The following is a 51,190-nucleotide window of genomic DNA, read 5'->3' as shown; positions in this document are numbered from 1 at the left end:
CCCAGGGCCCGTGGACATCAGTAGGAGAAGTCGAGCTAGCCACCCTGCGGTGGGTGCACTGGTGGAACACCAAACGTCTTCACGAGGCGTTGGACTACGCCACCCCACAAGAAGTAGAAACCGAGTATTATCTCACCGAGCCCATCAACACAGGGCCGTAAAAGAAGCGGAACCAAACCCAGGACGCTTCAAACCAGCTCCAAGAAAGGCCTACGCATGTTCCCTTCGCTCCGCCGTCCCCGCTCCCGCGCTTTGCTCGCGCTGCCCGCTACTGCCGCGCTCTCCGCATCGCTGATTGCTGTTGCCCCGGCGGGCGCGGTGGTCGTCGATAAGCCTGTGTACGACCAGGCCAAGGATGCTTCCGCCAAGATCGCTCCGATCGGCTCGTACGACGCTGGCGTCTTCGACGAGTCCGGCGCGGAGATCGTGGCCTACCACAAGGCCTCGAAGCGCGTGCTCACCGTGAATGCGAACTCGGGCAAGATCGACGTACTCGACATCGCCGACCCGACGGCACCGACCAAGGTGGGCGAAGTTCACGGCGGCGACGACACCACGATCAACTCCGTCGCCGTGCGCGAGGACGGCCTGGCGGTCGCGACCGTGGAGCCGGACGAGGACAAGACGAAGCCCGGCGAAGTCATCTTCTTCGACGCCGGCGCGGACACGCCGGGCGAAGTGCTCGGCCGAGTGGGCGTGGGCTCCCTGCCGGACATGGTGACCCTGACCCCCAACGGCCGCTACGCCCTGGTGGCAAACGAAGGCGAGCCGGCCGAGGACTACTCGGTTGACCCGGAGGGTTCCATCTCCCTCATCCGCCTCGAGCACGACGTTGCCGCACCAACGCAGGACAAGGTCCGTACCGCCGACTTTTCGGCGTTCGAGGGCACGTTGGCGGACAAGGGCGTGCGCATCTTTGGCCAGGTCGGCGCCTCGAAGACTGAGGCGCAGAACCTGGAGCCAGAGTACATCGCCGTCGACGACAACAAGGCGTATGTGACCCTGCAGGAGAACAACGCGATCGCTGTCGTGGACATCACCTCCGGCAAGGTCGAGGACATCTGGCCGCTCGGTGTCACCGACCGCCGCGAGGTGCCTTTCGACGCCTCCGACAAGGACGACACGACCAACATCTCCAAGTGGCCGGTGAAGTCCCTCCTGCAGCCGGACTCCATCGCCGCCTACAACGTCGGCGGCGAAACCTACCTGGTCCTGGCCAACGAGGGCGACTCGCGCGACTGGGACGGCTACTCCGAAGAGGCGCGCCTGAAGAAGTTTGGCAAGAAGGACGTCGCCCCGATCTGCGAGGGCTACGCCGGTCTCTCCGCGGACCAGCTCGAGGAGCTGCAGTCCGACGAGCAGCTGGGCCGCCTGAACATGACTACCTCCATGGGTCTCAACGAGGAGAAGGGCTGCTACGACGACCTGTACAACCTGGGCGGGCGCAGCTTCTCCATCTTCACCGCGGATGGCAAGCGTGTCTTCGACTCCGGCTCGCAGTTCGAGGAAATCACCTCCCGCATCCTGCCCGAGTACTTCAACTCGAACCACACCGAAACCTCCTTTGACACCCGCTCCGACGACAAGGGCCCGGAGCCGGAGGGCGTCACCGTCGGCGAGGTCAACGGCCGCACCTACGCGTTCATCGGCTTTGAGCGCCTCGGCGGCGTGATGGTTTACGACATCACCGACCCGAGCGCTCCGAAGTACCAGGCCTACGTGAACAACCGCGACTTCTCGATCAACATGGAAACGCTTGCCGACGAGGGCGAGGAGCAGCTTCGCGACGGCCTATCCAAGGTCGGCGACCTCGGCGCCGAGGGACTTACATTCATCCCGGCCGCGGACTCCCCGAACGGCGAAGCACTCCTGGCCGTGGGCAACGAGGTCTCCGGCACCACCACGCTCTTCCAGGTGGAATCCCTGCTGGACAAGGCGGAGGAGCCGGAGGAGACGCCGGGTGAGGAGCCTGGCGAGACGCCGGAAAAGAAGCCGGAAGAAAAACCGGACTCCCCGGATCAGCAGACTGGTGACGAGCAGGAGGGCTCCTCCACCGCGGGCAAGGTTGTCGCTGCGGTCACAGGCGTGCTCGCCGCTCTGGTGGCACTCGTTGCCGGAGGCGTTTCCCTGGGCCTGATCCAGAACCCGGTTGACCAGCTGCTCGGCCAGATTCCGGGCGCACCCAAGCTTCCCTTCTAGTGGGATTTCGCGGACGTTTGCCCGCGACCCAGTAGTTTTGCGAAGCAAACCCAGCTAAGCTGGAGCTCGTTTTGAACAAATGGATGGTGTGGCACCCTGCACTATCCTTTTCGTAAGAAACCTGCTACTTTCTCTAACGACATCGCTGTAACCGAGCTGTAATCTTTCAGCCCGGTTTCGGCGCAGGACCAAAACTCTCACGAGGAGCTAGAAACTAATGAAGCGTATTTCCACCGCTGCCGTCGCAGCTGCAACCGCACTGGCCATCACGGCAGGACCGGCACTGGCTGAGGACGCGACCACCACCCAGACTGCTACGGTTACCGCTACCCCGACCGAGAAGCCCACCACCGCGGCTACCGAGACCTCCGAGCCGACCGCCGAGGCTCCCGCAGGCACCGAGGGCGAGGGCACTGAGACCACTCAGCCGACCACCCCGACCAAGCCGGCTCCGCAGCCGAACAACGGCAAGTCCTCCGGCTCCTCCAACGGCCACATCGTCGGCTTCGTATCCGGCACCCTGGCGGCAGTCCTGACCACCACCCTGATCGTTGCTTCCGACCCGACCGGCGCAAACAAGATCATCGACATGGTCAACGCGCAGTTCCACCTCGGCATCCCGCACCTGAACATTCCGAAGGTATTCTAAGACGCGGCACTTCGGCGGGGCTTTCACTCGAAGGCCCCGCCGATTTTTTCTCTCTACTCCCACTGGAAGGACACAAAGTGAAGGCGACCTACCCCGTTGCTGCTGCCACCGTCGTTGCACTCGCCGTAGCAGGTCTGAGCCCCGTTTCTGCGAAGAGCACTGACCCAAGCACGACCGAAACTTCCGCGACTACCGGTGCGGCTCCGGCAGGCACGACTGCCACGCCCAGCCCGTCTGCAACCGCGACGCCGAGCCCCTCTGCGTCAGCAACCGGATCCGCCACTCCGTCGCCCTCCCAAGACGGTCCTACACCGGTGACGGTGACGGTGACTGCACCGGCTGTGACCGCAACGCCCACCCCGTTCCGCGCAACGGGTCCGAGCTCGGAGTGGATCAACAAGGGCATTCTTGATGAGCGCGGCGAGGAGATCTTTACCTACATCAACTTCGCCATCACGATGCTAGCCGGCCTGATCCAGGCGCTTTCCCTGGTCGTGGCGGCGAACCCGCGGATGCAGGAGCAACTGAAGGCAGCGCTCGCCCAGGCGGGTATCAAGTCCTAGGTGCTGGACGGCCGCACGTTTTTTTGGGGGGGCGCTGCGGTTGTCGGCGTGGTGGTTCTGAGCGCGGCGGGTCGGTGCCAAACGGAGCTAGCTCTATCTACAACCAACTGCGCCGCGCGACCAGGCAATTCACCACCCCGCCACCACCAAACGGAGCTAGCTCCATCTACAGCCGACAACGTCGCGCGACCAGGCAATTCACCACCCTGCCACCACCAAACAGCGCTAGCTCCATCTGCAACCGACAACGTCGCCCGACCAGGCAATTCACCACCCCGCCACCGCCAAACGGAGCTAGCTCCATCTACACCGGACCAACCGGTCCCGGCCGGCGGAGCACAGCTACCCCAAAATTCCCATTCCCATCGTAGCCTTGAGGTCCCCCATGAGGCTTGCCGAGCGTTCCACGCGCAGGTGATCGCCCAGGACCATCATCTGGCTGTGGTCCCCGTTCACTAGGTTGAGAAACACGTCGGAATCGCCAGGGTTGTTCAGCAGCACGTCTTTGAGTCGCGCGATATTCTCCACCGTGCACTGGTCCGTGCGCAGCGTCAGACGCAGCGGCAGGCCAGCGCCGTGGCCGGGCCCAAGCTCGGGGACCTTGACGTCGTCGCCGAAGAGGCTCATGCGCTCGTCGCGAATGGTCACGCGGGCCTTGACAAGGATGATGTTGTCCTCGACGATTTGGGGCGCAACGAGGGAGTACACCTTGTTGAACAGGAGAACGTCGACCTGGGCGCCGTGATGATCCTCAATGGTCACGATCGCCCACGGGGAACCGTCCTTCTTGGAGAAGCGGCGGTCCACGCTAGAGATGAGGCCGCCGAGCGTGACCTCCGAGCCGTGGCGCAGCTCGCCCGACAAGACCGTGGTCAGCTCGGTGTCGGTTTGCGCAGCAATCGCCTCCTCGAACCCGTCGAGCGGGTGGCCAGAGACGTACAGGCCGAGCATCTCGCGTTCCAGCGCGAGCTTGTACTTCTTGTCCCACTCGTCGTCCGGAATGTCCATGGTGAACACGGCCGAGCCACTCTCCTGCCCGTCGTCTCCGCCGAAGCCTGCGAACAGGTCGAACTGGCCCTTGTCCGCAGCCTTCTTCGTGGTCAGCACGGAATCGACCATGTCTTCCTGCACGAGCATCAGCCCCTTGCGCGGGTGCCCGAGCGAGTCGAACGCGCCGGATTTGATCAGCGATTCCGTGATTCGCTTGTTGCAGGCCAACAGATCGATCTTGTCCAAGTAGTCGGAGAAGCTCGTGAAGTGGCCCTTCGTGCGGCGGGTTTCCTTGATTGACTCCACCACCTCGGCGCCGACGTTGCGCACCGCGGCGAGGCCGTAGCGGATGTCCTCCCCAACAGCCATGAAGTTTTCTTCCGACTCATTAATGTCCGGCTGCAACACCGAAATGCCAAGGTGACGGCAGTCCGACAGGTAGATCGCGGACTTGTCTTTCTTGTCGCCAACCGACGTCAGCAGTGCAGCCATGTACTCAGCGGTGTAATTCGCCTTCATGTAGGCCGTCCAGTACGACACCAGCGCGTAGCCAGCGGCGTGCGACTTGTTAAACGCGTAGGACGCGAACGGCTCGATCGTGCCCCACAGCGCGTCCATCGCTGCCTTGGAGTACCCGTTCTCCTGCATGCCGCCCCAGAACTTGTCGTACTGCTGGGCGAGCACCTCGGGTTTCTTCTTACCCATCGCTTTACGGAAGCCGTCTGCCTCGCCAGCCGTGTAATTTGCCACCTTTTGAGAGATACGCATGATCTGCTCCTGGTACACGATGAGGCCATAGGTCTCGTCGAGGATCTCGCGCAGCGGCTCGTCCAGCTCCGGGTGGATCGGAGTGATGGGTTTACGCCCGTTCTTGCGGTCCGCGTAGTCCCAGTGTGCGTTCACACCCATCGGACCCGGGCGGTAGAGCGCCAGCGACGCCACGATGTCCTTGAAGCCGGTCGGCTTCATGCGTTTGAGCAGCTCCTGCATGCCGCCGGAGTCCAGCTGGAACACGCCGAGGGTCTCGCCGCGGGAGAGCAGCTCGTACACGGCTGTGTCGTCTGTATCCAGCGTTTCCAGGTCGAGCGTTTCACCGCGGTTCTTCTTCACGTTCTCCAGGGCGTCGCCAAGCACCGTAAGGTTGCGCAGGCCCAGGAAGTCCATCTTCAGCAGGCCGATGGCCTCGCAGGCCGGGTAATCCCAGCCGGTGATGATCGCGCCGTCCGCCGGGCGCTTCCACATCGGGATGTGGTCCATGAGCGGCACGGACGCCATGATCACCGCGCAGGCGTGCACGCCGGCCTGGCGCACGACGCCCTCGAGGCCGCGAGCCGTCTCGTAGATTTTGGCCACATCCGGGTCCGTCTCGATCAGTGAGCGCACCTCGGCTGCCTCGGTGTAGCGGGCGTGCTCCGGATCCGTGATGCCGACGAGCGGGATGTCTTTCGCCATGATCGCGGGGGGCAGGGCCGCGTTGATGCGGTCTGCCATCTGGAAGCCGGGCTGGCCGAAGTTCACCTTCGCCGAGTCCTTGATCGCCTGCTTCGTCTTCACGGTGCCGAACGTGATCACCTGGGCAATCTTGTCCTCACCCCAGCGCTCGGCGGCGTAGGTGATCATCTCGCCGCGGCGGCGGTCGTCAAAGTCAATATCAATATCGGGCGCGGACGGACGCTCCGGGTTGAGGAATCGCTCGAAGAGCAGGCCGTGTTCCATCGGGTCAATGTTGGTGATGGTCAGCGCGTAGGCCACAAGTGCACCAGCCGCCGAGCCACGGCCCGGCCCGACGCGGATGCCCACCTCACGTGCGTGCTTAATCAGCTCCGCGACGATGAGGAAGTAGGACGGGTAGCCTTTCATGTCGATGACGTCGATCTCGTATTCCGCGCGCTTGAGGTACTCCTCTGGGACCTCGCTGCCGTCGAAACGCGCCTCGAGCCCGCGTTGAACCTCCTTGCGCAGCCAGCTCGTCGGCGTCTCGCCCTCCGGCACGTCCGCGATTGGCATGCGATCGTGCGGGTGGTCCTCCCAGAGCTCGCCGTAATCGCCGACGCGCTCGGCAATCCACAGCGTGTTGTCGCAGCCGTCCGGCACGGTGGAGTCCCAAATCTCGCGCATCTGCTCTGCGGACTTGATGTAGTAGCCCGTGCCGTCGAATTTGAAGCGATCCGGGTCCATCATCGTCTTACCGGTCTGCACGCACAGCATCGCTTCGTGCGCGGGTGCCTGGGATTCCAGCACGTAGTGGCAGTCGTTGGTCACCAGCGGGGGCAGGTCCAGTGCTTTGCCGATGCGCAGCAGGTCGTCGCGGACACGGCGCTCGATGTGGAGCCCGTGGTCCATAAGCTCAAGGAAGAAGTTGTCCCGCCCGTAGATGTCCTGCCACATCGCGGCAGCCTCCAGGGCCTCGTCGTATTGGCCCAAGCGCAGGCGCGTCTGCACGTCGCCGGACGGACAGCCAGTGGTGGCGATAATGCCGTCCGCGTGTTCGGCGATGAGCTCTGCGTCCATGCGGGGCCACTTGCCCAGCTGTCCTTCGTAGGAGGCGAGGGACGACAGCTTGAACAGGTTGTGCAGTCCCGTGGCGTTTTCCGCCAACATGGTCTGGTGGAGGTAGGCACCGGACGCGGAGACGTCGTCGCGCTTCTGGTCCGGGGTGCCCCACAGCTGGCGCTTCTTGTTAAAGCGAGACGCCGGGGCCATGTAGGCCTCGATGCCGATGATCGGCTTCACGCCAGCGTCGACCATGCGCCGGTAGAAGGCATTAGAGCCGAACATGTTGCCGTGGTCCGTCATACCCACAGCAGGCATGCCCTGGCGCACCACTTCATCGGCCAGCAGGTCCACCTTGGCCATGCCGTCCAGCATGGAAAACTCGGTGTGGTTGTGGAGGTGGACGAAGGAGGAGTTTTTGGCCATGCGGGTCATCTTAACCCGACTCAAGAAACGGCAAAACCCCCGTGATTACGGGGGTGTGATTCGCCGCGACGGCGGCGCTTACTCGTAGCGGAGCGCCTCAATAGGCTGCATCTTTGCCGCCTTCGACGCCGGGTAGGCGCCGAAGAACACGCCGGTGGCAAGTGAGAACAACAGCGAAAGCAACACTGCACCGACCGGGGGCCACACGAATGCGTCGAACGCCGCGGTGGCGATCATGCCGACTGCCCCGCCGAGGATGACGCCGATGACGCCGCCGACCAAGCAGACCAGCATCGCCTCGACGATGAACTGCGTGCGGATGTCGCCGTGGGTCGCGCCGAGCGCCTTGCGCACGCCGATCTCGCGGGTGCGCTCCGTGACCGTAATCAGCATGATGTTCATCACGCCGATGCCGCCGACCAGCAGGGAGATGCCGCCGATTGCGGAAAGCACCGAGGACATGATGCGGAACACGCTGGTCAGTTCCTGCAGCGACGAGGACAGGTCGATGACCTCGGCCTCGTAGGTTTCATTGCCGCGGTACTGGCGGTCCAGGTAGTCCTGCAGATCCTTCTGGAACGTGGCCGCCTCCTCCTCGCCGGAGCTGCGCACCGAGATGGACGTGAACCAATCCCCGTTCAGACCGATTCGGTCGGCCGCGGTGACGGGAATGTACGCCTCGGCGTAGGACTGCATCCCGCCGAACGCTCCGCCGCCGCCGGCGGCGCCATCCGTCTTGCCGCCGAGCACGCCGATGATGGTGAAGACAGCCGGTTGGCCTTCTTGCACCAGATCGATGCGTTCGCCCAAGGCGGAGGCGGGGTCACCGTCAAACATGGCGTCGACAAGCTCTGGGCTCACCACGGCCACCGGACGCTGGCCCTGCATGTCCTTATCGGAGATGCCGCGGCCGAACTCGACTTCGCCGCCGCGCATGTCAATGGAGTCCATGAGCGCCGGGTTGATCGTGGTGCTCACTGGGTCCTTGTCGCCGTTTTCAATCTCGCCCATGCCGGAGAGGTCGACGTCGATGCCGGTGATGCGGTCGCCGAACGCGTCGCGCATATCCTGCAGGTCCTGCAGCGTCAGCGAGTCTCGCTCGTCCGTCGGCTGCGCCTGCGACATGGCCGCAAACGGGTCGTCGGACTGTTCCTCTTCGTCGGGGCGCTCGTGCACCACGACCGGGTGCGTCGTCGTGCCCACGCCCTGCAGTCCGGACATGACCTGGTTCTCCAGGCCGCGTCCGAGGGTCATAATGATCACCACGGCCATGATGCCGATGATGATGCCCAGCAGCGTCAGCAGCGAGCGCAGTTTGTTCTTGTTCAGGCTGGAGACGGCCAGCCGGAGCGATTCTTGGATATTCACGGTGTGTCGTCTCCTTCCTTACATTCCCAGCCCGGCGGGCGTGCGCACGTTGGCAACGCGCCCATCCATCATTTCCACGACGCGCTCTGTTTCTTCCGCGAGCTCCGGGTTGTGCGTAATAAACACCACTGACTTGCCCAGGTCCTTGTGCAGCTTGTGGAACAGGTCCATCACCATGCGGCCGGTCTTTGAATCGAGTGCGCCGGTTGGCTCGTCGGCAAGCAGGAGGTCCGGGTCGTTGGCCAGGCTGCGCGCAATAGCCACGCGCTGCTTCTGGCCACCGGACAGCTCGTTCGGGTTGTGGTGAATGCGGTCACCCATCCCCATCATCTCCAGCAGCTCCGCGGCGCGCTCCTCGCGTTCCTTTCGTTCCACGCCCGCATACATCATGGGCATGGCCACGTTTTGCAACGCGTCGATGCGGCCGATGAGGTTGAAGTTCTGGAAGATGAAGCCGATGTTCTTGCTGCGGTACGACGCGAGCTCCTTATCTTCCTTGGCGTAGACCGGCTCGCCGTTGAACGCGTACGCGCCCTTGGACGGCCGATCCAGCATGCCAATCAGGTTCATCAGCGTCGACTTACCACAGCCGGATGGGCCAACGATGGACACGAACTCGCTCGGTTTTGCGTGAAAGTCAATGCCGTGTAGCACGGTCAGCTCGCTCGGCTCACCCTCGTTGTACGTCTTCACCACCCCGCGCATGTCAATGAGCAGGCCCGAATTTGCCATCGGGTTCGCAGGAGCAGGACGGTTATCGACGCCCCCACGTTCCCCACCAACGATCACCGAGCTCCCGGCCCGCTGTTTCTCCTGAGCGGAAACGGCCGACTGCTCGCCGGTGGCCTCCTCCGCGCCAAAGAAAAACGGGTCGTCGTCTTCCCCGGTCTCGGCCGGTTGACCGGGCGCTGCGTGCACTGCGTGCGCTGCGTGCGCGGTGTCGTCGTCTCTGCGGGCGTGTTTTCCTTTTCGGGAGAACTTCTTCAACGGCGCGCTCCCCTACTTTTCTTCGCCGCCCTCGGCGGCATCTTTCTGCTCGGACGTCTTTGCGCCAGCATCCTTCGCGCTGTCCTTGGCATCGCGTACCTGCTGCGGATCGAACTTCGGATCGGAGATGTCCACGGTCTCGCCGATTTTGTCGGAGTACTCGTCTGGCCAGTTGATGACGATGTCGCCGGGCTTGAGGTCGCCCCCGGTGATGGCGATGTCCACGTCGTTGGTGGCGCCCGTCTTCACGCTGCGCTCTTCAACCTTGCCGGACTTCGCGTCGTCGCCATCGGTGGCGAGCACCAGGACCTTCTTGTCATTATCGTCGCCGTACACGGCGTCGACAGGCACGTTGAGGGCGTCCGGGGACTCTTCGGTGATGATCTCCGCGCGCACCGTGCCGCCGAGCAGGAGTCCCTTCTTGTCGCCGGTGACCTCGATCTCCACGGGGAAGGTCACGCTGTTGGACTGGTCGTTGGCTCCGCCGGCCGCGTTCACGCCTCCGGCCATGCCACCTGCCATGCCGCTGCTCATGCTGCCCGACGCGCTCGGATCAGCGGCCGGGGCGATGCGCTTTACGCGCCCTTTGAATTTCTTGTCGCCGGTTGCAGTCGACGTGAACTCGACGCGGTTGCCTTGCGCGATGTTCGGCACGTCGGCCTCGCGAACCTCGGACTTGATGATCAGGCTGGAATCATCTGCCAAGCTGAGCAGCTTGCCCTGCGGGATGTCACCTTCCTGCACGTCCACCGCGGTCACGATGCCGGCGAGCGGCGAGTACAGCGTCGCCTCCTGCAGCTGGTACTCCAGCGTGCCGTCGCTCTCAGAGATGCCGGCGCTTTCCGCTTGTCGACGCGCACTGTCCACCTGCCCCTGCAGCTGCTCGCGCTCCTGCTGCGCCTGGGTCTGCGCGGCCGCGAGCGCCGCCTGGGCATCCTGCAGCGCTGCATACGCTTCATCGACGCTCATCGGCGCACTCGCCGCGGCGTCGGCCCCAGCCGCGCCTGCAGCACCCGCGCCCTGGGCGCCGGCCATGCTGGCGAGGTCCTCCGGGGAGACCGCACCGGCGCCTGCCGCGCCGTCTGCGCCGGCAGCGCCCGGTACCGCCACCGCGCCCGCGCCAGGTGCAGCTGGCGCAGCGGGTGCTGCCGGTGCAGCGGGTGCCGGAGCCTCCGGGGCGCCGCCGCTCGAGCTACCCGGCAGGTGCGAGGAGAGGTTGCCCGCCATCTGGGAAAATACGTCGGCCACTCGGGTTGCGGAACGACCGCCGTTTGCGGCGAGCGCCGCGTTGTATGCAGCCTGCGCCTGATCCACCTGAGCCTGTGCCTGGCGGATGGCCTGGTTCGTGCCGTCGTTAATGGACTGGTCGTGGGCGTTGAGCTGGGATTCTGCCTGCTGCAGCGCCTGGGTGGCGTCGGCCTGAGCGTTCGCCTGCTGGCGCTCCTGCGCGGCAAGCTGCCGGTCCAGCTGCTCGGTGTCCATAGAGACCAAGAACTGGTCCTTTTGCACGCGGTCACCGGGCTGGACGGCGATCTTTTGCACCTCGGACTGCACCGACGTGGTGATGTTCATTGCCCGAACCGGAGCAATGCTGCCGTTGACCACAACGCTGTCGGAGACGTCTTCCGCCGACGCCACGGTGTAGTCGCCCGGCTGCAAGCCGTCCGCGTCCTTGCTGTTGTCTCCTCCACCGAAGCCGCAGGCGGAAGCAAACAGCGACACGGTGGTGATTACCGCGACGGAGCGCAGCTTCAGCGACCGGCGGCGGTTGGTGGTGGCGTGCGGGGTGGCAATTCCGGATTCGGAAACCAAAACTTCTCCTCACAAACGGGCGCGCCAACGGCGTCTTCGGCAAAGCCAACTGAAGAGTCCGGGCGCTTAGGCGTGCAACTTCGTTGAACTATACACGGGCCCGGACCACTTCGGGCCAGCGCATTCCCCCGCTTGGGGCCCGAACGACGAGGCTGAATTCTGCCTACGAACTAGCTGAGTACACACCCGGGTTCCGCACAGCGATTGCGCCCCACACCGCGTCGGCGGGCAATACCTCGACTGAGCGCACGTGCGACGATTCCGCGAGGCGCGACAGCGTTGCAACGTCCGCGGTCACCACCGCGCCAGCGAGGCGCACAGGAGCCTGCGCCCAGTCCGGCCCAGCGCCTGACTCGCGCTGAACGGCCCGGCGCGCCTCGCGCTCGCACACCTCGCCCCTTCCTGCGCTCGTCTCCCCGACTGGCTCCGGGGTGTCCTTCGGCGGCAGGCCCTCCGGCACGATCGCGTTGACGCGCGGCACGTCTCGGTACGCAGCTGCCGCCGCGTCGCAGGACTGCGGCGCGTCGAACGCGACCAGGGCGAGGTGGGAGTCGCCCGGCGTGCTCTGCCTCCGCGCGGAGTCAAGCGTCGCCGCGGCGCGTTGCGAGTACTCCTCCGCTGACTCTCCCGGATCGGGGCCGAGCGCGTCGCCTTGCAGCGTCGGCGTGGCGGGCGCGTGAGACATCCCGACGGCGTACAACGCGACGATGAGCAGCGCACACGCCCCGAACACGGCGGCTGCTGCGGCAAGCGGATGGCGCATGCTAGCCCGCCCTCAGCACATCCAGCGCGTGTTGGAGGTCGGCTGGGTACGAGGACTCGACCGTCATGTACTCACCGGTGCGCGGGTGCGTGAACCCGAGCGATTTGGCGTGCAGCCATTGGCGGATCAGCCCGAGGCGCTTGGACAGGTTAGGGTCAGAGCCGTACATGGGGTCGCCCACGCACGGGTGGCCCAGCGCGGACATGTGCACGCGGATTTGGTGGGTGCGCCCCGTCTCCAGGTGCACCTCGAGCAGACTTGCACGGCGGAAGGCCTCGATGACGGAGTAGTGCGTCACGCTCGGTCGGCCGTCGTCAGTCACGGCGAACTTCCAGCCCGACGACGGGTGCCGGCCAATGGGCGCGTCGACGGTGCCCACGATGGGGTCCGGCAAGCCCTGGACGACGGCGTGGTAGGTCTTGTCCACCGTACGTTCCTTGAAGGCACGCTTGAGCACCGAGTAGCCCTGGACGCTCGCGGCGACCACCATCACCCCGGAGGTGCCAACATCCAGGCGCTGCACGATGCCCTTGCGCTCCGGGGGACCCGCGTCCGGCAGCGTGAAGCCCATGGCCTGCAGGCCGCCGAGGACGGTGGGGCCGTCCCACCCCAGGGTCGGGTGCGCGGCAACGCCGACTGGCTTGTCCACCGCGATGACGTCGGCGTCGTGGTAGAGGATCTCCAGGCCCTCGACGTGCTCCGCCACCGGTTCCGGCGCTCGCTTGGGTTCCGGGAGGGTGGCCTCGATGAGGGCGCCTGGGATGACGCGGTCGGATTTTTGGGGCGGTGTGGCGTCGATAAGCACCTGCTCCTGCGCGATCATCTCGGAGGCAACGCTGCGGGAGATGCCGAAGAGTTTGGCCAGCGCGGCGTCAACGCGCATGCCGGCCAGGCCTTCGGGGACGGGGAGGCTGCGGAAGTCACCCGGCATGCGGCGCCTCCTTGTGGTCAGAGGTCAACACCGCCAACGCGAACAGGGCGGTGCCGACGGTGATGCAGGCGTCCGCGAGGTTGAAGACCGCGAACGAGCCCACGGAGATGTAGTCCACGACGTGGCCGAACCAGAAGCCGGGGTCACGGAACAGGCGGTCAATGAGGTTGCCCAGGGCGCCGCCCGCGATCATGGCCAGACCGATGGCCTCGAAACGCGAGGTCAAGCGCGGGGCGTAGAGCAGCGCACCGACGACGAAGGCGAGCTGGATCGTGGTGAACAGCCAGGTCGAGTTCTGGCCCATGGAGAAGGCCGCGCCCGGGTTGAACAGCAGGTAGAACCGGAACCAGTCACCAATCAGCGGGACCTGATCCCCCGGCTCGAGCCACGAGACCATCAGCTGTTTGATGGCCTGATCCGCCACCGCGATGACCAGCATGACGGCGGCGACGAGCGGCAGGTACCTCCCCCGGCGCGGGCCGCGAGGCGCGGACGCCGGGTCCTGCGTATTGGTGTGACTGTTGTTGTGTTGCATCGCCTGTCAACTGTAGCGGGTCCGGCTCCGCGCGGGCGCACTGTCGCCCGGTCTGGGCACGCAGCCGTGGTTGCTTCCGGGTCGTCGCGGTGCGGTAGTTTCAAAGTGTGATGTTTCTGCCTCCCCGAGCGCGCTCGGCGCGTCCTGCTCGCCCAGCTCACCGACCCCGTTTCGCCGCCGCCTGCCTGGTGCTCAGCGCAACGCTGCTCCCGCTGACTGCTTGCGGCACCGCGGACGAGGACCCGCTCAAGGGGATTCCGGCGTTTGCCATGGACACCCCGGCCGTGGAGGTCGTTGCCGCGGGCGAGTCCCCGCAGCAGCTCTCCTACCGGCTGGGTGGCGAAGGCGGCGAGAACACCGACGAGACCGACGCATGGGACACCACCGTCGCGGTGTCCTCCGGCATCAGCCAGGACGTGCTGCCCGCGAACCAGGCGCACGAGGACCCCGGCCTGCCGAACGTGAGCAGCGTCGACGTCTCCACCACCACCCTCCCGCTCGCCGTTACGGCGGGCAGCGCCCCGGAGCCGGGCGAGGACGAGTCCCCGGCGGACGCTGCGGTGGAGTTCACCGTGGGAAAAGGCAAGCACTCCGACCTGCCGCTGAGCCAGGAGGTCGCGTCCGCGGAGGGGTTCCTCATGCGCTGGCGGGCGCAGTCGACCGGCGCCATCTCTACGCTGAAGCTCATGGCGCCGAACGAGTCCCAGGAGCGGGGGCGCCAAGCGGTGGAGCAGTCGCTGCTGGCCGTGGCGTCGATGAACGTGGTGCTGCCGGACGAACCGGTCGGCGTGGGCGGCTCGTGGACCGTGCGCAACCGCGTCACCGGGACCTCGAACATGCTGCGCACCGCAACCTATACGGTAACCCGGCTCGAGGGCGATGCGGTCGACCTTGACGTCCACGTGGAGGAGCGCCCGACCCAGCAGTCGCTGCAGATTGATAACTCTGCCGCCGGGGACCTGGACGGGCAGACGCTTGACGTGGAGAGCACGTCAACGAACTCGCAGGGCAGTATTACGCTGGACTTGAAGCACCCGCTGCCCACGTCCGGGCAGGTCGCGTCCACCACCCGCCTGGTCTACTCGGGCGAGGACGCCGCCTACCGCGTGGTGCAGGACGTCACGGAGGCCGTGACCTACGGGTCCGACGACGCGTAGCGCTCACCCCAGAGTTTTCAAGGAGTTTCCCATGGTCGCACCGCTGCACATCGGCCTCGATGGCATCTCATTTACCTACCCCGGCGGCAAGCGAGTACTCACCGACATCTCCTTCGCCGTCCCCTCCGGCTCCGTCACGGGCCTGATCGGCGAGAACGGCGCCGGCAAATCCACCCTGCTCGGCGTCATCTCCGGCGAGCTCACCGCCGATACCGGCCAGCTCATCACCCCGCCGACCACCGGCTTCATCGCCCAGGAGACGTCCCTGCCGTTCACTGAACCCGCAAGCAAGCTTATCGACGCCGCCGTGGCCGAACTCCGCGACGTCGAAGCGGACATCACCCGCCTCGGGGAGGCCATGGCCACGGAGCAGGACGACGCCGCGTCCGCCGCACTCGCCGCCGACTTTGACCGTGCGCTCGCGCGCGCGGAGCAGTCCGGCGTGTGGGAGTTGGATGCGCGCATCGCCACCGTGCTCGCCGGCCTCGGCCTGGCCAACGTGCCCCTTTCCACCCCGCTGGGCGAGATGAGCGGCGGGCAGCGGCGCCGCTTCGCGCTCGCCGCCCTCCTGCTGCTCCCGGTCGAGGCCATGGTGCTCGACGAGCCAACAAACCACCTCGACGACGAGGCCGTGGACTTCCTCATCGGCGAGCTCGAGGCGTTTAAGGGCCCCGTGCTGGTGGCCTCCCACAACCGCTACTTCCTCGACCGCGCCTGCGACGGGATCGTCGACCTGGATCCCGGCCTCGGCGCGGAAGGCGGGTTCGGCGAGGAGACCCGCCAGGGCGCCCGCTTTTCCGGCGCGTTTTCGGACTACCTCAAGGCGCGCGAGGACCGCCGGCGGCGCTGGGAGACCGACTACGCCGCCCAGGAACACGAGCGCGCACGCCTGGAGAAGGCCGCCGAGCAGGGCGAGGACGACGTCTTCCACTCCCACGAGAACAAGACCGAGACGCGCAGCGCGGCGAAGTTCTACGCCGATAAGGCAGCGAAGACGGTGGGTAACCGGCGCCGCTCCGCGCGTCTTCGCCTGGAGGCGCTGCAGCGCGAAGCGATCCCGGCCCCGCCGGCGCGGCTGTCCTTCCGCGGAGTGCCGGAGCACACGGCGACGTCGATAGGCGTGCCCGCCGTGGTGACCCGTGGCCTCGCGGTGCCGGATCGCCTCGCCCCGCTGGACCTGAAGCTGCAGCCCGGCCAGCAACTCCTGGTGGAGGGGCCGAACGGGTCGGGCAAGTCGACGCTGCTGAAGATCCTGGACGGCACGCTCACCGAGTATTCCGGCGAGTGCCTCATCCCGGAGGAGTACAGCGTGGGCCGCCTTGAGCAGGACGACTCGTGGCGCGACCTGACGGTCACCGCGGCCGAGGCGTTTGCCATCCGCACGGGTGGCGGCTCCCCGGACCTCGTGGAGATGGGGCTGATGACCGAGGCGCAGGCCGCCACGAAGCTGGAGGACCTCTCGCTGGGCCAGCGCCGCAGGGTTTCCCTCGGCGTGATCCTTTCCACTCCCCCGGACCTGCTGCTGTTGGACGAGCCCACCAACCACCTCTCGCTCGCCCTGGCGGAAGAGCTCGAGCACGCCTTGCTGGGCTTCGCGGGCACCGTGATCATCACCAGCCACGACCGGTGGGTGCGCCGCCAGTGGCGCGAGCGGATCCGCACAAACGACGAACGCGCCAGGATCCTCACCCTGTCCACGATGTGGACCGGCGAGGTCTGGCGCGACGAAGTGGACTAACGGACTACAGGGCCGGGGCCTCCTGGTAATCGCCCTCCGGTGCCTGCTCAGCCGGGGCATCCGCGGCCGGCGCGTCGGCGGGGGCCTGGTCCCCGGGCACGGTCGGCGCGGCGCCGACGGTGCACATTGGCGGCACCTGCTCCGGCGGCAGCGTATTCGTCACCAGGGTGCAGGCCCACTCCTGGGACAGCTTCCACTGCCCGTCCTCGAAGACGAACTCCACGTCCTCCGCCTGCTGCGCGGACTGCTGCTCCGGCTGGGTGAAGTTCACGGTAGCCAGGACCGTGTTCGGCCCGTAGCCCGGCAGGATGGGGTCCACGACCTGGAAGTTTGCCCCGGACTGCTGCTGGGACTGCGCCATGACGTCGAAAAGCTCGGGCACGCTGTCGCCGCCCTGGACGGTGTTGACGCGCTCGCCGATCGGCAGGGCGGAGTCGGTCGCGCGGGTCAGCACGGCGTTGAGCTCCTCGGGGGTCGGCAGCTCGGCCACCGGGGCGGCCTGCTGGGCGGAGGTCTGTTCGTTGCTGGCGGACCCGTTGGTGTCCGCGCCGGACGCGCCATCATCGGAGCAGGCGGCGAGGCCCGCAGTCAGCCCGAGTGCGGCAACGGCGACGATGAGTTTGTGTGCGTTCACTGATTCTCCTTGCGGCAGCATTTGCTTCGTAGGTTCTCGTTTGCACTTTATTCCACTCAGCGTATCGCCCCGGTATCACCACACCAACAACATCATCTGGCACGCTAGGACTCATGGAACACTTCGTCCTCGTCATCTCCACCGGCGGCACCATCGCCTCCACCACCGACGCCACCGGCGCGCGCGTCCCCACCCTGACCTGCGAGGAGCTCGTCTCCCGCAGCGGCACCACCGAGCCAGTGCGCACCTACGACGCCGCGAGCCTGGATTCCTCCTCAGTCACCCTCGCCGAGGTCGATACCTTGAGGTCGCTCGTGCGCAAAGCGCTTGACGACGCCTCCGTCACCGGAATCGTCATCACCCACGGCACCGACTCCATGGCCGATACCGCGCTCGCGCTCGACCTCGTCCACGACGACCCCCGCCCCGTCGTGCTCACCGGCGCGCAGCGCCCCGCCGACGCCGACGCGCCCGACGGGCCCGAGAACCTGCGCCGCGCGATCGACACCGCCGCCGACCCGCTGCGCCGCGGCCAGGGCGTGCTCGTCCACTTCGGCGGCGACACCCTACCGGCCCGTGGCCTGTACAAGGCCCACACCGGCGAGCTGCGCGCCTTCGCGCTCGCCGCCGACCGGCCGCTGCCCCGGCCCGCTGCCGCTCCCCTGGCCCAACTGGACGGGTGCAACATCCCCGTCATCGCGGCGTGGCCCGGCGCGGACGACGCGCTCGTAGACGCCGTCGCCGCCTCCCGCCCGGACGGCATCGTCGTCGCCGCACTGGGTGCGGGCAACGTCTCCGAGCAGATGGGCACCGGCCTTGCCCGCGCCCTGGACGCCGGGATCCCGGTGGTCATTTCCACCTCCGTGCCGCGCGGCGAGGTGGCGTTTGCCTACGGCGGCGCCGGCGGCGGCAGCACGCTCGGCGCGAAGGGCGCGCTGCCGGCGGGCTTCCTGCGCCCGGGCCAGGCACGCATGGCGCTCGCGACGGCGCTGGCCGCGGGCGTCGACCCGGCGCCGTTGCTCGGCGCGCGCTAGCTAGCCGTCGCGTTCCTCGGCGTCGCGTTCCTCGGCGTCGCGCTCCTCCTCGAACCAGTCGTCCCAGTCCAGCGAGTCGAGCGGGTCCGCGGGCTGCAGCTGTTCGTCCGTCTCGCGCAGGCTCTTGATGCGCCCCGGCCCCGTCGAGCGGGTTTCAAAGCGGACGGTCACCCACCCCTTGCCCGCGCCCTGCACCCATCCGTGGCCGTACTCGGGGTGGAACACGTCCTGCGTGGCCTGCCAGATTCCCTGCTGGTGCCCGGCCTGCGTGTCCACCTCGATCTGCTCCTGAGTCACGTGGTCGCTCACCCCGGTCTCGTAGTCCGTGTCCGCCGAGGCGGGCTTCACAATCGCCTGGTCGAGCTCCGGGAAGAGCACGTCCTGGAGCGAGTGCTCGAGGCCCGAGTAGGAGACGCCGACGAGCCGTATCGGCCCGACCTCGTCCGGGTAGCGCACCAGCTTGAAGGCCGTGGCGAGCAAGGTGCCAGCGTCATCGGTGGCGTACGGAAGCGTGGCTGAGCGCGACTCGATGCGGAAATCCGCCATGCGCAGCTTGACCGTGACGGTGCGCGCCCCGCGACCGGCGCGGACCAGGCGTCGGTGCGAGCCCGCTGCCGCCCGCTCGAGCGCAGCGTCCACCTCCGCCTGCGTGGTGAGGTCCTGCGGGTAGGTGTGCTCCGACGAAATCTGCTTAGATTTCGCCCGCTGCGCGACCGGCCGGTCATCGATGCCGCGCGCCAGCGTCCACAGCTGCTTCGCCACGACGCCGCCGAGTGAGATGTCCACTTCCTTCTCGCTCAACGCGGCGAAGTCTCCAATCGTCTCGATGCCGGCCGCCGCGAGTTTCCCCTCCGTGACCGGGCCGACGCCCCACAGCTGGCTCACCGGGAGCGGGTGCAAGATGTCCAACTGCTCGTCGTGCGGGATGACAAAAACGCCGTCCGGTTTGGCCAAGCCGGAACCGATCTTGGCGTACTGCTTCCCGCTGCCGGCCCCGATGGAGCTGGGCAAACCGGTCTCTTGCTTGATCGCGTCGCGCAGGTCGTTGGCCCAAGCGCGGACGTGGTCCGGCGTGGCGTCGACAAGCTCCTCTGGCTCTAAGAACGCCTCGTCGATGGAGAGCTGCTCCATCACGTCCACGCGGCGGCGGATGATGTCAAAGACGCGTCGCGACGCCGCGCTATAGACCGGGCGACGCGGCGTGACCAGCACCGCCTGCGGGCCGATGAGGCGGGCGGCACGGTGGGTGGGCATGGCCGAGCGCGCGCCGAACTTGCGCGCCTCGTAGCTGGCGCCGGCGACCACGCCGCGCCCGGTGACCCCGGCGACCAGGACCGGGCGGCCTTTGAGGGTGGGCCGGGTGAGCTGCTCGCAGGACGCGAAGAAGGCATCCATGTCGATGTGCAGCACCCAGCGAGTCATGCCCCCAAGTCTGCCAATCATCGCTCACAAGTTCCAAATGGCAGGTTGGGGTGGGCACAGCGGTGAGGGCTAGGCGTTCTTGCGCACCCGCGCCGTCACGCCGTCGATCACCTCGTGCACGGTCTGCTCGCCGGACAGTGCGTCGGTGGTGACGGAGAAATCGGTAGCCAGGGTCTCGCCGGCGATGTGCTCGGCGTGGCGCTTGGCCCACCCCTCCTTCTCCGCCGGCACGGAGAGCACCACGGCGATGCGGTCGGAGACCTCGAGGCCCTCGCGCTTACGCGCGTCCTGCAGACCGCGGATTACATCGGCGGCCCAGCCCTCAGCCTCCAGTTCCTCGGTGACCTCGGTGTCTAGGACGACCAGGCCGGCGACACCGTCGTTGGCGTCCACGCGCGCAGTGCTCTCCGGGTTTTCGGCCACGAGGCGCTCCGTATAGAGCTCCGGGGTAAGCACGATGTCGCCGTCGACCACCACGTCGTCGCCGCGACGCTCGTAGTTGCCCGCCTTCACATTCTTGATGGCACGCTGCACGTCCTTGCCTAGCTTCGGGCCAGCGACCTTCGCGTTCACGACGACCTCGAAGGAACCCGCCGAATCTACGTCCTCGGTCAGCTCGACGGCCTTGACGTTGACCTCGTCGCGGATGACCGGGGCGAAGTCGGCCAGGTCATTCGCGTTCGGCAGTGCCACGGTGAGCTTGGGCAGCGGCAGACGGTTGCGCAGCTTGCGGGACTTGCGCACCGAGGAAGCCGCGGAGCACACCGCACGTGTGGCGTCCATCGTCGCCACGAGTGCGTCGTCGGACGGGATGGTGTCCGCCTGCGGGTAGTCCGTGAGGTGCACGGAGCGCCCACCGGTCAGGCCACGCCAGATGACCTCGGAGATGTACGGCAGCAGCGGCGCGGTGACGCGGGTGAGGATTTCCAGCACCGTGTACAGGGTGTTGAAGGCCTCCGGGTGCGCCTCCTGGCCCTCCCAGAACCGGTCGCGGGAGCGGCGCACGTACCAGTTGGTCAGGGTGTCGGCGAAGCGGCGAACCTCGTCGCAGGCATCGGCGATGCGGGTGTCTGCAAGCGCGGCATCGACAGCTGCGACCATGTCGTGCGTCTTGGCCAGGATGTAGCGGTCGAGCACGTCGGTGGAGTCCAGCGACCAGGTCGCCTCGTGCGAGCTGTAGAGCTGCAGGAACGAGTACGCGTTCCAGATCGGCAGGAGCGCCTGGCGCACGCCATCGCGGATGCCCTGCTCGGTGACGATGAGGTTGCCGCCGCGCAGGATGGCGCTGGACATGAGGAACCAGCGCATCGCGTCCGAGCCGTCGCGGTCAAAGACCTCGTTGACGTCCGGGTAGTTGCCCTTGGACTTGGACATCTTCAGGCCGTCGTCGCCGAGCACGATGCCGTGGGCGACGACCTTCTTAAACGCCGGGCGGTCGAACAGCGCGGTGGACATCACGTGCTGGAGGTAGAACCAGCCGCGAGTCTGGCCGGAGTACTCCACGATGAAGTCGGCCGGCTGGCGGGTTTCAAACTCCTCCACGTTCTCAAACGGGTAGTGGTACTGAGCGAACGGCATCGAGCCGGACTCGAACCAGCAGTCCAGAACGTCCGGCACGCGGCGCATCATTGACTTGCCGGTCGGATCGTCCGGGTTGGGGCGCACCAGCTCGTCGATGTGCGGGCGGTGCAGCGATTCGGGGCGCCGGCCGAAGTCGCGCTCGAGCTCGTCGAGGGAGCCGTACACGTCGACGCGCGGGTACTCCGGGTTGTCCGACACCCACGCCGGCACCGGGGAGCCCCAGTAGCGGGTACGCGAGATGTTCCAGTCGCGCGCGCCCTCCAGCCACTTGCCAAACTGGCCGTCGCGGATGTGCGACGGGATCCAGTCAATCTGCTGGTTCAGCTCAACCATGCGGTCGCGGAACTCGGTGACCTTGACAAACCATGCCGGCAGCGCCATGTAGATGAGCGGTTCGCCGGAGCGCCACGAGTGCGGGTAGGAGTGGACGATGGTCTGGTCGCGCACCACGCGGTCGGCGGCCTTGAGCTCGCGGATGATGTCGCGGTTCGCGTCAAACACCAGCTTGCCCTCGTACTCGGGGACGAGGCTGGTGAACTTGCCGTCGGCGTCGACCGGTATGACCAGGTCGATGTCGTACTTTTCGGTGGTGAGCATATCGTCCTCACCAAAGGCGGGCGCCTGGTGGACCACACCGGTACCGTCCTCGGTGGTGACGTAGTCCGCCAGCAGGATCATGAACGCGTTCTTCGTGTCCTTGAAGTAGTCGAAGACCGGCTCGTACTCCAGACCCTCCAGCTGCGCGCCACGGAAGGTGGCAACGACCTCCGGGTCCGTGCCCAGCTCCTTGGCGTAGGCGCCCATGAGGTCGGTGGCCAACAGCAGCTTCGCTCCGGCAAAGCCCTCGACACCGTCCTCGGCAACGCGGACCAGCGAGTACTCCACCTCCGGGTGGACCGCCAGGGCCAGGTTGGACGGGAGGGTCCACGGGGTGGTGGTCCAGGCGATCGCGGCGGCGTCGTGAAGCTCTGGGTGCTCCTCCCACGTGGTTGCGGCGGCGAAGCCCTCACGGCCACCGGTGAACGGCATGGTCACCGTCACCGTGGGGTCCTGGCGCTCGCGGTAGGAATCGTCCAGGCGAGTCTCCTGGTTGGACAGCGGCGTGTGCTCCGCCCACGAGTACGGCAGGACGCGGAAGCCCTGGTAGATCAAGCCCTTGTCGTAGAGCTCCTTGAACGCCCACATGACAGACTCCATGAACTCCGGGTCCATCGTCTTGTAGCCGTTTTCAAAGTCCACCCAGCGCGCCTGGCGCGTGACGTAGTTTTCCCACTCGTCCGCGTAGTGCATGACGGACTTTGCGCAGTACTCGTTGAAGCGCTCGAGGCCCATGTCCTCGATCTCCGCTTTGTCCTTGATGCCCAGCTGCTTCTCCGCCTCCAGCTCGGCGGGCAGGCCGTGGCAGTCCCAGCCGAACACGCGCGGCACGTGGTAGCCGGACATCGTGCGGTAGCGCGGGACGATGTCCTTGACGTAGCCGGTGAGCAGGTGGCCGTAGTGCGGCAGGCCGTTGGCAAACGGCGGGCCGTCGTTGAACACGTACTCTTCGGCGTCTTCACGGTTCTTCAGCGAGGCCTGAAAGGTCCCATCGCTGCTCCAGTAGTCCAGCACGATCCGTTCCATGTCCGGGAACCGGCTGCTGCCACCAGTCATGTCTACCTTGGGGTAGACGCCACCTACCTCGGTCATCATTCCTCCACGCACGTTGCGGTTCTCGTGCAGGGACGCGGAAAGTCGCGCGGTACCACCCTGCTTGAAGCCAACCGCAGGGCCGGCTCCCGCTTCATTTGTGGTGAAGGAAGTGACGTCTCCCCTTGTTCACGTCCGGTTCTACTTGCCGCGGCCCTGGAGCCGCGGGGTTCTTCCGAAAACGCTCCCCGGTGATGGCCGGATCAGCACGTGCGCTGTTGAAGTGCCTCGCCAGTATAACGCACTCCTGGCCGGTGCGGTGCGGAGCATGCGTATCGACGCCAACGCCCCGCCCACGAACCTCATCCCAGGTCCGTGCGCGGGGCGTTGTGAGCGCGTGCTGTGCTACTTCGCGCCGGCGTCGCCGCTCGGTGCGGAGGTGCCGCGGGTCTCCAGCTCTTCAAGCTGGGACTGCAGCAGGGTCTTCAGGCGAGTGCGGTACTCGCGCTCGAAGGTGCGGAGCTCGGCAATACGGTTCTCCAACGCGTTCTGCTGCTGCTTGACCGTGTTCATGATCTCCGTGTGCTTGCGCTCTGCATCGGCCTGCAGCTTGTGCGCCTGCTCCTCGGCCTGACGGATCTGCGCCTCGGCACGGAAGTTTGCGTCGCTGGTGGTCTCCTGCGCCTTCTTCTCGGCGTCCGCCACGAGCTGCTTCGCGCGGGTCTCCGCGGTCGTGGTGGTCTCGGCCGCGCGCTTCTTCGCGTCCTCGAGCTGGGTGTGGGAGCGGGACTCCGCATCGGCGAGCTGCTTCTTCGCCTTGGTGTCTGCGTCCGCAAGCTGGCGCGCGGCGGCACCGCGGGCCTCATCCAGCATGGAGCGGGCCTCAGCCTGCGCGTCGCTGGTCAGACGGTCCGCCATCTCCTGTGCCAGGCCAAGGACCTTGGCGGCCTGGACGTGGGTATCGGCGGAGGCAGCCTCAGCGGATGCCCCGGCAGCCGCAGCTGCGGCAGGCGCGGCGATGGAGGAGCCCTGCGTGGTGCTCTTGGCTGCGGACTCTGCGGAGCGCTTCGCCTCAGCAACACGCTTGTCGGCGTCCTGCTTTGCGGCCTCGGCCTGCTTGCGGGCCTTTTCCGCCTCGCTCTTCGCGGTGCGGGCCTCGGCCTCTGCCTTGTCCGTGGCAGTCTTCGCGTCACGCAGCTTCTTCTCGTACTCAGCACGGAGCTCCTGCTCGACCTGCTTGCGCACAGCCGCCTCGTCGACTGCAGAGGACTGCGACGCGGACGCGGCTGCAGCACCGCCGGTCGCGGCGCCGCCAGCGGCAACCTCGTCCACGCGGGCGCGCAGATCATCGTTCTCGTCCTGCAGTTGGGCGAGCGTGTCCTCAACGAGGTCCAGGAACTGGTCGACCTCATCCTCGTTGTAGCCCCGCTTGCCAATCGGAGGCTTACTGAAAGCGACATTGTGCACGTCTGCTGGAGTCAGCGGCATGGGCGTTCCCTTCGAAGTCAGTGACGTACCCGGCTACCCGGGCACAGGATTTCCTCCCACGTTACGGGAAAGCAATCCGTGTTTCTAATAATTTGTAACGCTTTTACCCGACGATTCTAGCCGATACGGAGAGCTCCGCCACGTCGAGTCAATCTATTTATACACGTGAACACGCGGTCTGTGTCGAGTGAAGCGCAAAAAGCGGGGTAAAATCGCACTTATTCAAGGATCTCTACCTCCGGTTGAGCTGCAGGTTTCCACTCTCAGACAAACGGAGTAATGAGGGTGGCGCGAATTACCATCTGCACCACGACGAGGACGACAAACAGCACGATCACGCTGAGGTCAAAACCGATGCCGTTGGACATCCGCAACGGCGGGATCATCCTCCGCAGTGCCTTCACCGGGGGATCCGTCACCACAAAGATCGCCTCCCCAGCAACCATGAACCAGTGGGGCGGGTCGAAGTGCCGGGAAAAGCTTTCCACCATTTCAATAATGACGCGGAGGATCACCACGAACGAATAGAGGCCAACGAGGGCGTACAGTATTGCTCCGAAAATTGCCACGTGAGCCACCATACCTATAGCAAAACGCGCGGGGTGCAACCGCTACCCCGCGCGTGTCACGTCCTACCGGCTAGACACCGGCTAGACCAGGTGCGCTCGACGCTGCAGGTCCTGCTCATCAACGTCAACCCCATCGGGCACGATGGCGAAGACGCGACGGTCGACGTCAAGACGCGACGTCAGGTTGTGCATCGTGCCCCGCAGCGCCATGCACAGGCCGGAGGAGAAGTCGATGAACGCCTTCGCCTGCACCTTGCTCAGGCTGGTCAGGTCCATGATCACAATGTTGCCATCACGGAAGGGCTCGCCCACCTGCTTCGCGTCCTGGTACGAGTGCAGCATCGGAATCACGACCTGGGCGTCGCGACGCACGCGCGGCTCGGCATAATCGCGGTCGGCTGCGGAGGAGTAACGGTGCGCACGCGACGGCTCAACATCGCGGACGTCCCGGACCTCATGCGCAGCGTGGGCGGACTGAGCACGGCGATCACCGCGATCGTCGCGCATGTCCGTGCCAACACGGCCATCACGGTCATCACGGTCGTATGCGTCGTCGTAGTAGGCGTCGTCCTCGCCGTAGGGGCCGAGGCCGAGGAATTCCTTCGCGCTGTCAAAAATAGACATTGATCGTGCTCCTTGATTGCGGTGCTTAAAGTGCCCCTTGTACTGCCCAATGCTGCTCAGATCGAGGCCAAACCGGGACGAAGACCGGACAAATACCGGGCGTGTTATTTGTAAGGTTCGCGCTTAGCCTACGGGCCGCGGACCAACCACAGCTGTTCCGACACGCACCACGTCTGAGCCGTGCGCAATAGCGAGCTCGAAGTCGCCGGACATCCCGGCCGACATCCGCAGCGTACGCCCCAGCTTGACCGACCACTCGTCCGTCAGCTGGCGGACAAGCGCGAAGACCTCGCCTGGTTCGGCGTCCAGCGGCGGCACGACCATGAAACCGTCAAAGGCCAGGTGTTCCGCGTCCTCGACGGCCCCGACAACGTCCGAGACCGTCTCCTCCGCGGCAACGCCGCCGAATGACGCGCCATCCAGCGCGACGCCGCCGCGGCTGGTGTCGCCGTCGGCAGACACCTGCACCAAGCAGCGCAGCACGTCTCCGGCGCCGTCCCGGCGGTCGCCGCGCTCGATCGCGAGCGCCATCCCGCGGTCCAGCCCCCGGGCGAGCTTGACCGAGTCCACCGAGTGGACCTCGGACGCCCATCGGGCCACGGCGTTAGCCTTCTTGGATTGGATTTGGCCGATCATGACTATCCCACAGTCCACGCCGTCGGTGGCGAGCGTTTCCGCCTTCGCGCGCGCCTCCTGCTCACGGTTCTCCCCCACCAGGCGGACCCCGGCGGCGGCGAGCGCTTCGACTGTTCCAGCACCGTGGAACTTGGTCACCGGCAGGAGCGCCACGCTTCCCGGCTCGCGGTTGGCTGCGCGTTCCGCAGCGCGGATCCGCTCTCGCACGGTCTCGAGGTTTGCACGCAGCTGCACCGCGCTGAGGTCGCCGTGCTGTTGCTCGGCATGTTGCCCGGCGAGTTGCTCAGTCATTTATTTCGCCCCCGTCAGCCAAATCACGCCGGCCTGACGCCCCGTCGTGCCCTCGCGGCGGTGAGAGAAGAAGGACTCGTCCGTAATGGTGTCGCGCGGGTCGGCGTCGATGTGCGTCACGCCCAGCGAGAGCAGTTGGCGCACGATACCGGCACGGATGTCCAGGCCCGCCGTCCCCTTGCTCGTGGCGCAACGGGCGCCCGGCAGGTGCGCTTCCACGTCGTCCGCCATCTCCGCGGGGACCTCGTAGGACTCGCCCGCCGCGGCCGGTCCCAAAAGAGCTTGGATATTGGCCGGCTTCGCCCCCAGCTCCACCATCTGCTGCACGGTGCGCGCCACGATGCCATTGCGCGCGCCCAACCGGCCCGCGTGGACGGCGGCGATGACGCCTGCGTCGTGGTCCGAAAGCAGCACCGGAGTGCAGTCCGCGACCAGCACGCACAACGCAAGTCCGGTCTGGGTGGTGACGAGAGCGTCGGTCGCTTCGACGGGGTCGGCCTGGGGGCCGTCGACCACGGTGACGGAGTTGGTGTGGAGCTGTTCCATCCACACGAAGTGCTCTTCGGGGAGGTCGAGGATGGTGGCGAGGCGGCGTCGATTAGCATGCACCTGCGCTTCGTCGTCCCCGACGTGGAGCGCGAGGTTGAAGCTGTCGTACGGGGACGCAGAAGCCCCGCCGGCACGGGAGGTAAACACCATGCGGACGGGGCGGGTTGTCAGGTTTTCCATGCCAACCAGGCTACCCGGCTCACGCGGCCGGGCGAGCGCTGGTGGTTAGCGCAGGAAATCGGGGACGTCGAGATCGAAGTCGTCGTCGCCGCGGTTGTCGCGATCGTCGCGACGGGCCTCGCCGCGGTCGCTGTAGCTACGGTCGGAGCTGGTGAACAGGCCGCCTCGCTGCGAATCGTAGCTGTGGCGCGGCTGGCGGTCCTCGTAGCCACGCTGGCTGGGCGCGGGCTGGTTGGTCTCCACCGCGCGGTCGTCAAAGAGCGAGCCGCGGGACGGGGCCGGGGTGGCCGAGGAGGCGCCGTCGAGCTGTGCCGCGCTGGAGCCGGACTGCGCCTGGGCGGTCTGAATCTGCGGCTCGCCCTGGCGGGCGGCCTCGGCGCGCACGTTGGCCTTCTCGTCAAAGCCGGTGGCGATGATGGTCACGCGGACCTCGTCGCCCAGGTTGTCGTCGATGATCGTGCCGAAGATGATGTTCGCGTCCTCATCGGCCTTGCCCTCGACGATGGAAGCCGCGTTGTTGACCTCCATCAGGCCGAGGTCCGAGCCGCCGGCGACGGAGATCAGCACGCCCTTAGCGCCTTCCATGGTGGCCTCGAGCAGCGGGGAGTTGATGGCCTGCTCGGTCGCGGTCATCACGCGGTTGTCGCCGCGCGCGGAGCCGACGCCCATGAGCGCGGAGCCGGCGTCGGCCATGACGGAGCGCACGTCGGCGAAGTCGACGTTGATCATGCCCGGGATGGTGATCAGGTTGGTAATACCCTGCACACCGTTGTAGAGCACCTCATCGGCGGCGCGGAACGCGTCCATCATGGACAGCTCCGCCTCGCCCAGCTGCAGCAGGCGGTCGTTCGGGATAACGATGACGGTGTCGCAGACCTCCTTGAGCGCCTCGATGCCCTCGAGTGCCTGGCGGGTGCGGCGCTTGCCCTCAAAGGTGAACGGGCGGGTGACCACGCCGATGGTCAGGGCGCCCATCTTCTTGGCAATGCCGGCGACGACCGGGGCCGCACCGGTGCCGGTGCCGCCGCCCTCGCCGGCGGTCACGAACACCATGTCGGAGCCCTTCAGCGACTCCTCGATCTCCTGCTTGTGGTCCTCCGCGGAAGTACGGCCAACCTCCGGGTTCGCACCCGCGCCGAGGCCACGGGTGGCTTCGTGGCCGATGTCCAGCTTCGTATCGGCATCCGTAAACAGCAGCGCCTGCGAGTCGGTGTTAATGGCGACGAATTCGACGCCCTTCAGGCCTTCTTCGATCATGCGGTTGACGGCGTTGACGCCACCGCCGCCGACACCGACAACGCGGATCATGGCGAGGTAGTTCGCGGGAGAGGTCATGGTGTGGTGACTCGCCTTTCAAACAGTGAGGAGTGGTTTCTTTCTAACGCGTTCCATCATGAATGACACAACGGAGATTTTTGTTTTCTCCCCCGGCGTGTCACGACCCTCAACCTCTACTTTAGAGTTTTGACCTGGGCTTTTACCGCGACGTGACGAGTTCCGGGTTCGAGATATTGAACTCCGTGCCCTCCAGTTGCAGCACGGTCTCAAGCGCGAGCGCCTTATTTATGTTGTCCCCCGCAGCACCCCACGTCACTTGCCGCCCGCCGGCCACGTGCAGCACGTACTCGTACGGCCCGCGCGCCTCCAAAGACTCGACCTCGCCACGGGCTTTATCGCTTATCGACGCCGCGATCTCCACCGCGTGCCGCTTCCCCTCCTCATCACCGATTCCGGGCCCAACCAGCTCCATCGCGCCCGCCGGGGGCTCGGCGACAATGAAGTCCTTGCCTTCGACATCGATCAAGTGCGCGCCGTCATCCTCGGTGACAAACGCGACCGGCTTGTGCTCGTCCACCACGACGTCGATGGCACTCGGCCAGTCGCGCTTGACCGTCACGGAGCTCACCCACGGGTTCCCGGCGACGCGCTGCGCGGCACCCTGCACGTCCACCCGGCCCATCGGCGTCTCCGGCTCGATCCCCGTGAGGTCCTGGACCTCGCCGACGCTGAGGTTCTGGGTGCCGTCCACGTTGATCCCGTGGACCGGCATCATCGGGGTAAACGGCATGATCGCGCCCACGACGCCGATGACCACAACGGCGAGGCCCACGGAGCCGACGGCGCGACGACGCCTCCGCATGCGCTTGGCGCGCGACGCCGCGTCGTCGACCGGTGTCGGCGGCTCCTCGGCTGCCGCTTCGGCGCGCGGCGCCGCGGTAGATTCATAGGCACGCACGCGTGCGGGACTGGTTTTCTCGCCCGGCTCGGGCTCGGGCTCCGGCTCGCTCTCGTCCCACTCCTCCGGGTCGAGCTCGCCCTCGTCCGCGGGGTCGACGGCTCCCTCGTCCGCGGGGTCAACGTCGCCGTCGACCTCCGGGATCTGCGGCTCCTCGCGCGAGTCGTCTGAATCTTGCGAGTCTTGCGGATCTTGGGCGTCTTGAGTGTCTTGGGGCTCCTCCGGGTCCGGGGTGCCGGAACTGCCGATCACGGTGGACATTTAGGCCTCCGCGCCCGGCGTCGCGTTTCCCGAGAGCTCGCGGAGGATCTCCGGCGCGAGCAGCGTCACGCTGCCCGCACCCATCGTCAGCACGAGGTCGCCCGGCTTCGTCAGGGACGCCACCGTCCGCGGCGCCGCAGAGAAGTCGGGCTCCAAGCGGACCTCGGTCCCGTCCGCGATACGGTCGGTGATGATCCGCGAGGTCACCCCCTCCACGGGGGTTTCGCGGGCGCCGTAGATGTCGAGGACGACGCAGGCGTCGGCAAGCGAAAGGGCCTTGGCAAACTCCTCGGCGAAGGCTTCGGTGCGGGAGTAGAGGTGCGGCTGGAAGCAGACGATGACGCGCGCGCCGTTGCCCTCGGTGGTCACCTTGTCGCGCGCGGCGGTGAGCACCGCGTTGACCTCGGTCGGGTGGTGGGCGTAGTCATCGTAGACGCGCACGCCGTCGAAGTCGCCGCCCTCGACCTGGCCGCGGAACTCGAAGCGGCGGCGCACGCCGGAAAAGTCGGTGAGCCCCTCCCCCAGCTTCCCCGGGTCGGCGCCGGCAAGCACGCCAGCGAGCAGCGCGGCCGCGGAGTTGAGCACCATGTGGCGGCCCGGGACACTGAGCTGATAGCGCACCGTGGCGGTGTGTTCGGGCGCGTTCAGCTCCACAGTCGTCGTGACGTAGGAGCCTTCCACCGTTTCCTCGGTGATCACGGCGCCGGCGGGGACGTCGGGGTGGGCCGCGACGGCCTCCGCGGTGCCGTAGCCAAGCACGTTCACGCCCCGGGCGGCGGCGCGCTCACCGCACTCGGCTGCGTGCGGGTCGTCCAGGCAGACCACGAGGTGGCCGCCGGGCTGGACGCGGTCGGCGAAGTCGTCGAAGACCTGGAAGTACGCCTCGTGGGTTTTGAAGAAGTCGAGGTGGTCGGGCTCGATGTTGGTAATCACCGCGACGTTCGGCTTGTAGCGAAGCAACGACGCGTCCGACTCGTCCGCCTCGGCCACGAACACGTCGCCGGCTCCGTGGTGGGCGTTCGTGCCGGCGCGGTTGAGCTGACCGCCAATGGCGAAGGAGGGGTCCACCCCGGCCGCCTGCAGCGCCACCACCGCCATGGACGTGGTGGACGTCTTGCCGTGCGTCCCGGCGAGGAGCACCTGGGTGTAGCCCTCCATGAGCTCGCCCAGCAGATCGGAGCGTCGGATCACCGGGATTCCCTCCTCGGCAGCACGCACCAGCTCCGGGTTGTCCTTGGGGATCGCAGCGAAGCTGGTCACCACGACGGTCGGGAGCTCAGCGGAAAGCTCGAGGTTTTCGCGCGCGTGGCCAATGGCCACCTCCGCGCCCTGCAAGCGCAGCGCGCGGACCGGGCGCGACTCCTTCACGTCCGAACCGGTGACCACGGAGCCGCGGTCGAGCAGGATGTGGGCCACGCCGGACATGCCGGCGCCGCCGATGCCGATGAGGTGGACGCGGGAGAGGTCGATTGTGGTCTCGGCCGGGTCGGAAGCGCCCGGGGTAGTCGTCGGCGTCATTGGAGTCTCCTTCTAATCGGGTGAATCGGCGGGGGCTACTGGTGAGCGCTGCGGGCGGCGGCCTTGGTGATGCGCCGCGCGAGTTCCTCGGCCACGTTGCCAGCGCCCGAGGTTTCGAGGGCGCTGCGCATCTCTTGGTAACGGTCCGGGCTGCCCAGGATTCCCAGGACTTCTTCGGCGAGGGCGTCGGGGGTGAGCGACGCGTCGTCGATACGCCCTGCGGCCCCGGTGGCAACAAGGTGCGCGGAGTTGAGCCCCTGCTCGCCGTTGCCGTGCGGCAGCGGGATGTAGATCGCGGGCAGTCCTGCGGCGGAGTTCTCTGCCACGGTCATGGCGCCGGAGCGGCAGACCACGAGGTCCGCGACAGCGTACGCGGCCTCCATATCGTCGATGTACGGCACGGCCGTGTAGCCGTTCATGGTCGCGGGAGCGTCGTTCTTGCGGCCGTACGCGTGCAGGACCTGGAACCCCGCGCCGGTGATCCGCTCCACCGCGCCGGCAAGCGCGCGGTTAATGTTCACCGCGCCCTGGGACCCGCCGGTGACCAGGACCGTCTTCGTGTTGGGGTCCAGGTCCCACATCTTGTATCCGCGCTCGGCCTTCGCCCCGTCCGGGTCGTCGCCCACGCCCGGGCGCACGGGGATCTCGACGACGTCGCCGACCATGCCCGAGTTCGGCACGGCGTTGAGCCCAATGCCACCGAGTCGCACGCCGAGCTTGTTCGCCATACCAGCCAGCGCGTTGGTCTCCAGGACAAAGAACGGCAGTCGCAGCTGGCGCGCGGCCAGGTACGCGGGACCGGCGACGTATCCGCCGGTGCCGAAGACCACGTCCGCGCCGCTCTCCTTCAGGATGTCCGCGGTTTGACGCACCGCACGGCGCAGCTTCAGCGGGATGCCCGCCCACTTCAGCGGCTGCTTGCGGGGCATCGGCACCGGGTCAATGAGCTCGAGCTCGAATCCTCGCGCGGGCACGATGGTCGTCTCCAACCCCTTCTCCGTGCCCAGAGCGACGACGCGCGCGCCATAGGTGTCGCGCAGGACCTCGCCGACCGCGAGCGCGGGCTCGATGTGGCCCGCGGTGCCGCCTCCGGCTACCACCACATTGAGCTGGGTGTTGAGCTCGGTACCGTCTCCGTCGTGCGTTTCAGCCATTGCCGTATTTCCGCCTTTCACGTCGCTGACCGGCAGCGTTAGCCGGCCCGGCGCTCGCCCCTGCGAGCGCTGTTTCGTGGTTCATCGTAGCGTGCCTGCTCGCGGCGCCTGCTCGGGCGACCTCGTTCGTCGTCGGTGCGGCGACCGGCCCCCGCCGCGCCGCGCGCCGTGACGGGTGTGCCGAAGCGCGCGTCGCGCTGGTTCGGTCGAACAACGCGCCCCGAGCGCGACCCTTCGCGCTTCCGCGATGCGGTCTTCGGGCGTGGGGTGCCTTGCTTATCGACGGGCCGCGGCTCCCCAATCAACAACAGTTGGTCAAAGAGCGGACGCCCGTAGTTCTGCATCGCGGAGACCGCATCCGGCTCGTGGCGGGCCACCGAGGCGAGCACACCCATGGCGCCGAACGTGATGACCGCGGACGTGCCGCCCGCGGAGAGCATCGGCAGCTGGATGCCCGTCACAGGCAGCAGGCCGACAACGTAGCCGATGTTGATGAACGCCTGGGAAACCACAGCAGCCGCCAGCGAGGCAGCCATGAGCCGCTGCTCCTGTGTCTGCGCGCGACGCGCGGCCCGCAGGCCGAAGTAGCCGAGCATGGCGAACAGGCAGATCACCAGCGCGCCGCCCCACAAGCCAAGCTCCTCGCCGATGACCGCGAAGATGAAGTCATTTTGCGCCTCCGGGAGGTAGAACCACTTGGCGCGAGATTGGCCGAGTCCGACGCCGAAGAGGGCACCGTCGGCAAGCGAAAGAAAGCCCTGGTGCGACTGGAACGCGATGCCGCGCGTGTCCTCGAAGTGACCGAGGAGCGCGTCGAAGTAGACGTGGAAGCGGTTGGAACGGAAGCCGCCCGCCGCGAACTGGCTGAAGAGAAAGATCGCGCCGATGCCGGCGAAGATGCCGATCGTGCGCCACGAGATGCCCGCGAAGAGCAGGATGAACGCGACGACGAGCGCGAACGAGACCGCCATGCCGAAGTCGCCCTGCGCAGCGATGAGCGCCAGGCAGATGACCGAGACGACGGTGAAACGCAGCGTTCCGGTTCCGGCCTGCAGCGGGCGCGTCGCGTCCTTGTTGGCCACCTCTTGTGCGCCCCAGATTGCGATGGCGATGCGGGCGAGCTCCGAGGGCTGCAAGCGCAGCGGCCCGAGCTCGAGCCAGGACTGCGAGCCCACCGATTCCTTACCCGTGCCCAGCGGCGTAAGCACCGCGATGAGCAGGAGAACCGCCAACCACATGAGCACGACGCTGAGCTTGTGCAAACGGGACGGCGGGATCTTCAGCGCAGCCCAGAAAGCGATCAGGCCGCCGATGACCATGAGGAGCTGGCGCAGTGCGATGCTCCACGGTGCCTGGTTGTTCGCCACCGACATGGCCATGGATGAGCTGAGCACCATCACGACGCCGAGGCCGGCGAGGACGAGCACCACAGTGCGGATCATGGTGTAGTCCAGCAGGGGGCGCGAATCCATGAACTCGCCCAGGCGACGCGAGGCGTTGCCCAGCCGGGACTCCTGTCGGACCGCGGCGCTGGAACGCTCGGCGGGGCGGCGCCCGCGAGTCGCCCCGGCCGGGCGCTCCGACCTCCTGTGATTGTCTGGTTTCAGCGTCATCGAATGCGTCCTGTGGCCTTTCGTCGTCTCAACCAGCGTGGTTCGTGTTACTCGTGTTAGCAGTGTCTCATTGCTGCGGCGCGAAATTCGTCGCCACGCGCTGACATTCCGGAATACATATCCAAACTTGCAGCAGCCGGGGCTAATAACACGGAATCCCCAGGCTGCGCTACGGAAGCCGCGAACTCAACCACGTTGTCCATCGCTTCGGCCGGGTCGGTGCTCTCCGTGACAAAAATGGGCACCTGCGGGGCGAGCTGCTTCAGCGCGTCTCGCAGGATTTCGCGGTCTGCCCCCATCAGCGCCACAGCGCGGAACTGCGCGGAGTGCTCATGGATGAGCTCGTCCACGCTTGCGCCCTTGAGCTGTCCGCCCGCGACCCACACCACGGTTCCCGCGCCCGAGAGCGCGGAGTGGGCGGCGTGCGGGTTGGTGGCCTTGGAGTTGTCCACCCAATCTACGCCCCCACCACTGTGGACGACGGCGCCGCGGTGGTCGGCCACGCGGTACGCGTCCAACCCGTCCTGGATGTGGGCGGGCGTCGCACCCTGGGTGAGCGCCACCGCCGCCGCGGCGGCGGCGTCGAGCACGCCCGCGGCCCCCGGGGGCTGGATGCGCGTGGCGGAAGCGAGGTCCACGGGATCGTCGCTCCTCCAGCGAGAGACCAGCCGGCCACCCTCCACGCCGACCTGGCCGGGCTCGGGGGCGCGCAGCGTGAAGCCGATGACGTCGTCGCGGCTGGTTGCCGCCACCAGTTTGGTCACCTCTGGGTCGTCTGCGCCGGCGACCGCGCTGGGCGCGCGCAGCACTTTCGCCTTGTCGGACGCGTAGTTGGCAAAGGAGCCGTGCCAATCCAGGTGGTCGTCCGCGAGGTTGAGCAGCACGCCTGCATCGGGGACGAGCTGGGTGGACCAGTGCAGCTGGAAGCTGGAGAGCTCCGCCACCAGCACGTCCACGCGTTCCTCGGCCAGCAGCGCGTCTGCGACGGCCACGCCGATGTTGCCGCAGGCCTGCGCGCGCTTGCCGGTGTCGTTCCCGCACTGCGCCATGATGGAGGCGAGCATGCCGGTGGTGGTGGTCTTGCCGTTCGTGCCGGTGACCACCAGCCACTCGCGCGGCGCGCCGAACGCGCCCGCGCGGTCGAGCCGGAAGCACAGTTCTACGTCCCCGATGACCTCGAGGCCGGCCTGTGCGGCCTGGACGAGCAGCGGGGTGTCCGGGCGCCAGCCGGGGGATGTCACCACGGTGGCGAAGTCGGCGAAGCGCTCGGCCGCCTCCGCGGTCGTGATGACGGGAGCGCCGGTGGCATCGCGGACCGCGTCGCGGCCCGACGCGCTGTCGTCCGCGACCGTGTACTCGACCCCGAGGGCGGAAAGCATGCGGGCCGCGCCGAGACCGGAGACGCCGGCTCCGGCGACGAGCACGGGGGCGTCGATAAGCATGTGCCCCTGCGTCTGGGAGGTCATTTACGCGCTCACCCCGTTCTGCGTGAGCCACTCGCCGTAGAACAACGCGAGGCCGAGCGCGACGGCCATGGCGGAGATGATCCAGAAGCGAACCACCACGGTGGTCTCGGCCCAACCGCCGTTTTCAAAGTGGTGGTGGAACGGCGCCATGCGGAACACGCGCTTGCCGGTCGTCTTGTACGACGCGACCTGGATGACCACAGAGCCTGCCTCCATGACAAACAGCGCGCCAACCACGATCATGAGCAGCTCGGTGCGAGAGGCCACGGAGAGCCCCGCGACCAGTCCGCCGAGCGCGAGCGATCCGGTGTCACCCATGAAGATCTTGGCCGGCGCCGCGTTCCACCACAGGAAGCCGATGCAGGCACCAAAGCCGGCGGCGGCGAGGATGGCCAGGTCGAGCGGGTCGCGGACCGCGTAGCAGCCGGGGGTTGCGGACAGCGAGCAGGAGTTGCGGAACTGCCAGAACGTGATGGCCACGTACGCGGACATCACGAGTGCGGTCGTGCCCGAGGCGAGGCCGTCGAGGCCGTCGGTGAGGTTGACCGCGTTAGACCAGGCCGCGAGCAGGATGTAGATGAACACGAGGAAGACGAGCGTGCCGAGGATGCCGCCGCCGACCGCCAGGTCGATCGTTTCAATGTCACGCACGAAGCTCAGCGCGGTTGAGCCGGGGGTCAGCCCCTCGTTGTCGGGGAACTGCAAGATGAGAATGCCAAAGGCGAGCGCGATGGCCAGCTGCGCTACCAGCTTCGCGGTCTTGTTCAGGCCCAGGTTGCGGTGCATGAACAGCTTGATCCCATCGTCCGCAAACCCAACGAGGCCGAGCGACAGGGCCAGTCCAAGTACGATGAGGCCGCTGGCGGTGAACGCTTCGTGCCCGGTAAACAGCGCGATCAGCGAGCTGAGAATGTAGCTGACGGTAATGGCAACGAGGATCGCGATACCGCCCATCGTCGGCGTGCCGCGCTTGCGCGCGTGGGACTGCGGGCCGTCCTCGCGGATCTCCTGCCCCATGGCCCGCCGGTGGAAATACCGGATGAGCACGGGCGTCAGGAAAATGGCCACGAGGAAGCTGATAATCCCTGCGCTTAAGACTTGAACCATTGAAGTGCTACCTTGCTAGAAATTTTTACTGTTGAGTTGTTGAGCGCTGGGCGCATGTTTATCGACGCCCACCCGCCACCTACGGCGACGAAGACAGATCAGCTACGAGGATAATTGCGTTGGTCGTCCCTTAAGCGATGACCCGCCAGAAGTTCCTCGGCGACCCTCCACAGCTTGACCGCGTTGGAGGCCTTCACCAGCACCACGTCGCGATCGGCGCGGTGTTCCCAGCCCGACTCGCCCGGCGGCGCGGCGGACAGCAGCCGTCGCACGGCGGCGGTGGCCTCCTGCGCATCCGCGACCTGTTGGGCCTGGATGCCGTGTTCTTGCGACCCGAGCAGCAGCGCCTCCATCGGCGCGGTATGTCCGACGGCGATGAGGTGGGTGACTTGGTAGCGCCCGAGTTCCTCGGCGAGGGCGGCGTGGGCGGCGACCGCGTCGTTGCCCAGCTCCCCCATCTCGCCGAGCACCGCGACGGAGCGCACCCCGGGGCGGGCGGCAGCGGTGTAGCCCAGCGCCGCGATGCCGGCGCGCATGGATTCTGGGTTGGCGTTGTAGGCATCATTGATCACGGTGACGCCGTCCTCGCGCGTGTTCACGTCCATGCGGTTGACCGACACGGAGCGGGCGGCGCTGAGTGCCTCGGCCACTTGGGCCGCGTCGAGCCCGGCCTGGACGCCGACCGCCGCGGCGGCCAGCGCGTTGGACACCTGGTGGGCACCAAAGACCCCGAGCGAGACGCGCTGGGGTTCCGCGTCCGGGCAGTGCAGGACGAAGGACGCGCGAGCGATGGCGTCCAGGGTGATGTCGGTGGCGTAGAAATCGCCGCCGCGCGGGTGCGTGGAAAAAGTGACGACTCGCGCGTTGGTGCGCGACGCCATGGCGGAGACCAGGTCGTCGTCCGCGTTGAGGACCGCCACGCCGCCTTCTTCCGCCGACGGCAGCGCCTCCACGAGCTCGCCCTTGGCCAGGGCGATGTTCTCGCGCGATCCGAACTCGCCAATGTGGGCGGAGCCGACGTTGAGCACAACGCCGATCTGTGGCGGGGCGATCTTGGCCAGGTGGGCAATGTGCCCGATGCCGCGTGCGGACATCTCCGCGACCAAAAAGTCCGTGTCTTCAGTGCAGCGCAGCACCGTGTAGGGGTGACCGATCTCATTATTAAACGACCCCGGGGGCGCTACCGTCTCTCCAGCGCGCGTGAGCAGCGTGGCCATGAGGTCCTTGGTCGATGTCTTGCCGGCGGAACCGGTCACCCCGGCGATGGTCAGGTTGTGGGTCGCGCTCAACTCCCGCGCCACGTAGGCGGCGAGCTTGCTCATGCCCTGGACGACGCCCGCGGTGGATCCGTCCGGGTCGCCGGCAGCCAAGTCCGAGTTGTCGCCCTCGCGGGGCGGGACCTCCGGCACGATGATGGCGGGGACGCCCACCTCGCGCGCGGTGAGTGCGGCGACCGCACCGTCGCGCACCGCGGCCTTAGCGAAGTCGTGGCCGTCCACCCGCGCGCCCCGAAGCGCTACGAACAGGCCGCCGGGCACCAGCTTGCGCGAGTCGAACTCGACGTTGCCGGTGACCACCGCGTCCGGGTCGGCCTCCGGGCTCAGCGTCCCGCCGGTGATCTCAGCGATTGTTGCCAGGCTCAGCGGTATCATGCGTGCTCCTTCTCGGCTCCCGCCGCGTAGCCGTGCTCGGCCAGCGCGCGGCGCATCTCTTCCCTGTCATCAAAGTGGTGGGTCGTGGTTCCCACGATCTGGCCGACCTCGTGGCCCTTGCCAACCACCACGATCGCGTCGCCGGGCTGCGCCCAGGCGACCAGCTCGTCAATGGCACCGGCGCGCGAGTCGTTCTCCCGGATCTCGGTGTCTGCTCCGGCGGCGTCCTCCGCGCCCTTGCGCACCGCCGCGCGAATCGTGGCCGGGTCTTCCGTGCGCGGGTTATCATCCGCCACCACAACAAAATCCGCGCCGCGGGCGGCCTCCGCGCCCATAATCGCGCGCTTGGACGAGTCGCGGTCGCCGCCCGCGCCAACGACAATGCCCACGCGGCCGTCAACTTGCTTGCGCAGTGTCTGCAGCACCGCGGCGATCGCGGCTGGCTTGTGCGCGTAGTCCACGACCGCGACAAAGTCCTGGCCGGCGTCGATGCGTTCCATACGGCCGGGCACCGCGGCGTTGGCGAGCCCCTGGATGAACGGCTCGGCGGCCACGCCGCAGGTGGTGGCCATCCCCACCGCCAGCGCGGCGTTGGCCACGTTGAACGCGCCCGGCATGGGCAGCCGGAACTCGTAGTCGTGTCCGTCGTGGGTCAGCGCAATGTGCTGCGCGCCGCTCTCCTCCACAGAGACCTGGCGGGCCTGCACGTCGAGGCCTTCCTGGGCGTGGGTCCCCACGGTGACGGGGTGCGCGGCGCGCTGGGCCATCCGCTCGCCCCACTCATCATCCACGCACACCACACTCTTCGCCGCCGCGATCGGCGACGCCGGGTCGAAGAACAACGCCTTCGCCTCGAAGTAGTCCTCCATCGTCGGGTGGAAGTCGAGGTGATCCTGGCTCAGGTTGGTAAACCCGGCGACGTCGAAATCAGTGCCGCCGACTCGGCCGAGCATCAGCGCGTGCGAGGACACCTCCATCACCACGTGGGTCACACCTTCGTCCCGCATCCGCGCAAACAGCGCCTGCAGCGCCGGCGCTTCCGGGGTGGTCAGCTTCGACGGGACGTCGCGCCCCGCAATCCGCGTGCCCGTCGTGCCGATCAGCCCCACCTTGTGCCCCGCAGCGGTCAGCCCGCGCTCGAGCAAATACGTCGTTGTCGTCTTGCCGGAGGTCCCGGTCACGCCGAGCAGGAGCATGCTTTTCGACGGCCACCCGTAGACCTCTGCCGACACCTCGCCGAGCACGGCGCGGACGTCCTCGACGACCAGCACGGGCCGCTCGTCTCCGGTGGCGGCGATGATGTCCAGGCCGGCGGCGTCGGTAAGCATTGCCCCCGCCTGCGAGCCCTCGGCGAACGACGCGCCGTGGACGCGGGTGCCGGGCAGCGCCGCGAACAGCCCGCCCGGCTCGATCGCGGTGGAGTCGAGGCTGATCGAGGCGATCTGCGTGTCGTCGGCGGGCGGGTTGACCACGCGCGCCCCGGCGATCTGCGCGAGGTGCTGCAGCGTGGGTGCTTCGGTGTTCATGTGGCCTCCTTGTGTTGGCGGTTGCTGCTGGCTATTAAGTTGTGTCGTGACTGGGCGCTGGGCACTAGGCGTTGGGCACTGCACCACGCACCTTACTGCTGCTGCAGCACATACGGCTTCGCCTCCGGGCTCGGCGGGATGTTCTCGTGGTTGAGCAGCCAGGCGGCGATGTCCTTGAACACCGGCGCGGCGGACTGGCCGCCGGCGCCGCCTTCGAGGGGGCCGCGCGTCGGCTCATCAAGCATGATGGCAACAACGAAGCGCGGATCGTCGGCAGGCGCGATGCCCGCGAACGTGATCCAGTACTGACTCTGTGAGTACGCGCCCGTGTCCGGGTCGACCTTCTGCGCAGTGCCGGTCTTGCCGGAGAGCTGGTAGCCCTCGATCTCGTTGCCCTGGGCGGTACCGTTTTGTACACCGGCCGGGTCGGACTGGAAGGTGGCCCGGAACATATCCACGACGGTGCGCGCGGTTTCTTCGCTGACCACGCGGTTGGTCGCTGGTGCGGGCTGCTCGATCTGCTCGCCGTCCGGGCCGGTGATCTGCTTGATCACGCGCGGTTCGACGCGCTCGCCGCCGTTGGCCAGGGTCTGGAACACGCTGGCCATTTGCAGCGCGGACCAGCTCATTCCCTGGCCGATCGGGAGATTGGCAAAGGTGCCGCCGGACCACTGCTCCAGGACGGGGACGATGCCGGCGGACTCGTTGGGCAGCTCGATGCCCGTGGTCTTGCCCAGGCCGAAGCGCTGCAGGTAGTCCCAATAGCGCTCCTCGCCGAGGCGCTGCGCGAGCTGCAGGGTGCCCACGTTGGAGGACTTACCAAAGATGCCGGCGGTGGTGTACGGCATGACGTCGTGCTGCCAAGCGTCTGCGACCGTCACCCCGGCCATGTCGATGGAGCCCGGGACCTGGTGGACCTCCTCCGGGTTGGTCGTACCCTCCTCGATCGAGGCAGCAGCGGTGATGATCTTGGCCACCGAGCCCGGCTCGAACGGGTGCGAGACCGCGTTGTTTTCAAAGTCGCGGCCCTCCTTGAGCTGCTTGTTCAAGTCGCCGTTCGGGTCGATCGTGTCGGTGTTGGCCATCGCCAGGACCTCGCCGGTGTGGGCGTCGAGCACGACCGCCTGCGCGTCCTTTGCCTCGGAGTTGCGCTTCGCCTGCTCGAGGGTCTGCTGCACGTAGGTCTGCAGGTCCAGATCCACGGTGAGCTCGACGCGTGCGCCGTCGACGGCGGGGACGACATCTCGCAACGTGCCCGGGATTGCGGTGCCGCCGGCGGCGACATCCTCTGTGGAGCGGCCGTTGATGCCGGTCAGCGCGGCGTCGCTCGATGCCTCAAGGCCGAACTGACCTTGGCCGTCCATGGAGACCTTTCCAATAATGTTCTCGCCAATCGCGCCGTTCGGGTATTGGCGGATGTCCTGGTTGTCCGCGGCAAGGCCGTGGAACGTGCGGGCCAGCGCGCCGGCAACGTCTGGGTCGACGTTGCGGACGAGCACTTCGTAGTTGGAGTCCGAGTGCAGCTTGTCCAGGATGTCCTTCGGCTTGACCGAACTTTCTTGGGCATCCGGCCCCGCGTTTTCGGCAGCATTCTGGTTCCCCGCCTTTGCGCTGGGCTTCGCGCCGCTGGACTTGGGCAGCTCGAGGCCGTCCAGGTCGCTCAGCACGTCGAGCGAGTCCTCTCCCTCCTCCGGCTCGCGGAGCACGACGCGGTGCTCAATGGCCAGCGGGATCGAGTTCGCCATCTGGCGCAGGCGGTCCTCGACGCGAGCGTCGAGCTGCTGCTCGATGTCGGATTCGGAGACGTCGTCCTGGCGCATCTTGTACGTCTCCAACTCCGCCAGCTCCTGGCGCAGCACGACCGGGGACACCGTCAGGGAGCGCGCCTGCATGGTGTAAGCGAGTTGGTTGCCCTCGCGATCAACGACGTCACCGCGGCGGGCCGGGTCGACGTAGACGCGGGCGCGCTGTGTCTGCGCCTGCTCGCGCAGCTCCGGGCCCCACATGAGCTGAACCCACGCGAGACGAGCGACCAGCACGGCCGCGACGATAAGGAATACGGCCACCACGAAACTGACGCGGGCGTTGGTCAGCTTGCGCTGATCCATCGCGCTCCGCGGCAGCTTCACGCTTCCCCCTCCCCGGCGCTTGCCGGGGCCCTTTCGCTGAGGCTGTCGAGCAGCTGAGCCACGTGGCCGTCGCGACCCCGATTCCACCACGTGTCCTCCTTGTGTTTGCAGAGCCTCCTGGCTCTCCGGCGTTGTTACCGATGAGCTGGCCGGTGCAGGTACCTCATCTTAGAAGTTTGATGCGACGTTTGGTTGGTACGGCGCGACGTTATCAATCTGCGCGTGGGCCGGGGGCGCCGACTGTCCTGCCTGCCCCTGCTGTGCCGGTGCCGCCGACGGGCGCTGGCCGGCGTTGCGGCTGCCACCCGGGGTTGCGGTGAGCGCGTCGCTGATCTCTGCGGTGGCCTTCTTGTCACTGGAAGCGCGGCCAGCGGGTGCGTTCTCGCTGTTGACGTCGATGACCTTCGCGTTCTTCTCCGGGTCGAACTCGCGGCGGGTGTTGGCCTTGCCGTCCGCCGCGACGTCGACAATGCCCGGCTCGGAGGCGACGAGCATGCCCTGATCCGCCGCGTTTTGCGCCAGCTCCGCGGAGGAGCGACGCTGCTCGAGGTCGCGGTTCAGGGTTTCCACCGAGCTCTTCAGATCGCGCTCCTGCGACTGCAGCTTCTCAATGACAAAGGACTGACTGGTGGCCAGGCCGGACAGCACCATCGCGATGATGACGCCGCCGATGAGCAGCGGCAGCCCCACCGAAGACACGACAGAGAAGCGGCGCTTCGCTGCGTCGGCCGGCGCCGCGACGCGGCGGCCGCGCACTGTGACCACCTGCTGCGAGCCGAGGCGGCCGCGCGGCTTGGTGTGCGGCACGTGCGGCTTGACCGGGTGCCCGGTACGGGTGGGGCGCTTCGTGGTCGTGCGCGCTGCGGAGCGCCCGCTCGGCTTCACGCGCGATCCCGCTCGTCCTCGCGCGACGGATTCGCCGGCGCGGCTTGGTCGTTCAAGCGTGTCGGTCGATCCTGTTGCGGTGAAGTCTCGTGCTCCCATGTTCTGATTCCTTTTCGGCCTTGTCCAGTCGAGTCAGCTACTGGTTGGGAAGTTGTTGGGTGGGAAGTTGGTGTGCGGGGCGTTGCAGTGACGGTTCCTGCGGTGCTGAATCGTTCGGTGCGGAGACAGGTGCGGCGTTGTCCGCACACAGTCTCTCTATTCCTCGCACTCGAACGGGAGCGGCGCGCGGGTTACGCTCGATTTCTTCTTTGGAAGCCTTCTCCGCACCGTGGGTAATCGGTGCGAACTCCGCGGCGGTGCCAGGCAAATCCATCGGCAGCCCGGGCGGGGTTTTCGAAGTGGTCAAATCACGGAACGCAGCTTTGATGATCTTGTCCTCGTGGGACTGGTAGCTCATAAACACCACGCGTCCGCCAGGCGCGAGCAGGTCCGTGACCACGGGGATCACGCCGCGGATCGCGTCCAGCTCTCCGTTGACCTCGACGCGAAGTGCCTGGAAGGTGCGCTTTGCCGGGTGGCCACCTGTGCGGCGGGTCGCCGCCGGAATCGTGTTGTACAGCAACTCCACCAGTCGGGCGCTGGTGGTGAACGGCTCCCGCTCACGCTCCTTAAGCACCGCGGACGCGATCTTGCCCGCGAAGCGCTCGTCCCCGTAGGTCTTGAGCACCCGCGCCAGGTCACCGTGGCTGTACGTGTTCAGCACGTCAGCGGCAGTAATACCGTGCGAGGGGTCCATCCGCATATCCAGCGGCGCGTCCACGCGGTACGCAAACCCGCGCTCCTCCTGGTCCAGCTGCATCGATGACACGCCCAGGTCAAAGAGGGCACCAGCCACGCCGACCTCACGGACGAGGTCGAAGGCGGGGCCGGCGGCGTCAGCGATTGCGGCACCCATGTCGTCGAAGCGCGCCTGCACGGGGGCGAAGCGATCACCGAACGGGGCGAGCCGCTCCGACGCTTGCGCCAGCGCGTTCGGATCACGGTCCACGCCGATCACGCGCGCATCAGGGAACGTGCGGAGGAAGTGTTCGGTGTGTCCGCCGGCGCCGAGTGTGGCGTCGATAAGCACTGCCTTCGCCCCAAGCTTTTCGACGCCCGGCGCCAGCAGTTCGGCCATACGATCGCGCATCACCGGCACGTGCCCGTGATTTGCCGCGACGGAGTAATCCATCGCCGAAAGGTTGTCATTCATCCGAGGATCCTCCCTCCGTCTCGCTTGCCGCTTTCGTATCGCCCAAATCCCACGAATGGGGAGCGCATAGAGCCCTGCCCGGGGCGGCAGTTCTGATGTCGGGGAAGTACACCAGAACGCTTCACGCCCCGGACAGAGTCCGTACACGCTCTCCGTCAGTAGTCACACGCCCACTGCCGGGTAGTCAGCCCTACAGCAGACCGGAGAGAATGTCGTCATCGTCCGCCGCCGAGAAGGCGGCTTCAGTCTCTTCTTGGTACTGAGCCCAAGACTCAGCGTCCCAAATCTCGAGAAAATCCACCGAGCCGATGACCACGCACTCCTTCGTCAGGGAGGCGTACTCCCGGTGCGCCGGCGACAACGTGATGCGACCGGAACCGTCGAGCGTCTGCTCATCCGCGCTGGCAGCCAGGTTACGAATGAACGCGCGCGCCTTCGGGTTCGTCCGGGACGCCGCCGCAGCCTTTCTGGCCCTGGCGGTGAACTCCTCCCGCGGATACACCGCGAGCGAATGATCCTGCCCCTTGGTCACCATCAACCCGTCCGCGAGCCCCTCTCGGAACTTCGCGGGCAGCGTCAGGCGCCCCTTGTCGTCCAGCTTGGGAGTGTAGGTTCCCAGAAACATCCGGCGACCCACCTCTCCTTCACCTTCGGAATCGGCTCTGAAATTTTCTCTGCGCCAATTCGTGCCGCACACGTAGTCAAGATGCACGCCACGCCTTCACGCATGGCCCACTTTAACCCACTTTCCCCCACTGACGCCACACCACGCGGGAAAATTCTTCCCGCGTCGCGCATTTTTCCTGCACAGTGGGCACGTTTAGCGGTGGGGCGCGGCCCCCTTCCCGTTGGGGCTCGGCGCCACATGGGTCGCTTTTCGACGCCCCTACCCCACCATCACCACACGCCCCTCCAGCCCCTCCACGCGCCCGAAGTGCAAAAGCCCAGGAAAATCGCTGAGCCGGGGTGCACGCAGCCGCCGCGAACGGCGTCTGTGGTGGGGGCAAGTGGCGGAGTGGGAGAAAGTGGGGCGTCCCGGTGGGGCGAAGTGGGTGGCCCCCAGGGCACGCGGGAACACCGGTAATGCGCCACCGGGGCAGAAGTCTGGCCGGCCCAGGGCGTTGCCGGGGTGAGGTCGGGCCTGTTTGACGAGATCACCATGACGAAGATGCGAGGATTTTCCTACGACTTCGTCACGGTGATCTCGTCATCTAGGTGTCAAAAGCGTTGTCAGAGCGGATGACGCGTCCTGACTCATGGCCGCCCGGGGCCGGAAAGAGCCTGAGCACCCAAAGAGAGTGCGGACATGAAAAAACGCACCCCAGAACGGGATGCGCTGAGTAAATCTGCGGGGCAACAACTTCCCCGGGCAGTGCCTACCGGCGGTCTACTGCCGATCCTCGAAACGGCGGCGGAAACTCTCCTCCATCGACGCGCCACGGCGCGACTGCGGCGCCGCGTTCGCCTGCTGCGGTCGGAGGTGCGGGGACGGGGTTGCGGGCGTACGCACCGCCATGACACCACCGAACATCATCACGCCGAAGCCCACGATGCTGATGAGCACCATCCACACACTGACGGTTGCGAGCGCGACACCGCCGAGCAGGAGCACAAGACCCAAGACCATCAGCGCGACGCTACGGAGGGTGATCTTGCCGGACGGCTGACGGCCTGCGTAGTCAGCGTCTTGCGCGACCGAGCTCCCGAACTGCGGGTCCTCAGCGAGAAGCGACTGCTCGATCTCTCGGAGGGCGCGCTGTTCCTGTTCAGAAAGAGACAATGGCTTCACTCCCCAGCTATACGGCGTGTTGACCGCACTCAATCGGTGGTTGAATCGCCTCGGCGGCGAATCATCTTATGGGTACAACGGTCATCCTACTCAGATTGTTCCCGCCGGAGAATCGGTTCAGCGAACTGTGCTGATTTGCCATTCGCCCACAGCGCACCCCGCCTCCATGCCGCCATACTAGGCCACCAGTGGAGGTTCCGCGCCAAACTCCGGCAGGGACGCCAGATAGAACTGCTCCGCCTCGTCCAGCAGGGCCGTCACCTTGTCCATCTCTGGGCGCTGCTGGATGCCAGAGGCAACGCGGCCACGCAGCGCCGAGTAACCACGAAACGTCGCCGCCCACCGCTTGCCGTCCGGACCGGTGAGCGCCAGCTTGTCCCACGCGCTACTCGGCAGCCGCTTTCGCCGGCGTATCTCCGGCGCGGTGGCGCACACCGCTCCCGCAGTACGCAGCGCGGCCAGGTACGCCTGCTCAAGAGCGAGCGCCTCATCCCCCTCCTCGAGCTCCTCGTGGGCCTGCGCCAAGAAGGCGTCCGCGGCGGCAAGGAAGCGGTCGCGCTTGGCGGTGGAGGACGCGGAGCGGGTGGTTGCGGAAATCACGCTGGCAGTGGTGGTGTTCATCGGGCTGTCCTTTCCTATTGGGATGTCGTTGGTGTTGACCTTAAGGTGCGGGGCGAACACGGTGGCGTCGACAATCGCTCAAATGTTCGAAGTTGTGGCTTTTTCCACGGCGCGAGTACCGGCATGGTTCGATGGAGACGTGACCGTAGACATTCGCCCCCTGAGCAAGGCTGAATTCGCGTACCTTGCACCGCAGCTCGTGGACATTTACCTCGACGCGATGGAGTACCCGCGCTCGATCCGCCCCGAGCGGATCCGCGTTTGGCGCGGCGAAGTCACCACCCCCGGGTTCGTTGCCTTCGCCGCCGTCAGCGGCGAGCACGTTCTTGGCGTGGCCTACGGATTCCTGGGCAGCCGCGAGCGCTGGTGGGACCGACAGCTCGTCCGCGCGATGCGAGAAAACGGCGGGCCCACCGACCACGACCGCGCGATCCTGCGCAACTACTTCGAGGTTGCGGAGGTCCACGTCTCCCCCAGCGCCCAGGGGCAAGGCATCGGCGCGCACCTCCTGCGCGCGCTCCTCCAGGCGACACCTGCGCCCCACGCGCTGCTGTCCACCCCGGAGGTCGAGCAGGAGGCCAACGCCGCCTTCCGGCTCTACCGCAGGTTTGGGTTCACCGACGTCGCCCGCGGCTTCTACTACTCGGGGGACCCGCGCCCGTTCGCAATCTTGGGACGCACCCTGCCGCTGCCGTCCGACGGGTAGGTAATCTTGCGGTAGCACGACGCCCCCACACTCATGAGATATAAGGAGTCCACACCGTGGCCGATAGGAGCACCCCGCTAGACCAGATCCCCGCGGCCGTGGAAGCACAACTCCGCCAATTCTTTGACCAGCAGCGCGAACCGGTCGCCCGCATCGGCGAGCCCGTCACCAACGCGGTAGCCCACCTGGAGCGATTCGTCCTGGGCGGCGGAAAGCGCATCCGCCCGCTCTACGGTTGGGCCGGCTTCGTTGGCGGCGGCGGGCTGGAGCGTAAAGGGTCCGGAAGCGCCGAGGACCCGGAGGCAGTCCTGCGCGCCGTCAGCGCGCTCGAGTTCATCCAGGCCTGTGCCCTGGTCCACGACGACATCATTGACGCCTCCGACACCCGGCGCGGTAACCCGACGGTCCACCGCGCCGTGGAGGCCGAACACCGGGCCGCCGGCAGGCGCGGCGACGCCGCCGCCTTCGGCGAACACGCCGCCATCCTCATCGGAGACCTCGCCCTGGTGTGGGCCGAGGACATGTGGCGCTACTCCGGCCTGAGCGACGCCGCCCTCGAGCGCGCCACGGCGCCGTGGCGAGGGATGCGCACCGAGGTTATCGGCGGCCAGCTGCTCGACATCATGCTCGAGGCGCAGGGCAGCGAGTCCATCGAACTTGCGGATCGCGTCAACCGGTTCAAGACCGCCGCGTACACCATCGAACGCCCGCTCCACCTCGGCGCAGCGATCGCGGGCGCGCCTGCCGACACCATCGAGGCGTTCCGCGGCTACGGCCACGACATCGGCATCGCCTACCAGCTCCGCGACGACGTCCTCGGCGTCTTCGGGGACTCCGCCGTCACCGGCAAGCCGGCCGGCGACGACCTCCGCGAGGGCAAGCGCACCGTCCTCTTCGCCACCGCGCTCCAGCTGCTCGACGAGTCCGACCCGTCCGCCGCGGCCGAGCTACGCGCCGGCATCGGCACCGCCACGGCACCTGAGGATCTGGCCCGGCTGGCGGAGCTGATTGCGGAAAGTGGGGCGCTGGAGGGCGTCGAAAAGCGAATTGAGGCCCTTACTACCTCGGGGCTCGCGCACCTGGAGACCGCCAACATCGACGACACCGTGGCCGACACCCTGCGGCAACTGGCCATCAAGTCCACGGAACGGCGCGCCTGATGCAGCGCACGCTCTGGCTTGGCGTCGCCGCCAGCGTGTGCATCGCGCTTGGCTCCTACGGCGCGGGCGCAACGCGCAACCGCAGCGGGCTGATGCGGGAACTCGGCCTCGACGCGCTGACCTACGGCCACGGCCGCGGACTCATGGACGGCCTGCTCACCGTGGGCATCCTGGGTCTTGTCGTGGCCTGGCTGCTGCTCGGCCGCGCCCGCCCCGGCCTACGCGCGACGCGACTGGCCACCTGCGCCTGGACCGCACCGCTCGTGCTCAGCGGGCCGGTGCTGTCGCGCGACGTCTACTCCTACCTCATGCAGGGGGCAATGCTTCGCGACGGCTACGACCCCTACACCGAGGGCGCAGCCGTCAACCCGGGACCGTACCTCTGGGAGGTCAGCCACGACTGGCGCAACACCACCACCCCGTACGGCCCGCTCCACCTCGGGCTGGGCAAGGCGATTACCTCGGTTGTCGGCGACGACGTCACCGCCGGGCTGGTGGCGTACAAGCTCATCTCGCTCGCCGGCTTCGCCCTCATCGTGTGGGCGGTACCGCGGATCGCCCGCGAGCTCGGCGGGAACGCGGAATTCGCGCTGTGGATCGGCGCCACAAACCCGGTCATGCTGCTCCACCTCGTCGGCGGCATGCACAACGAATCTGTCATGGTCGGCCTCGTTTCCGCCGGCCTGCTCGCGTGCATCGCGCCGCAGCGCCGCCGTGTTGCCTGGTCCACCGCAGGCATCGCGCTCATCGCGCTCGCCGTGTCCCTGAAGGCCACCGCGGCGATCGCGCTCCCCTTCGTCGTCTGGATCCTGCTCGCGCGCGACAACGGCGGCGCGCACGCCAGCTGGCCGCGCCGCGTGGGCGTGTTCATCGGCAGCGGTGCGTGGACCGTCGCCGTCACGGTCGCGGTGGTCAATCTCGTCACCGTGCTTTCCGGATCGTCGTGGGGCTGGGTCGAGGAGATCTCCGGAAACTCCAAGGTGGTCAACCCGCTGGCCGGGCCGACGCTGCTCGCCGAGCTCATCGCGCCGATCGCGCAGCTGATCAACGAGGACTTCCACTACAACAGCGCCCTCGCCGCCACCCGCGCGGCCAGCGGGATCCTCATGCTCGCCGGGCTCGTCGTCGTGTGGTGGTTCTTCCGCCCCAAAGACAGGGCGCTTGCCAGCTCCACCGCCGTCGCCGGCACCACCGCCGCCTACGCCGTCGCCTTTGTCGCCAACTCGGTGACGCTGCCCTGGTATTACGCGTCGCTTATCTCACTGGTGGGCACGTTCCGTGCCCCGGCGTGGGTCGAGCGGGTCGCGGTGGGCGGCTCCGTCGTCATCGCGCTCGCGTTCACGGGCAGCGGCAACCACCGCTTCTACGACCCGTGGTTCCTCGTGCTCGCGCCGTTCGCGGCGCTTCTGTCGGTCGTGTTGGTGTGGCCGCGCGGTGGCGTCGATAAGCAGGTCGGCGCTAGAACGCCATCGCCTGCGCGCGCCTGATTACCTCGCGCGCGCCGTGGCCGTGCAGGGCGTCGATCGGACGGCCCGGGAGCGAATCGTCCGGGGTAAACAGGTATGCGAGGATCTCTTCCTCGGTAAATCCGCCGTCGTAGAGCACCGTGATCGCGCCGGTGATGAACTTGCTCATCTCGCCGTCGCTGAACAGCACGGCCGGGATGTACTTCTTGCCGTCCTTGCGGTAGACCACGAGCTTCTTGCCGTTCACGTAGTCGTGCACCTTGGTCACGGGGATGCCGAGCATCTCCGCAACGTCGGGCATGGTGAGCAGTTCTTCGCCAGCGAGAAGATCATCAAGAGTATTCACGGAACCGTAGTTTAGCGCCGAGCGGCGGGTGTGCACCATACTGGTCAGCATGCGTGTAGGAGACTACCTGGACAACCGATACGTGATCGACAGGCCGATCGCGCGTGGCGGCATGGCCACCGTGTACCGCTGCGTGGATACCCGGCTCGGGCGCGAGGTCGCCGCAAAAGTCATGCACGAACAGTACGTTCATGACCCGGTGTTCCTTGACAGGTTCCGCCGCGAGGCACGCGCCATGGCGCAGCTGTCGCACCCGAACCTGGTCAACGTCTACGACTTTTCCGCGCAGGGCGACACCATCTTCCTCATCATGGAGCTCATCACCGGCGGCACGCTTCGCGAGCTCCTCGCCGAGCGCGGCCCGATGCCGCCGCACGCGGCCACCAGCGTGCTCCGCGGCCTGCTCACCGGGCTCGGAGTCGCGCACGCCAAGGGCCTTGTCCACCGCGACATCAAGCCCGACAACGTGCTTATCAGCGCGGACCACCAGGTCAAACTCGCCGACTTCGGGCTCGTGCGCGCCGCCGCCGAGTCGCCGCAATCTACCGACCAGATCGTGGGCACCGTGTCCTACCTCTCGCCAGAGCAGGTCAACGGCTCCGCGATCACGCCCGCCTCAGACGTCTACTCCGCCGGCATCGTCCTGTTCGAGCTCCTCACCGGCCGCACCCCGTTCACCGGCGACACGCCGCTCGCCCACGCCTACGCACGCTTGCAGGATGATGTGCCGCCGCCGTCGCAGCTTATCGACGGAGTGCCCATGCTCTTCGACGAACTCGTCACCACCGCGACAGCCCGGACCCCCTCCGAGCGGTTCCGCGACGCCGGGGAGTTCCTCGATGCGCTCGACGACGTCGCGCGCGACCTGCGCCTTCCCGCCTACACCGTGCCGGCCCCAAAAAACTCGGCCGCAAACCGCGCCGCAGCGCACCCCACGCGCTTCGGCTCCCAGCCGCGCCCTCCGCACCCTCCTTATCCTCAGCGCCCCAACGGAGCAGGATCCACGCGCGCCGTTCCGCAGGCCGAGCGGCGCCTGTTCCCGGATGCCCCGGGCG

41 protein-coding genes and 1 pseudogene (1 of these 42 only partly in view) are annotated in these 51,190 nt (G+C 67.0%); 11 read left to right on the top strand and 31 right to left on the bottom strand.

Annotated elements, in window-relative coordinates; translation table 11 throughout:
- The 4 genes from FPP74_RS06575 to FPP74_RS06560 form a co-directional block, all read left to right on the top strand.
- Window positions 1–161 (top strand): integrase core domain-containing protein (locus FPP74_RS06575; protein WP_144717423.1); only part of this gene is annotated, 161 nt, incomplete at its 5' end.
- Between the two features lie 55 nt (window positions 162–216).
- On the top strand, window positions 217–2,199 hold the full coding sequence (locus FPP74_RS06570; protein ID WP_186439400.1) for a choice-of-anchor I family protein: 1,983 nt from the start codon (window positions 217–219) through the stop codon (window positions 2,197–2,199).
- A gap of 217 nt (window positions 2,200–2,416) precedes the next feature.
- Window positions 2,417–2,848 carry a hypothetical protein gene (locus FPP74_RS06565; RefSeq protein ID WP_144717561.1) on the top strand — a complete coding sequence of 144 codons (432 nt, stop codon included), beginning with the start codon at window positions 2,417–2,419 and terminating at the stop codon, window positions 2,846–2,848.
- Window positions 2,849–3,168: 320 nt separating this feature from the next.
- The gene (locus FPP74_RS06560; RefSeq protein ID WP_144717559.1) at window positions 3,169–3,411 is read left to right on the top strand and encodes a hypothetical protein; all 243 of its coding nucleotides are present in this window, start codon (window positions 3,169–3,171) and stop codon (window positions 3,409–3,411) included.
- Between the two features lie 342 nt (window positions 3,412–3,753).
- Here the strand turns inward: FPP74_RS06560 and dnaE are convergent, their stop codons facing one another.
- The 7 genes from dnaE to lspA all read right to left on the bottom strand — a co-directional run bounded on the left by dnaE (window position 3,754) and on the right by lspA (window position 13,716).
- Window positions 3,754–7,320 (bottom strand): DNA polymerase III subunit alpha, encoded by a 3,567-nt coding sequence (gene dnaE / locus FPP74_RS06555; RefSeq protein WP_144717557.1) that lies wholly within the window; start codon window positions 7,318–7,320, stop codon window positions 3,754–3,756.
- 78 nt (window positions 7,321–7,398) lie between these two features.
- Window positions 7,399–8,688: an ABC transporter permease gene (locus FPP74_RS06550; RefSeq protein ID WP_144717555.1), complete on the bottom strand. Its 1,290-nt coding sequence runs from the start codon at window positions 8,686–8,688 to the stop codon at window positions 7,399–7,401.
- A gap of 18 nt (window positions 8,689–8,706) precedes the next feature.
- Window positions 8,707–9,420: an ABC transporter ATP-binding protein gene (locus FPP74_RS06545; protein WP_095534973.1), complete on the bottom strand. Its 714-nt coding sequence runs from the start codon at window positions 9,418–9,420 to the stop codon at window positions 8,707–8,709.
- A 267-nt stretch (window positions 9,421–9,687) separates the two neighbouring features.
- Entirely contained in the window at window positions 9,688–11,487 is a 1,800-nt protein-coding gene (locus tag FPP74_RS06540; RefSeq protein WP_144717553.1) for an efflux RND transporter periplasmic adaptor subunit, read from the bottom strand.
- 163 nt (window positions 11,488–11,650) lie between these two features.
- Window positions 11,651–12,250: a hypothetical protein gene (locus tag FPP74_RS06535; protein ID WP_144717551.1), complete on the bottom strand. Its 600-nt coding sequence runs from the start codon at window positions 12,248–12,250 to the stop codon at window positions 11,651–11,653.
- 1 nt (window position 12,251) lies between these two features.
- On the bottom strand, window positions 12,252–13,181 hold the full coding sequence (locus tag FPP74_RS06530; RefSeq protein ID WP_144717549.1) for an RluA family pseudouridine synthase: 930 nt from the start codon (window positions 13,179–13,181) through the stop codon (window positions 12,252–12,254).
- On the bottom strand, window positions 13,171–13,716 hold the full coding sequence (lspA, locus tag FPP74_RS06525; protein WP_095534868.1) for a signal peptidase II: 546 nt from the start codon (window positions 13,714–13,716) through the stop codon (window positions 13,171–13,173). The genes FPP74_RS06530 and lspA overlap by 11 nt, the downstream gene beginning before the upstream one ends.
- 188 nt (window positions 13,717–13,904) lie before the next feature.
- Between lspA and FPP74_RS06520 the strand changes: the two genes are divergently transcribed.
- Together FPP74_RS06520 and FPP74_RS06515 are read left to right on the top strand one after the other, a co-directional pair.
- Window positions 13,905–14,873, top strand: coding sequence for a DUF6263 family protein (locus FPP74_RS06520; RefSeq protein WP_144717547.1), 969 nt, complete (start codon window positions 13,905–13,907; stop codon window positions 14,871–14,873).
- A gap of 31 nt (window positions 14,874–14,904) precedes the next feature.
- The gene (locus tag FPP74_RS06515) at window positions 14,905–16,611 is read left to right on the top strand and encodes an ABC-F family ATP-binding cassette domain-containing protein (protein WP_144717545.1); all 1,707 of its coding nucleotides are present in this window, start codon (window positions 14,905–14,907) and stop codon (window positions 16,609–16,611) included.
- Window positions 16,612–16,615: 4 nt separating this feature from the next.
- On the opposite strand, the gene FPP74_RS06510 is transcribed toward FPP74_RS06515, so the two are convergent.
- On the bottom strand, window positions 16,616–17,245 hold the full coding sequence (locus tag FPP74_RS06510) for a hypothetical protein (protein WP_144717543.1): 630 nt from the start codon (window positions 17,243–17,245) through the stop codon (window positions 16,616–16,618).
- Between the two features lie 113 nt (window positions 17,246–17,358).
- Here FPP74_RS06510 and FPP74_RS06505 point away from each other — a divergent pair, with 113 nt between their 5' ends.
- A complete protein-coding gene (locus FPP74_RS06505; protein ID WP_095278035.1) occupies window positions 17,359–18,279 on the top strand; it encodes an asparaginase in 921 nt (306 codons plus the stop codon).
- On the opposite strand, the gene FPP74_RS06500 is transcribed toward FPP74_RS06505, so the two are convergent.
- The 22 genes from FPP74_RS06500 to FPP74_RS06395 form a co-directional block, all read right to left on the bottom strand.
- On the bottom strand, window positions 18,280–19,701 hold the full coding sequence (locus FPP74_RS06500) for a DNA polymerase IV (RefSeq protein WP_144717540.1): 1,422 nt from the start codon (window positions 19,699–19,701) through the stop codon (window positions 18,280–18,282).
- 69 nt (window positions 19,702–19,770) lie between these two features.
- Window positions 19,771–22,974 carry an isoleucine--tRNA ligase gene (gene ileS, locus FPP74_RS06495; RefSeq protein ID WP_144717538.1) on the bottom strand — a complete coding sequence of 1,068 codons (3,204 nt, stop codon included), beginning with the start codon at window positions 22,972–22,974 and terminating at the stop codon, window positions 19,771–19,773.
- A 342-nt stretch (window positions 22,975–23,316) separates the two neighbouring features.
- Window positions 23,317–24,399 (bottom strand): DivIVA domain-containing protein, encoded by a 1,083-nt coding sequence (locus tag FPP74_RS06490; protein ID WP_095546970.1) that lies wholly within the window; start codon window positions 24,397–24,399, stop codon window positions 23,317–23,319.
- A gap of 263 nt (window positions 24,400–24,662) precedes the next feature.
- Entirely contained in the window at window positions 24,663–24,968 is a 306-nt protein-coding gene (locus FPP74_RS06485; RefSeq protein ID WP_095278043.1) for a YggT family protein, read from the bottom strand.
- An 81-nt stretch (window positions 24,969–25,049) separates the two neighbouring features.
- The gene (gene sepF, locus FPP74_RS06480; RefSeq protein ID WP_095555136.1) at window positions 25,050–25,592 is read right to left on the bottom strand and encodes a cell division protein SepF; all 543 of its coding nucleotides are present in this window, start codon (window positions 25,590–25,592) and stop codon (window positions 25,050–25,052) included.
- 123 nt (window positions 25,593–25,715) lie between these two features.
- The gene (locus FPP74_RS06475; protein WP_144717536.1) at window positions 25,716–26,519 is read right to left on the bottom strand and encodes a YggS family pyridoxal phosphate-dependent enzyme; all 804 of its coding nucleotides are present in this window, start codon (window positions 26,517–26,519) and stop codon (window positions 25,716–25,718) included.
- Window positions 26,520–27,248: a peptidoglycan editing factor PgeF gene (gene pgeF / locus FPP74_RS06470; RefSeq protein ID WP_233125682.1), complete on the bottom strand. Its 729-nt coding sequence runs from the start codon at window positions 27,246–27,248 to the stop codon at window positions 26,520–26,522.
- Window positions 27,249–27,293: 45 nt separating this feature from the next.
- The gene (gene ftsZ / locus FPP74_RS06465) at window positions 27,294–28,583 is read right to left on the bottom strand and encodes a cell division protein FtsZ (protein ID WP_144717534.1); all 1,290 of its coding nucleotides are present in this window, start codon (window positions 28,581–28,583) and stop codon (window positions 27,294–27,296) included.
- 142 nt (window positions 28,584–28,725) lie between these two features.
- A complete protein-coding gene (locus tag FPP74_RS06460; protein ID WP_144717532.1) occupies window positions 28,726–29,745 on the bottom strand; it encodes a cell division protein FtsQ/DivIB in 1,020 nt (339 codons plus the stop codon).
- On the bottom strand, window positions 29,746–31,263 hold the full coding sequence (murC, locus tag FPP74_RS06455; RefSeq protein ID WP_144717530.1) for a UDP-N-acetylmuramate--L-alanine ligase: 1,518 nt from the start codon (window positions 31,261–31,263) through the stop codon (window positions 29,746–29,748).
- 35 nt (window positions 31,264–31,298) lie between these two features.
- Window positions 31,299–32,417, bottom strand: a complete 1,119-nt coding sequence (locus tag FPP74_RS06450; protein ID WP_144717528.1) for a UDP-N-acetylglucosamine--N-acetylmuramyl-(pentapeptide) pyrophosphoryl-undecaprenol N-acetylglucosamine transferase — start codon at window positions 32,415–32,417, stop codon at window positions 31,299–31,301.
- A gap of 38 nt (window positions 32,418–32,455) precedes the next feature.
- Window positions 32,456–34,030 (bottom strand): putative peptidoglycan glycosyltransferase FtsW, encoded by a 1,575-nt coding sequence (locus FPP74_RS06445; RefSeq protein WP_186439399.1) that lies wholly within the window; start codon window positions 34,028–34,030, stop codon window positions 32,456–32,458.
- A 56-nt stretch (window positions 34,031–34,086) separates the two neighbouring features.
- On the bottom strand, window positions 34,087–35,496 hold the full coding sequence (murD, locus tag FPP74_RS06440) for a UDP-N-acetylmuramoyl-L-alanine--D-glutamate ligase (protein ID WP_095547250.1): 1,410 nt from the start codon (window positions 35,494–35,496) through the stop codon (window positions 34,087–34,089).
- Window positions 35,497–36,603 (bottom strand): phospho-N-acetylmuramoyl-pentapeptide-transferase, encoded by a 1,107-nt coding sequence (gene mraY, locus FPP74_RS06435; protein WP_144717526.1) that lies wholly within the window; start codon window positions 36,601–36,603, stop codon window positions 35,497–35,499.
- A gap of 98 nt (window positions 36,604–36,701) precedes the next feature.
- Window positions 36,702–38,255 (bottom strand): UDP-N-acetylmuramoyl-tripeptide--D-alanyl-D-alanine ligase, encoded by a 1,554-nt coding sequence (murF, locus tag FPP74_RS06430; RefSeq protein ID WP_144717524.1) that lies wholly within the window; start codon window positions 38,253–38,255, stop codon window positions 36,702–36,704.
- On the bottom strand, window positions 38,252–39,781 hold the full coding sequence (locus tag FPP74_RS06425; protein WP_095536827.1) for a UDP-N-acetylmuramoyl-L-alanyl-D-glutamate--2,6-diaminopimelate ligase: 1,530 nt from the start codon (window positions 39,779–39,781) through the stop codon (window positions 38,252–38,254). Before FPP74_RS06425 ends, murF begins: the two co-directional genes overlap by 4 nt.
- A 92-nt stretch (window positions 39,782–39,873) precedes the next feature.
- Window positions 39,874–41,787, bottom strand: a complete 1,914-nt coding sequence (locus tag FPP74_RS06420) for a peptidoglycan D,D-transpeptidase FtsI family protein (protein ID WP_369825032.1) — start codon at window positions 41,785–41,787, stop codon at window positions 39,874–39,876.
- 291 nt (window positions 41,788–42,078) lie between these two features.
- A complete protein-coding gene (locus FPP74_RS06415) occupies window positions 42,079–42,894 on the bottom strand; it encodes a hypothetical protein (protein WP_186439398.1) in 816 nt (271 codons plus the stop codon).
- A gap of 37 nt (window positions 42,895–42,931) precedes the next feature.
- Window positions 42,932–44,026: a 16S rRNA (cytosine(1402)-N(4))-methyltransferase RsmH gene (gene rsmH / locus FPP74_RS06410; RefSeq protein ID WP_095536853.1), complete on the bottom strand. Its 1,095-nt coding sequence runs from the start codon at window positions 44,024–44,026 to the stop codon at window positions 42,932–42,934.
- A 211-nt stretch (window positions 44,027–44,237) separates the two neighbouring features.
- The gene (gene mraZ / locus FPP74_RS06405; RefSeq protein ID WP_038591497.1) at window positions 44,238–44,672 is read right to left on the bottom strand and encodes a division/cell wall cluster transcriptional repressor MraZ; all 435 of its coding nucleotides are present in this window, start codon (window positions 44,670–44,672) and stop codon (window positions 44,238–44,240) included.
- Between the two features lie 762 nt (window positions 44,673–45,434).
- Window positions 45,435–45,836 carry a DUF3040 domain-containing protein gene (locus FPP74_RS06400; RefSeq protein WP_370511795.1) on the bottom strand — a complete coding sequence of 134 codons (402 nt, stop codon included), beginning with the start codon at window positions 45,834–45,836 and terminating at the stop codon, window positions 45,435–45,437.
- Window positions 45,837–46,013: 177 nt separating this feature from the next.
- Window positions 46,014–46,457: an SAV_6107 family HEPN domain-containing protein gene (locus FPP74_RS06395; protein WP_095547256.1), complete on the bottom strand. Its 444-nt coding sequence runs from the start codon at window positions 46,455–46,457 to the stop codon at window positions 46,014–46,016.
- 139 nt (window positions 46,458–46,596) lie between these two features.
- Between FPP74_RS06395 and FPP74_RS06390 the strand changes: the two genes are divergently transcribed.
- From FPP74_RS06390 to FPP74_RS06380, 3 genes are read left to right on the top strand one after another with little or no spacing between them, the layout of a single operon-like run.
- On the top strand, window positions 46,597–47,163 hold the full coding sequence (locus FPP74_RS06390) for a GNAT family N-acetyltransferase (RefSeq protein ID WP_095555148.1): 567 nt from the start codon (window positions 46,597–46,599) through the stop codon (window positions 47,161–47,163).
- A gap of 56 nt (window positions 47,164–47,219) precedes the next feature.
- Window positions 47,220–48,323 carry a polyprenyl synthetase family protein gene (locus tag FPP74_RS06385; RefSeq protein WP_144717519.1) on the top strand — a complete coding sequence of 368 codons (1,104 nt, stop codon included), beginning with the start codon at window positions 47,220–47,222 and terminating at the stop codon, window positions 48,321–48,323.
- On the top strand, window positions 48,323–49,810 hold the full coding sequence (locus tag FPP74_RS06380) for an alpha-(1->6)-mannopyranosyltransferase A (protein ID WP_144717516.1): 1,488 nt from the start codon (window positions 48,323–48,325) through the stop codon (window positions 49,808–49,810). The genes FPP74_RS06385 and FPP74_RS06380 overlap by 1 nt, the downstream gene beginning before the upstream one ends.
- On the opposite strand, the gene FPP74_RS06375 is transcribed toward FPP74_RS06380, so the two are convergent.
- Window positions 49,782–50,174 carry an Rv2175c family DNA-binding protein gene (locus tag FPP74_RS06375; RefSeq protein ID WP_095538123.1) on the bottom strand — a complete coding sequence of 131 codons (393 nt, stop codon included), beginning with the start codon at window positions 50,172–50,174 and terminating at the stop codon, window positions 49,782–49,784. The two genes, FPP74_RS06380 and FPP74_RS06375, sit on opposite strands and share 29 nt — an antisense overlap.
- A 1-nt stretch (window position 50,175) precedes the next feature.
- On the opposite strand from FPP74_RS06375, the pseudogene FPP74_RS06370 reads away from it, so the two are divergent.
- A pseudogene (locus FPP74_RS06370) lies at window positions 50,176–51,190 on the top strand (protein kinase) (its annotated part continues 287 nt past the right edge of the window); the annotation flags it as partial.

The sequence above is a fragment of the Corynebacterium sp. NML180780 genome, assembly GCF_007786415.1.
Lineage (GTDB): Bacteria > Actinomycetota > Actinomycetes > Mycobacteriales > Mycobacteriaceae > Corynebacterium > Corynebacterium gottingense.
Note: the sequence above shows the minus strand (reverse complement) of the source record. Positions and strands in the feature narration are given on the sequence as shown.

Coding starts and splice junctions, on each gene's coding strand:
- murD (WP_095547250.1), bottom strand. CDS start 35,496: ATGACCTCCCAGACGCAGGGGCACATGCTTATCGACGCCCCCGTGCTC.
- FPP74_RS06475 (WP_144717536.1), bottom strand. CDS start 26,519: ATGACTGAGCAACTCGCCGGGCAACATGCCGAGCAACAGCACGGCGAC.
- ftsZ (WP_144717534.1), bottom strand. CDS start 28,583: ATGACCTCTCCCGCGAACTACCTCGCCATGATCCGCGTTGTCGGTGTC.
- FPP74_RS06420 (WP_369825032.1), bottom strand. CDS start 41,787: ATGTGGGGCCCGGAGCTGCGCGAGCAGGCGCAGACACAGCGCGCCCGC.
- FPP74_RS06375 (WP_095538123.1), bottom strand. CDS start 50,174: ATGGTGCACACCCGCCGCTCGGCGCTAAACTACGGTTCCGTGAATACT.
- FPP74_RS06395 (WP_095547256.1), bottom strand. CDS start 46,457: ATGAACACCACCACTGCCAGCGTGATTTCCGCAACCACCCGCTCCGCG.
- FPP74_RS06535 (WP_144717551.1), bottom strand. CDS start 12,250: ATGCGCCATCCGCTTGCCGCAGCAGCCGCCGTGTTCGGGGCGTGTGCG.
- dnaE (WP_144717557.1), bottom strand. CDS start 7,320: ATGGCCAAAAACTCCTCCTTCGTCCACCTCCACAACCACACCGAGTTT.
- FPP74_RS06505 (WP_095278035.1), top strand. CDS start 17,359: ATGGAACACTTCGTCCTCGTCATCTCCACCGGCGGCACCATCGCCTCC.
- ileS (WP_144717538.1), bottom strand. CDS start 22,974: ATGATGACCGAGGTAGGTGGCGTCTACCCCAAGGTAGACATGACTGGT.
- pgeF (WP_233125682.1), bottom strand. CDS start 27,248: ATGGAAAACCTGACAACCCGCCCCGTCCGCATGGTGTTTACCTCCCGT.
- FPP74_RS06415 (WP_186439398.1), bottom strand. CDS start 42,894: ATGGGAGCACGAGACTTCACCGCAACAGGATCGACCGACACGCTTGAA.
- FPP74_RS06490 (WP_095546970.1), bottom strand. CDS start 24,399: ATGCCGCTGACTCCAGCAGACGTGCACAATGTCGCTTTCAGTAAGCCT.
- FPP74_RS06445 (WP_186439399.1), bottom strand. CDS start 34,030: ATGACGCTGAAACCAGACAATCACAGGAGGTCGGAGCGCCCGGCCGGG.
- FPP74_RS06425 (WP_095536827.1), bottom strand. CDS start 39,781: ATGAACACCGAAGCACCCACGCTGCAGCACCTCGCGCAGATCGCCGGG.
- rsmH (WP_095536853.1), bottom strand. CDS start 44,026: ATGGATTACTCCGTCGCGGCAAATCACGGGCACGTGCCGGTGATGCGC.
- murF (WP_144717524.1), bottom strand. CDS start 38,255: ATGATACCGCTGAGCCTGGCAACAATCGCTGAGATCACCGGCGGGACG.
- FPP74_RS06380 (WP_144717516.1), top strand. CDS start 48,323: ATGCAGCGCACGCTCTGGCTTGGCGTCGCCGCCAGCGTGTGCATCGCG.
- FPP74_RS06450 (WP_144717528.1), bottom strand. CDS start 32,417: ATGGCTGAAACGCACGACGGAGACGGTACCGAGCTCAACACCCAGCTC.
- FPP74_RS06515 (WP_144717545.1), top strand. CDS start 14,905: ATGGTCGCACCGCTGCACATCGGCCTCGATGGCATCTCATTTACCTAC.
- sepF (WP_095555136.1), bottom strand. CDS start 25,592: ATGTCTATTTTTGACAGCGCGAAGGAATTCCTCGGCCTCGGCCCCTAC.
- FPP74_RS06500 (WP_144717540.1), bottom strand. CDS start 19,701: ATGACTCGCTGGGTGCTGCACATCGACATGGATGCCTTCTTCGCGTCC.
- lspA (WP_095534868.1), bottom strand. CDS start 13,716: ATGCAACACAACAACAGTCACACCAATACGCAGGACCCGGCGTCCGCG.
- FPP74_RS06545 (WP_095534973.1), bottom strand. CDS start 9,420: ATGGCAAATTCGGGCCTGCTCATTGACATGCGCGGGGTGGTGAAGACG.
- FPP74_RS06565 (WP_144717561.1), top strand. CDS start 2,417: ATGAAGCGTATTTCCACCGCTGCCGTCGCAGCTGCAACCGCACTGGCC.
- FPP74_RS06460 (WP_144717532.1), bottom strand. CDS start 29,745: ATGTCCACCGTGATCGGCAGTTCCGGCACCCCGGACCCGGAGGAGCCC.
- mraY (WP_144717526.1), bottom strand. CDS start 36,603: ATGGTTCAAGTCTTAAGCGCAGGGATTATCAGCTTCCTCGTGGCCATT.
- FPP74_RS06570 (WP_186439400.1), top strand. CDS start 217: ATGTTCCCTTCGCTCCGCCGTCCCCGCTCCCGCGCTTTGCTCGCGCTG.
- murC (WP_144717530.1), bottom strand. CDS start 31,263: ATGACGCCGACGACTACCCCGGGCGCTTCCGACCCGGCCGAGACCACA.
- FPP74_RS06530 (WP_144717549.1), bottom strand. CDS start 13,181: ATGCCGGGTGACTTCCGCAGCCTCCCCGTCCCCGAAGGCCTGGCCGGC.
- mraZ (WP_038591497.1), bottom strand. CDS start 44,672: ATGTTTCTGGGAACCTACACTCCCAAGCTGGACGACAAGGGGCGCCTG.